A 57671-nucleotide genomic window follows, 5' to 3' on the forward strand; every position below is an offset into this window, starting at 1 on the left:
CTTACGTCGACGCCAACACATCCTGTGTAAGTCCCGGAGGCGTGCCCTTTGCCGAGGAGCTCCCGGACTGCCCGCGGAAAGCGAGCGCCTGGAGCGGAAATCAACGGATAATCAAAAACTTAAACCACTTCTTTTGGTGAAGAACCTTTTTGTATATACATAGGAAAAGCTTGGGAGTAAGATAATCATTAATTTCATATTTCTAAATCATTGACACCTAATGGTGCGGGGGAACCGTTTATCCGTCCAGGGGGTGAATCGTTACAAGGTAGGGCTACTCAAAAGTCCGAATCCGACAGCTAACCTCATAAGCGTTTGTGAGAAGAAAGGTGGAGTTGTGCGACATATACATGAATGTTTGTAGGTCTATTAAGGTATGACTTGTAGCCATTTTTATTAACCAATTTTTTTATTTCCTAATAGGGGCATTATATTCTTATTAATATCTGGTGATGGAAATCATGATTTCTTCTATAAAGAGGTTTTTGGCGAAGGGAGTCAAACTACCAAGTGACAGTAGTTATAGCGCAATTTATCCCAAAGAAGGGCTGGCACAATATTTTTCATAACCAATCAAGCTTATTAATACGGGCCTACTTGCTTTATAGAAGAAATATCATTATCACCACTGTACCCTATCATTTGAAAAAATAAAGATGTAAAAAGAAGGTGGTGACTTAACGCAAAGCCACCACCTTCTTTTTGTTAACAATAAATGACTAACAAACGGTATATTGTTCGTAATGCGGGTTTTAATGCTTTTTATTAACGAATCTTTTATACAGAAAATACGCCGCGACAATTAAGACGATTAACAAAATAAATTTCATACGATTACTCCTTTAATGATCAATTATATTAATAGGTCTTTTCCCTAACTTTTCGGTAAAGAAACATTCATTATGTTATATCAGATGACTTGATTCGGGATATGGGCTGCAATAAAGAAGAATCCAGTCATTTGGATCCTGTAATCAGGAAATCAATGCTAATATAACAATTCCAACATTTACGGAACATATTGCATGCATAAATAAATTGATAAAAATGATATCTCTTCCTTTAAAATCAAATATATTAATATCCTTGTATATTATCAGTGTATAGTCTGATAGTTTCTACCTGGCAGCCGTAAAAATGCTGGACTACAAGGAAGTATGCAATAATAGAGATTAAACTGCTAGGTAATGATTAAAAACCACACTTTTTTTTCTTATCTGTAGGTAAGTTGATTCGAGACTTACTGTGTTTCATGAGAAGCTCTTATTTTTTAATGCTTTCTGTCCTGTGGCTGAGAGTATGAAAAAATAAGGGCTTTTTTTTATATGGAGAAAATAAATGGGAATCATATTTCTGAGGAGATGAAATAATGTATTTCTTGTTAAATATACTAGGCGTATTAGTTGTCATAGGTGTCGTTTACCTTTGTTCACCTAATAAAAGAAGTGTTAAATGGAAATCAATCCTTACCTTGCTAATTGTTGAATTGGTGATAACCTGGTTCATGTTATCGACGCAAATAGGGACATGGGTGATTAATCAAATTGCTTCGTTCTTTACTTGGCTAATCTCATGTGCAAATGAAGGGATTTCTTTTGTCTTCCCGTCTATTATGGCGAATGAGCAGATAGATTTCTTTTTCAGTGCCTTAATGCCAATTATTTTCATTATCACGTTTTTTGATATTCTATCGTATTTCGGTATACTGACCTGGATCATCGATAAAGTAGGCTGGCTCATTTCAAAAGTCTCGGGTTTGCCAAAGCTTGAAAGTTTCTTTTCTATCCAGATGATGTTTCTAGGGAATACGGAAGCTCTAGCGGTTCTCCGCGATCAATTGAGTGTCTTGAGAAGTCAACGTTTGCTCACATTTGGAATCATGAGTATGAGCAGTATCAGCGGTTCGATCATTGGAGCTTACTTATCAATGGTTCCAGCAACCTATGTGTTTGTTGCAATTCCTTTAAACTGTTTGAATGCTTTATTGATTGCAAACATGCTAAACCCGGTCGATGTCAGCAAAGAGGAAGATATTGTTTATGTTCCGACTAAAGAGGAGCGTAAAGATTTCTTTTCCACGATCTCGAACAGTATGTTAGTGGGAATCAGGATGGTTATTGTCATCATGGCGATGGTCATTGGTTATGTAGCGTTAACAGCCTGCGTAAACGGCATATTAGGTTTCTTGGTGGATGGGTTGACGATTCAGAAGATCTTTTCTTTTATCTTTAGCCCGTTCGCTTTCTTACTTGGGTTATCAGGACATGATGCCATGTATGTCGCCCAATTAATGGGAATCAAGCTTGCCACCAATGAATTCGTCGCAATGCTTGATTTAAAGGATCAGATTAGCAGCCTGGCTCCGCATACAGTAGCGGTTGCGGTCACTTTCCTCACCTCTTTTGCCAACTTCAGTACAGTCGGCATGATTTATGGAACATTTAATTCCATCCTCGATGAAGAAAAATCGCACATCATCGGAAGAAATGTATGGAAGCTGTTGCTTAGCGGAATGGCAGTCTCCCTGTTAAGTGCCATGGTTGTCGGATTGTTCGTTTGGTAAGCGCTAAATAATATATGAGGAATGAAACACCGCCATATTCCACTAAAAGATGCGTTAGATAGCAAAAAGGAGCCGGCTTTCGGCTCCTTTGCTTTTCCCTCTTATGTAGCGATAATTACTTTTCATTTTCACTATTTTCCGGAACCTCAGTGGGTTCCGGAAAGGGCCAGCCATAAAGTTTGTTAATTTCATTTGCAACCTGATCTAAAAATTCATCCGATAATAAAGGTAAAGGTAAGGTCTCCTTGAACATGAAATGCTGATCCCTCCTTTTGAGAAATGACTGAAAATATTGTTCGCTAATTTTGTAATTTTAAACATTGTTATCAATCTATTGTTGAATTTAAAAATAAATATGTAAAAAAGGAGTACTAAGAGATATGTATGGAGAATTTTGTATTAAAAAAATTTGAAATATTACGATATATTTAATAAGTAGATGATTTACCTACCTTTATTTTGTAGTAAAGGTAGGTTTTTTATCCCATCACGAAATATTTTCGATTTATACTGTAACTTAGAGAACATCTTTCTCATGATAAATGTTTAAAGGTCAAAGCGTCAGGAACTTATAAAATCCTAAACTGGGCAGGGGATTACAAATGCTTGAAAACCAGACAAGATATTCCCGTTTAGCGAATATCACGAAGATTATCAACACAAAGCTCGAATTAAAGGAAGTTTTAGAACATGTGGTTTTAGCAATCTCTGAAGAAATCGTTCAATGTGACGCCGTGGGCATATACTTGCCCCAGGGAGATGGGACGTTTCGCGGGTATGTGGGGAAACCGCAGGTCATGAACGGTATGACCTTAGACATGCTCATTGTGGATCCCCAAAAAGATAACCTGGCTAAAGAAGCATTAGCTCTTAAAAAAGCCATCTATATTCCTAATACGTCAGAAGATACCCGGCCTGATCCAATGCCTATAAATGCTTTTAGCATTAAATCATTATTATGTGTACCTATTTTTTTTGATGATAATCTATATGGTATTGTCTATTTGTTCGATCGTGGGGCTCAAATGAATTTAACTGAATCTGAAATTCAGACGGCTGAAGCTTATGTAAACATGGCAGCCGTAGCTATACGAAATTCTAATAGCTTTATTCGGAAAGAACGTCTGCTTGCCGAAAAACAGTTATTGTTAGATATTAATCGGGAATTGTCATTATGTTCATCGATGCAAGAAGCACTGAATCTTTGTTTCGATTATGTTCGCAGTGTCTTGAAAAACAAAAATGTCGGCGCACACATATTGGATCCGATTGCTGAAAGGCAGATAAAACCGCAAAGCTTAAGCCTTGAAAGCGATTGGACGGAAGACGATTGGAAACAAACACATTTGGACAGAAATTTTGACCACAGCAAGGATGTTCTATACAGCGAAGTATTGAGTACGAAGCAGGCCATTTACATACCCAACGTCTATAACGATGATAGGCCTGACCATGAGCTTTGCCGGCAATTTGGCATCGTAGGGTTGTATATTATGCCGCTTGTTGCAATGGGAGAGGTGCTTGGTACGATTCCTGTTGCCGTACTTGACGAATCGGCGGAAACATATAAGGACTCGGACCTTCAGCTTGCCCAATCCGTTGTGGATGCAACCGCGCTCGCTCTCTCTAATCTTCTCATCGTTGAAAAACAGGAATTGATTATCCAGGACCGGACCTCGGAACTTATGCAAAAAAACGCTGAATTAGAAACCGCGGTTCAAAAATTCTGGCGGTTGAGCCGGGAAAACGCACTGATACTCAATTCAGCAGGTGACGGTATTTTCGGTGTAGACCTTACCGGTAATTTCACTTTTTGCAATCCTGCAGCCGTAAATATGCTTGGCTATAAGGATAAAGAGGAGTTAATTGGAGAGCCATTCAGCAGAATTTATCAGCGTACGCGCGGCCGTGATGAAACTGAATTCGTCGCCTTATCTAATTCATACACGACGGATGAACATTTTTTCAAAAAAGATGGTAGCCAATTTGCCGTTGAATTTGCTTCTTCGTCGATACTCGAAGGGGACAAAATAGTGGGGTATGTCGTTACGTTCAAAGATATTACACATAGAAAGCAAATGGAAGATAAAATAAAATACCATGCGTATTATGATAGTTTAACAAATCTTCCTAATAGAGTGCTTTTTATGGATCGATTGAATCAAGGCTTAGCGTATGCCGAGAGTCACCAAGAGAAGCTGGCGGTCATGTTTCTCGATCTAGATCGTTTCAAAAAGATTAACGATACCTTTGGCCATAGCTATGGGGATATGCTGCTTAAGAAAGTGGCGGACCGACTTATCAATCTTCTTCCCAAAGAGTATACGGTTTCCCGGCAAGGCGGCGATGAATTTACAATGATTCTGCCAGGCGTTAAAAGCGAAGAAGAGGTAAGAGGATTATCTGACATGATCCTAAAATCTTTCTCTGATCCTATCAGTTTGGATGGAAATGATGTATTTGTAAATGCCAGCATGGGTATTAGTCTTTATCCTTGTCACGGAGGAAGCTCCGAGGATTTAATTAAGTACGCTGATACGGCGATGTATAAAGCAAAAGAGCTATCAGGCCCCAATTATCAATTTTATAAAGAAAGCATGAGCATTCGAAGTCTTGAAAGTGTGAAATTAGAAAATGATTTGCATAAGGCCTTGGCGAACCAAGAGTTTGTTATCCACTATCAACCTCAGATTGACTATAAAAAGAATGAAATATTCGGTGTAGAGGCTTTGATCCGCTGGAATCACCCGACCTTAGGAATGATCCCCCCTGCTGAGTTCATCCCGATCGCAGAAGAGATCGGACTAATCGTGCCAATTGGGGAGTGGGTCCTTAGAACAGCTTGTGAACAAACGAAGAAATGGCATAGCTTAGGATATCCTTTTGTCAGGGTTTCTGTTAATCTAGCAGCCCAGCAATTTATAAAAGCGGAATTGACAATGGTTATCAAAAATATATTGGCTGAGACGAAGTTGCCTGCTGACTATTTAGAGCTTGAGTTAACCGAAAATGCGATCATCCAAAATACCGATGCCACCTTAAGCATCATGCGGGAAATAAAGAACCTTGGGGTAAAGATCGCGATTGACGACTTTGGAACAGGTTATTCATCATTAGGTTATCTAAAGAATTTCCCGATAGATACACTAAAAATAGACCAGACTTTCGTAAAGGAAATCATTCAAGATACTCATAATGCAGCGATTACGAACACGATTATAACGCTGGCACATAATTTGCAGCTGGATGTCATCGCTGAAGGGGTAGAGACGAAGGAACAAATTGATTTTCTCATCGGAAAAAACTGCCATTTTATGCAGGGGTATTACTTTAGTAGGCCTGTAGAGGCAGCTGAACTGGCAAATAAGTTCTTTGTGAACAAAGGTATGTAGTATATTTCCAATTTTAATAGAAAGAGAGTGTCAACTTGGACACTCTCTATTTACTTTTCAATAAAAACAGAACATTAATTCTACTTACATCTATGTCTGTATGCTTGGCAGATTGATGCTAAATGTCGTTGCAGTCTCATTCGAATCACATTGTATAGAGCCGGCGTTTTTTTCAATGATTTTCTTACAAACAAACAGTCCGATTCCTGTGCCGAGTTCTTTTGTGGTAAAAAAGGGTTCGAATATCGATTTTATATGCTCAGGTGCAATCATTGGACCATTATTGGAAATTCGAACGATTAAGTGTCCTGCCTCAACATTGCAAGCAACTTTCAAATACCTAGGTTTTGCAGAATCTTTTAACGCATCAATGGAATTAACGAATAGATTGAGGAGCACTTGTTTGATCTCATCTTTATTGGCTGTGACGATTAAACCAGGCTGAATGTCCGTCACAACCTGTACATCGTTATCAACGAGGCTGGGATAGGTTAATTGCTGTATGTCATTAAATAGCTGAATGATCGAAATCTCCTCGATATTTATATTTAGATCGTTAAACTCTGCTTTAGAGGTATGCAAAAATTGCGTGATTCTAAAGTTAAGCTGCTGTAGTTCATTTTCTATAATAGCCAAGTATTTCACATCGGGATGTTCTTTTCTGAGCAATTTATTAAATCCTATGACAGAAGTGAGCGGGTTTCTAAATTCATGAACAAAACTGGATGACATTTGTCCAAGTATGGCTAACTTATCCTTGTGGTTTTCACTGATATATAAAGTTTTCTCCTTTAATTCCTGATCTTTTAAATTCGTATATTTGGTAACGGTGTCAAAACAGAATTGATCAAAGTACTTATTGATGTTGTTAATGAATGTATATAAATACTTCAGGGGTATTTCCGATTGCATCGCATATTTTATGATAATACTTCGTCCTAAATTAATATTGTACACAAAATTGCCAATATTGATTTTTGCCTCTAACCGTTCAGCGGCCACTTTATGGGCCAATTGGGTAAGGTTGGACTGGGATTCAAGCCCGATAATGGCAGTCCTAAGGACAGAAAACATCAGAAAGCCATTTTCTTTCATCTGCTCGTTGCTGAATTCCATATCACCGGTTAGGAAGGAATCGTGCCATTCTTGAAAAATCTCCGGTCTATGATCGTCCAGGAATTGGACTAGCCTAATATTATATGGTTCTTCTGTAATTGATGTGCCTATGTTTACAATTCCCCTTAAACAATAGTTATTTACTTATTCGATAAATCATTCCAATTTCCTCCAACATTCAGTCCATCCATAGAATAAAAATAAACCTTTTTCTACAATTTTCTATAATCTTTTGTACCAAAAAAAGGAATTGAAAGAAAATTGTCCAATCAATAATCATATATATAAAAAAGGGGGCTTTACAATGAAAAGAGTTGTAGTGACAGGCATGGGGACTATCTCCCCAGTCGGCAATACAGTGGAAGAAATGTGGGATTCCGTTATAAAAGGGAAATCTGGAATTGGTTTATTAACAAGATTCGACAGTGCTAATTTTTCTGCCAAAACGGCTGCGGAAGTGAAAGATTTTCATCTATCTGACTATATGGCAGTGAACGAGAGGCATCGAATGGATCGGTTTACACAATATGCGGTCGCTTCATCGCTAATGGCGGCTCGTGATGCAGGGATGCTGATTGGAGAGAATATTGCGGCAGAAAGGATTGGGGTATCGTTTGGTACTGCAATCGGAGGAATTGAAAGTTTCGAAGAGAGCTATAGGAGCCTCCAGGAAGGAGGTTACCAAAATTTATATCCATTTGCTACAACCACGGTGATATCGAATATGGCGGCGAGCCAGGTGTCGATTGCTTTGGGGGCGAAAGGCGTAAATATGTGCACCGTTTTATCCTGTGCATCTGGATCGAATGCGATTGGGGATGCCTTCCGAGTGATCCAGAGGGGTGAGGCAGATGCCATGGTAGCTGGAGGATCAGAAGCTTCTCTTACTCCGCTTGGAATTGGAGCATTTTGTGCGATGGGCGCCATTTCGCAAAATGCCGATCCTGAATCAGCCTGCAGACCATTTAACAAGAATAGGGATGGGCTTGTGATGGGTGAAGGAGCGGGTGCCATATTGTTGGAATCATTAGATTCGGCTATCGAAAGAAATGCCCCTATTTACGGAGAAATTGTTGGATATGCAACCGTTGCGGATGCGTATCATATCACGAGCCCTGCTCCCGGAGGGGAAGGGGCTGCCAGAGCAATGGAACTGGCCCTTGCTGACTCAGGACTGGGTAAAAAGGATATCCATTACATAAACGCCCATGGTACAAGCACTATGTACAATGATAAATCGGAAACCCAGGCAATCAAAACATTTCTACAAGAGGATGCCTATAACACCCCGATCAGTTCCACAAAATCGATGACCGGACATATGATGGGAGCAGCGGGTGCTGTGGAAGCCATTCTTACATTGATGGCAATCAAAACAGGTGTGGTTCCTCCAACCATCAATTTAGACACTCCGGACTCTGAATGTGATCTGGATTATGTACCGAATGTAGCAAGACAAGTGAAAATAAAGGCCGCGCTTAGTAATGCTATGGGTTTTGGCGGGCATAATACCGCTCTTATCTTTAAGGCTATATAGTTTTCTTGAAAAGTATCAGAGTGAGCTTAGAAAGGCTCCTGTGTTATGGATACACAAGAGCCTGATTGCCATCCCCCAGCTAGACCTTCAATCACTGATTCATTCATTTCGGTGACTTGATTTTGTGCCAGTATCAATCACAAAAGTGTTTCCTTGTGAGTTTTCAATGGTTTGAATGAGCCTGAGCCTTGCTAATTCGGGATTATTTTCTATTAATTTTGCCGCGTTTGCAAGGCTTCTTAAAGTCGCTGTTTCGCCTCTTGCTTTTTCCAGTGAGGCAAGAGCTTCTTTTTTTGCTTTGATCACTTCTGCAAAGGCCTTCTTTAAGTCGGCCGATAACATCATGTCTTTTAAATCAACAGAGCGAATCGAAAGTCCGGACAAAGATGTATCATTGATCAATAATTCTTTAACCTTATCGTTAATACTCTGGCGCTTGTTTAAGATTTCATCCATTTCCAAGGAGGAAATGGCTTCTCTAAGCTTAAACTGGATGGTCGTATATAAATATTCATCGTAATCTTTGTATTCAGAAAGCAGGGTCTGTGGGTCCGTAACCTTATAGGTAACCGCTAAACTGATTTTCACTCCCACATGGTCTGCACTTAACAATTCCTGTCCGTTTATTTGTAAAACGGTAGGCCGCATATCAAAAACTTCCAAACGAGTTCTGCTAGTGAAATAGGTGTACCTTCCCGGTCCGACAACATCCTTGAATGTTCCATTGTGAAACCTGACACCTTTTTCAAATGCAAAGATTGTAACCGACCTGAATAATTTCGTAACAATCGACCAAATTCCCGCTATTGATAGTAGCACAATGACAATCCAAAAAATCACTTCAAACATCTTCTCACCTCTTATATAAACATGATTGGATCCACCCACAGCATGAAATGGACAATGGAGGTCTTACCCTGCAGAATTGTCCAACACATATTGCTGCTGTGAGCGGACCCAAATTGGGAGTTGAACCCGCAGATTCTGGCACCCCGAAGGAAATACCAGTCGCCAAAGAGAAACGACGATTGGCTACATCGTTTAAAGATTTTAAACAACGGCTTGACGAATCTCTAAACACCATTGTATCAAGCAGGAAATGGAAAGTATATAATATTTCACACTGTCCGTACATAAAAAAAACGCTTGGAAATCCAAGCGTTTTCGCATCTTTATTTATTACCCCTTCGAACCTGAAGAAAGATTCGCTCCTTCCATAAAGTAGCGCTGGAAGATAAAGAATAGAATCAGAGTCGGAAGCATGACGGTAAAGGACATCGCCATCAGGTAATGCCATTGGACCTGTACGTTTCCTTTGAATGTCTGCAATCCGAGCTGCAACGTATATAAACTCTCATCATTCAAGTATAGCAGCGGTCCTAATAAATCATTCCAGGCTGCGTTGAAGGCAAACAGCGCCACGATAATAAGCGCCGGTTTCGTGAGCGGAAGCATGATGTGCCACCAAATTTTGAAGTGGCTCGCTCCGTCCATAATCGCAGCTTCACTGAATTCATCGGGGATCGTCAGCATGAACTGGCGCAGCAGGAAGATGTAGAAGGCACTGCCAAGGAACGCCGGTGCGATTAGCGGCAGGTAGGTGTTCACCCATCCAAGCTTTGAAAAGATAATATACTGCGGCACCAATGTAACGAAAGCGGGAATCAGCATCGTTGCTAGTAAGATGACAAACAATGTATTTCTGCCACGAAACTTGATCTTGGCAAATCCGTAAGCCACAAACGAATTAACAAATACATGGCCGATGGTGGAAATCACGGAGATCAATAGCGTATTGAGCCCCCAGCGGGAAAACGCGCCGGTCTTCCAAGCTTCGATATAGTTTGATAACCGGAATGACTCAGGGATTAGGGAAGGCGGATGCTGTGCGATCTCGGCAGGTGTTTTTAAGGAAGTCGAAATCATCCACCAGAGCGGTATCAGCAGCACGATGCTCCCAAGGATTAGGATCGCAAGCACCAATGCATTTTTCGTTTGTCTTTTAAATTTCATCGTTTGATAGAATTTCACTTCCTGGTTCACTTCTTGTCACCCCCGTCGTAATGCACCCATTTGTTGCTGAATTTTAAATGGAAGACGGTCAGGACCATAATGATAATGAACAGGAACCAGGCCATCGCTGAAGCATACCCCATATTGAAAATCTTGAACGCGTTGTTCCACATATGCAGGTTATAGAATAACAAGGAGTTGGCCGGTCCGCCTTCTAATCCGCCAGACGAACTTAGGTCGCCGCCCTGAATCATGACATAAGCTTCCTGGAAAATTTGAAAAGAAAAAATCGTACTCGTAATAATGTCAAAGAAGATAATCGGTGTCAGCATCGGCAGGGTAATATGGAAGAACTTCTGAAAAGCGTTCGCTCCGTCGAGGTCTGCAGCCTCATATAAAGCCGGTGACACTCCTTGAAGCCTTGCGAGGTACAAGAGCATTCCGCCGCCAACGCTCCATAGCTTCATCAAGATAAGGGAAGGCTTCGTCCATTCCGGGTCAAACAGCCACGCAGGACCGTTGATCCCAAACCAATCAAGAATGGTATTGACGAGCCCGGTCGATGGACTTAACAGATGCATCCAAAGAAAATACACGGCTACCCCCGAAAGCACGGCAGGAAGATAGTAAATCGTCCGGAAAATTTTCATGCCGGGGATTTTTTGATTCAACAGAAGGGCGACAAATACAGCACCCGCCGTCGTTAAAGGAACGGAAAATATCACAAAATAAAGAGTATTCCATAACGATGTCCAAAATAAATTGTCTTCCGTGAACATCCGCTTATAATTATCGAACCCGACGAAATTCATTTGCGAAGTAATATTATAATCGGTAAAACTGACATATAAGGAAAAAAGCAGCGGTCCGGCTAGTAAAAATAGCAAACCGATGATCCACGGGGAAATGAACAGATAGCCGATCAGGTTCTCTGTTTTGCCGCCTTGTTTTCTTTTTCGTTTTGAAGCCATGGCCGCTTTAGGGAGAGCGCTAGAGGCAACATCAAGCTCGGTTGTTTTCTCGGGAGAATATCGTTTTTGTTTTTCGTTTAGTACCGTACTCATCGTTAAGCTCCTTTCGCTACAGAAAGAAGAGAAGTCCGCTGACTTCCCTTTTTTCTAATGATTTGTATATTCTCCTGTTGCAGAGTTGTTATTTTTCGGTTTTCTTTACGTCCTGTTCCGCTTTCTTCAAAGCCTGTTCCGCTGAAATTTTTCCTTGGACGGCATTGTCGATGATCGGATCGACGATGCTTTTATAATCCGGATATTTCACCGGTACAGAATGGAATGGCGTGTCCTTCAAATTGTTTATCGCACTTTCATAGACCAGCTTGCCATCGCCCTCAAGTCCGTCGACTACACTTTCTGCAGCCTTTTGGTTGGCAACGATATCAAAGTTCTTTTCAGCCCAGTACTTTTGGACATCTTCACTTGCGAGATACTCGATGAATTTGGCTGCTTCCTTCGGATGTTCCGCTCCTTTAGGAACTTCCATCACAAAGCCGCCGCCTTCATTCCAATTACGTTCGCCTTCCTTGAAAGCAGGAATCGGAGCAACACCGAAGTTTATATCAGACTTCGAATCGCGAATCTGAGTGTAGAAGTTAGCTGTATCCGTCCAGATGGCAACTTTTCCAGAAATGAATGGATTGGTTTGTCCGCTGCCGAATTCAGCTTCAAACGCCTGGATATTTTTCTTGCCATAGCGCTTTTGCCAATCAGCTACCCACTGCAGGGCTTCGATTTTATTTGGCGTGGCAAAATGCATCTCGTCTCCTTCGATAAATCCTTTGCCATCATCCGCATTCGACATCCAACTGGCGGCACCAAAGCTGCCCCATAATGGATAGTAGCCGATTCGCTCATAGCTGCTGCCTTGTTTCACATCCAGCTTTGCGGCATGCTCTTCAAGCTCTGCCCAAGTGGCTGGCGGTTTTTCAGGATCCAGTCCAGCTTCTTTGTAAGCGTCCTTGTTGTAGAACATCAGGCGGTTATCGGTCGCAAACGGAACCCCATGAACCTTGTCCTCGTATAAAGCTGAATCCCACTGGTTCGGATAAAGCTCGTTTTTAAGGTCTTCACCCAAATGCGGGGTCAAATCTTCCGTTTGTCCATTTTTCGCGCGGTGCGCCACATTATGAATGTCATTGACGATCACATCAGCAGGATTTCCGGCTGCCACAGCTGCGGTATTCTTCGTCCAGATATCTCCCCACGGAACGAAGGTATGCTTTACTTCAATTTCATCCTGCGATTTATTAAAGTCAGAGACAATTTTATCAATGACTGGCTTTCTTGTTTCAGACCCCCAGAAGGTCTGGAAATCTATGACGACTTTGCCGTCCGCATTTTTTCCGTCTGCATCTGTATTGCTGGAACAGGCAGATAAAATAAGACTGAACAGTAAAATAAGAATAAATCCGAAATGCACCCTTTTTTTCATTCGTTTCTTTCCCCTTTTTGGATAATAGTCATTTGCATCCACATTGTTATACCACTTCTCAACAGGTTAAAACCTGCTAAATTTTTCCGAAATAGGACGAATTGAGAAATATAATGGAGATTAGGGTGGAAGTAAATGGAGAAACAATGGAAATCTTTGCGTAAGAAGGTACAATTAATTCATAGATCAATATAGGGAATGGAGATTTATATGGATTCATTAGGCTTTTTTAAAAGAAAAGTAATCACTACCTATATGGCTGCAACTATCACCGCGATTGTCATGGCTTTGCTTTATCTCAGTGAGAGCAGTGATGATCGATATGACCTCGGGAACGAATTTTTGTCATGGTCTTCCATTTTTCTCATGTATGTGGGATTGATTATCTTAGTTTATGGAAATGTAGTATCCCTGGGTATCGAATATATACAAGGTAGATGGTTCAAACAAAATACCTGGCTATTTATTGTGCTGCATGGGGTATTTGGGTTGGCGAATGGTTTGTTTTTTCAGGAATGGGGCTTAGCCCTGTATGGAATGATGGCGGCTTTGTTTTATGCTTGTATCGACAGATGGTTATTTGAAAGAGGTACTGAAAGAAAAGGAGTGAAGATCCTGCTCCTGACACCTATCCTCTTAACTGGTTTGCTTTGGGGCTTTATCCAATTCATTTCACCCTCAGTGCCGCCTTTTACAAAGGAGGATGCCGTAGATTTTGCAACAGACGGAGAGGGAACCGCTGAGGAGCTTTTCCCTAAAAAGATTGGCAAATGGAAAGGGACGATTCACGGTTACCAGGTAGAAAGAGAAACAAGTGCAAAAAAGGCAGGTAAAGAAACGTATATCGTTACCTTCACGGAAACATGGAAGAAAGGCGGAGAAAGTGGCTCTTATTTCTATTCTTATAAAGTGGATCGTGGAGGCTTATCCGCCTATAAGAACGGGGGAGAAGAACCACCATACTTTACACATGGTTTATGAAGCAGAGCAGTAGGAAACGAAATAGTAAGCAGGAACTTGGGAAAGTATTAATTGATTTGATTATTTGTCCGTTGTAGAGGTAAGATGGAAGGGTGGTTATACTTCCTTTTATAACAATAAAGGAAATACATATAATGAGAAATGAATCTTAAAAATGATTTTTATTTTTAAACAATAGGATGATGGAAAATGAAAAGAGCAAGATTGATTTACAATCCGACTTCCGGGCGGGAAGCGATCAAGAAACATCTGCCGGAAGTGCTGGCAAAGCTTGAACAAGCTGGCTATGAGGCATCATGCCACGCGACGACCGGGGAAGGCGACGCTACGAATGCGGCGCGAATCGCGATTGAACGCGGCTACGATGTCGTCATCGCAGCGGGCGGGGACGGAACCATTTATGAGGTCGTCAATGGACTGGCCGATGCGAAGGTTCGTCCGAAGCTGGGCATCATTCCGGTAGGGACGACCAATGACTTTGCGCGCGCGATCCATATGCCAAGGTCCGTCGAAGCGGCCGTCGATATTATTGCGGCAGGACATACGATGCCGATCGATATCGGGAAAATGAATGAACGTTACTTTGTCAACATTGCGGGCGGGGGACGCCTCACTGAATTAACCTATGAAGTGCCAAGTAAGCTGAAGACCATGCTTGGGCAGCTGGCGTACTATTTAAAAGGGATTGAAATGCTGCCGTCCATTCGGGCGACCGAAGTGACGATCGAGTATGACGGCAAATTATTCGAAGGCGAAATCATGCTGTTCCTCGTCGGAAATACCAACTCTGTCGGCGGCTTTGAAAAATTGGCGCCTGATGCTTCTTTGAACGACGGCATGTTTACCCTGCTTATTTTAAAGAAGACAAACCTGGCCGACTTTATCCGAATCGCCACTCTCGCTATCCGCGGAGACCACGTGAATGACCGCGACGTTCTTTATGTTAAGGCGAACCGGATCAAAGTAACGGCAAAAGATAAAATGCAGCTTAATTTGGACGGAGAATTTGGCGGCTTGGCCCCGGCTGAATTCGTCAATCAATATCGCCATTTCGATGTATTTGTCCCGGCAGGCGAACTGCCTGATGACCCGGCCAATCAATAATGCGAAGACCACCTTTGCGTGGTCTTTTTAAATTCAATACGAAATCTGCTTATGTCACCTCTAATTCAATAAGATTCAGCGTATAATAAACTATTTTTAGTGAGGGATGAACCCCCTTCAATCATTTGGAGGAGGTTTTTATGTTTTATAAAGTTTGATTAAATCCGATTAAGCAATCAATAAATCCAATTTCACTTTTGGACAAAACGAGAATATGTTATGCATATTCGCTACTTTCCGGATACAAAAAGATGAGTTTTTTAACTCTCCTGGATTTGGGTAAATACTAGATATGAAACATAGAGGAGGAAAAAAGGGTGCTTGAAGGTTGGGTGCATAATGGAGATGTCAAAATTCATTATCTAGATAATACAGGATCTTCCGACGACAACACGCCGCTTGTCATTATTCCCGGAATGGCGGAAATCGACGAGGACTATGAAGACATCCTGCAGGCCTTGCTGCCGCGAAGGGGTCTAGTGATTACGATGCGAGGAAGAGGGAAAAGCGACACCCCTGCAAAAGGCTACACGCTCGAGGATCACGTGTCCGATATTGAAAGTGTGATCAACCATATCGAAATCGATGACTTTGTCCTATTCGGCTATGCCCGCGGCGTATCCTACGCACTCGGCTATGCCGTCAGCCATCCTGACCGGATGAAAGGACTAATCATTGGAGATTACCCGCCAATCCAAGCCAACCTGGAAGAAGGCTGGGCGGAATTCTTCGCAGCAATCCCATACAGAAAAAGGCCGGTCCTGGACAGGATCAGCATGGCTACATTAAAGCAAATTGAAAAGGACTCCAGAGACGTCAATTTCACCGAAGCATTACAAAGTCTAAACTGCCCAATTCTCGTGCTTCGCGGAACGCAGCAAGGAGCCGGTCTGACCGAAGACGGAGTCAAGGAATATCTGCTGGCGGTGCCGGATGCGAATATACGAGAGTTCAATGAAGAAGGCGAGGATCTCTTTCATCCGAGCACGGGAGAATTCGTGCAGAGGATTGAGGAGTTTTTTGAGGAAATCGATGAATGAAAAAAAGCAGAGGGACATTTATCTATCAATGTCCCTCTCATGGTCTCAGCTAGTAAGCCGTCCGATAAAATCATGTAATTTATCCAATTCGGTTAGATTATGATTACAGGTTAGACTATCCCGGCAAATATAGTTGCCTCTTTTAATAAAGTTGTCTTGTCCTGATCCTTTTGTTTCAGACATAAACAGGCCAAGTTCCTCGTAGCCATTGCAAAGCGCGCATATCCCTTTTTTGTTGGAAGGTGTAAAGGTACCCTGCAAACCTTTCAGCCTATTATCTAATGGTGCGATGATAAACTTCTTGTTGGAGCCTTTATCATTCCAGCCCAGATAGGATAGCTCTCTCAGATCGATTTCCTCCAATAAGGGGAGCTTTAATTTCTTTGCTTTAGGGAATAGCTTTTTGAGCGTCTGCTCGGTTATTAGTTTAAATGGAATGACATACGCCTTTAATTCAGCCAAATAGGCTTCAGCACTCGTTTTATCTTTGACAGTAAGGATAGGGTTGATTAGCTGCCTTTGGCCATCAGTAAGCTCGACGAACAATTTTTGTACTTTTTCTTGTGCGAGATTTTTCAGCGTATGAATCACATGGATATCATTAGCGGCCGCATGCCCATTAATAAGAATCTGGGTTTGGGCTCTAATAAAATTATACTGGTCACTTCTTATAAAAGGTTCCATTTCAATCACTCCTGTTAGATTGCTCCTTCTATTTTAATAAATCAGCTGATCTTTTGAAATGGAAAAGATGAATCAGAAGGAAACCAGCATAGAAAAGCACTGATAATCCACGTTTGTGATCATCAGTGCTTGTGTCATGTCATATTGGTGTATTATTTTCCGCCCAGTCGGTAAAAGAACCAGAGCCGCTACAGCCATTGCATTCGTACACATTCGCATAGTAAAACTCATTCGGAGCGTACGCATTAAACCCCTTGCCGCGGCAGTCCGGGCACAGCCCCTTTTCTCCCATATTCGAAACATGCTTATCATATCTGGCAGCGTTCCAGGCAGTTATCGCACTAAATAGTCCCATTCTACTCACCTCACCTATTTTTCCTTATTTTGCTTAGAAATAGGATTTATATACCAAGAAAACTCGAGTTTTAGGGAAAAAAATATTCGTTACTATTTAATATGAAAAACGAACTCATTTTGTGACTAAGCCCGGCATGGAATTTTGCCAATTTTGTCCCAACGATCGTATATATGTTAAAATACTGACAGTCTCTAAAGGGATTCTAATAGAAAAGGAAGTAGACCATGAAAAAAACAGCACCCATTGCAAAAAATGATTATATAGATGTACTATTCGAGGATTTGACGCACGACGGGGCAGGCGTGGCGAAGGTAGACGGATACCCGATCTTCGTACCAAACGGCCTCCCTGGTGAAAAGGCAAAAATTAAAGTGATCAAAACAAATAAAGGCTATGGCTTTGGCCGCCTGATTGAGCTTTATGAAAGAAGCAAACACAGAATTGATGTACCGGCCTCTGAAGTGCATAAATACGGCGGAACCCAGCTGCAGCATCTAAGCTATGAAGGGCAGCTGCAGTTTAAAGAGAAGCAGGTGCGGGAAGTGCTGGCGCGGATCGGTAAGCTGGAAGACGTTAAGGTACATCCGATTCTGGGCATGGAAGAGCCATGGCATTACCGAAATAAGGCACAGGTGCCTGTCGGGGAGAAGGATGGCAAGCTGATTGCTGGGTTCTTTAAACCGCGCAGCCATGAAATTGTTGATACGAATGAAAGCTTAATCCAACACCCGGCTGTGAATGAAGCGATTCAGGCTGTGAAGGAGATTTGCAGCGAGCTGGGGATTCAGGCGTATGACGAGGATAACCATAAAGGCGTTCTTCGGCATATCATGGCCCGGTACGGGAAGACGACCGGGGAGCTGATGGTTGTGATTGTCACGCGGACTTCGGATCTCCCGCAGAAAAATAAAATCGTCGAGGCAATCGTCGCCCGGCTGCCGCATGTGAAATCGATTGTCCATAATGTGAACTCGAAGCGGACGAATGTGATTCTTGGTGAGAAGACGAAGGTGCTATGGGGGAATGAAGTGATTTATGACTATATCGGGGATGTGAAGTTTGCAATCTCGGCGTTGTCGTTTTACCAGGTGAACCCTGACCAGACGAAGGTGCTTTATGATAAGGCCTTGGAGTATGCAGGATTGACAGGGGAAGAGTCGGTGGTTGATGCTTATTGCGGGATTGGGACGATTTCGTTGTTTCTAGCGCAGAAGGCGAAGAAGGTGTTTGGGGTAGAAATCGTGCCGGAAGCGATTGAGGATGCGAGAAGGAATGCGGAATTGAACGGGATAGGGAATGCGGAGTTTGCGGTTGGGGCAGCGGAGGATGTTATTGCGGAATGGTATAAGCAAGGAAACAAAGCTGATGTATTGGTTGTGGATCCTCCGCGCAAGGGTTGTGATGAGGCGTTACTGAACACCATAATTGAGATGAAGCCGGGAAAAGTTGTGTATGTGTCTTGTAATCCGGCTACGCTGGCGCGGGATTTGCGGATATTGGAAGACGGTGGATTTAAGACTTTGGAAGTGCAACCGGTTGATATGTTTCCGCAGACTACGCACTGTGAGGCGATTGCTAAAATAGTTTATAATGGAGATACAGGGACCAGATAAAGTTCCTGCTTTTTATGGAGAATTTAACAATCGGGCCAGATTGTTGAATAAATATTATAGGGTTAGAATTAACGCAGGAGAACCGTATCATATGTAAATGAGGTTTCTTGTTTTTTTAAATGAACAACTTAGAATATTATATTTAGCTTTTATTACAAGAGAAATGGTTATATAGATTGAACTTAAGTTTTTCTTTATAATTCGGAAGGATTTTTGTACATCACTCGACGAATAAAGCTTTATCCTGAATAGGCGGTGAGATGTCATGAAATCCAATGTTGACGAATTACAAGAGGTTGAAAATAGACTTAAAACTGAAAAAAGTCGTCGCATGTATGAACGTTATCAGACAATCCGGCTACATCTGATGGGGAAATCTGTCCAGGAAATCGCCGCCATTCACAAGCGAACCAGTAAAACCATCGGAAACTATATCCGTTCCTACCAAGAACATGGATTGGACGGCTTAACCATGAAGTTCTCAACCGGAAAGACACCAAGATTGACGACGGAACAGCAGGCGCAGGTAAAGCAGACCATTATTGATTTCCAGCCCCATGAGTGCGGGTTCCCGGCCAAGTTCAATTGGACGCTGGAACTCATTAGTTTGTACATTCTGCGAGAGTTTGGAACGTCCTATTCCATTCGTGGCGTGTCGAAAATGATGGAACGGCTTGACCTAAGTTACACGAAACCAACCTATACCCTGGCCGCAGCCGGTGAAGAAAAGCAAAAAGAATTTGTCGAAACGACTTTCCCAGAGGTAAAAAAATACTACAAGGGTGAAATTGATCACATTTTGTTTGAAGATGAAAGCATGATCCGTGATTACCAGGCCCTGCAGTATACCTGGTTTGCCAAAGGAAAACAAAGAATCATTAAGACGACCGGAAAACATCGTAGCGTCAAACTGTTAGCTGTGTTAGATTACGTCACTGGAGAAATCGTATGGCAGGAAGAAGAGCACTATACAGCGCTTGAGTTCCTATCTTTCCTTAAAAAAGTGACAGCAGCCTACCCGACTGGAAACATTGTCATGATTCTGGACAACGCACGAATTCACCATGCAAAAATGCTTGAACCTTTCCACAAAGAATTGAGAGGCAGATTGAATTTGATCTTCCTGCCTCCTTACAGCCCTGAACTCAATGTGGTCGAGGGGCTTTGGAAATGGTTGAAATCCGACATCATCCATAACGTTTTCTACCATACCACAGCTGAAATTCGCAGAACGTCCAGGCTTTTATGAAGCATATAAATCCTATGACAGTCATTGACCGACTGTGTATAAGGATGGAATCAAGTGCAATTCAGGAAAATCTTTAGTTCAACTTATATAGCACATATCATAGACATATATTGGGGATTATGGAGTTTATTTTTTATCCTTATTTGACTCGGCCCATAATTGAGCAAGAAATCCATGATGGACGAAAAAGAATAGATATAAGTTTTGATAATTCTGCTGAAAAAGGCTTTTTTCATCAACTGTATATTGCTAAAGATATACCAAGTCAATATATATTCGTAGAATGTAAAAATTATGGTTCAGAAGTTGCCAACCCAGAATTAGATCAACTCTCAGGAAGGTTTTCACCAAATCGTGGAAAGTTTGGTTTAATGGTTTGTAGGACTATTGTAGATATGGAAAAGTTCATTGCAAGATGTGCAGATACATATCATAATTCAAGAGGAATGATTATTCCTTTAGTGGATGAGGATTTTATTTACTTGCTAAATGAAATAAAAAAAGGAAATAGTAAAAGATGAGTTATTAGCGGAAAGATTAAGAAAAATAATTTTAAGATAGTATATTATAATCTATTAACCATGAAATTTAATTTAAAATCATGTATATAGTTAGTTCACCATCGTTTCGGTATTAAATGCAATTTAAGTTCCTTTAATGAGGAGGTCTTAAAAAGTTGATGATACACGACCTTTTGAGACCCCCTACTCAATTTTATCAACCAAAATTTCAAAATGAATTCAAAATCACTAGCAAACTATGTCGATATATTTTTATTGACCGATATGGTCAGACATACCCGATGAATGGAGATTAAAAATGCATTCTGATTTTTAAAACCTGAGTCCCACCAAAGAAGAGTTTGGACAAAGGTGAATGGTAATTTAATTATAGCTTTCTCTATCCTCAGCAATCCTATCTAATTGAACTTCGCTATTAAAATCAATTCGACTCTTAAAAAATCGTTCCGTATCCTTGTCCATAAAATGAACATAGCAGCCTTTCATTCCGCGGGTCATGAGAACACGGTAAGTATTTTTAACAAGGTCGATAAATTGCTCTTTAGATCTTTTGACGACTGTATCGTAGGAATGTTCTTTATTTCCTTCCCATCGTTGTTCATCAAGGTTATAAACCAGGTCAGGGCCAATGATTACTCCTACATAATCAAATTCAAATCCTTGTGCTGTGTATATGCAGCCTACTTGATTAATGCCGTTAGGGTCATATGCCCAAAGGTGTGCTTTGGGAATGCCGGGAGCAAGTCTTGGTGCATCATGTCTAGCATTCCATGGCCTTTTAAAGTCTCCAATTATAACATCTTCTTCTAATGTTCCATCCCATTTTGGCTGTTTGGACCATGGCCAGCAAAAGCCAGCTGTTACTCTTGCATCGAAACCGTTATCTGCTTTGTGTTTAATTGCATCTTCTAAACCCTGTGGGGAGTTAAAGATTTTGAATTCAAAATCGTCTTTTGAATCCCAAATTACATTGGCAGTCCTTTTGATACCTAATGTATTGTTGATCCAGTTAATGAAACCATCGGAGCCGTTACAGCGGAATTGGGCGTCTAATTCTTCAATATACACCTCGCATCCATAATCTAATGCAAATTTATTAATATATCCAACTGTTCCTATTTCATCTGGCCTAACGGCCTGATTATCATCGATAAAAAACACAGATACTTTAGATGTTTTGATAATTTCTTCTATTTGGGGGGTGTTGGAGCGTTCTTCTTTTTTCATATACATATTATTGCTTGTTTTTCTGATTCTGTGGGCTTCGTCACATATTAAAATATCAATTTCATTTTTCTCAGTTTTTGTATAACTATTAAAATATTTAAATTGGACTGAACCTCTTTTTCCAATTATTTTTCTAAGTGTTTCAGTAAACGCTTTAGAACCAGTAGCATAATGGGAGTTGTATCCTTCCAATGATAAATCAGCCAATAAATTTAGTGCGATTACTGATTTTCCAGTTCCTGGCCCGCCTTTTATAATAACCACTCTTTTTCGTTTATCATGAAAACCATCCCGGGCAAAAGCAAAAACTTTATCATAGATAACTTTTTGATTATCAAGAAGAATATATTCATCCAATCCTTTTATAGTATTACCAACATGCTTCATTAGTTTTTTGCTAGGGCGATATTGACTTTCCTCTACTTTTTTTAAGATAGGAAGTCCGTCGCCTTTTGCCAATTTGGTCTGAAGAAAACTCTTTAATTTAGGAACATCATCAGCAGTGAAAACAGGGAATTGATTTAACAAAGCTGTGAATTTTGAATCAAATAAAACATCTTCAGCATCGTAAGAATAATTATGTAGATAGGAACAAGATGTTAATCTGATAGGTTTTTCTCCATCATAAAAAGCTGTATGGGTATCCTGCAAATAAAGCTGATACTGTCCAACTTGAGCTGATGGATGAAGGACATCTCTTAGTGCACCCCCAACCCATGTGACAACCTCATTTTCACCGTTAGAATGATCGCATTTATCCCATTGCTTTAATTCTATAATGACTGCCTCATTCTCGCCGCTTTCGTTTTTTCCAGTAATCATGCAGTCTAATCGTTTTGAGGTCACCGGCAATTGGTATTCAAGTAAGATTCCGTGATCTGTCATACCGCTATATTGAAATACTTGAGACAGTGCTCGCAAGGAATTTCTCCAAGATGCCATTTCAGAATCTGATGGATAGTATCGGTAGTAGTCAAAAAAACTTTCTCTTAACTTAGAAGCAATTTGATTTTGGATTGAGTCTTCAATAAACTGCTCGGATGTCCCTGAATAAAGTCTCATTTAAAATCCCTCTTTTTATAATTCTGTATATTTCTTTTTACTGCCATACGCTTTTTCAACCGGATACTTTCTTGCATTCTTCTGCACTTTATCTAAAATAATTTCTTTTAGGTCTAATCCTAATTTATCTGACATCAATATGGCATAAATCACAACATCAGCTAATTCGTCTTTAATATTTTCCAAGTTGTCTTTTACAGCTTCTTCGTTATTCTTCCATTGGAAATTCTCTAACAGTTCGGATGCTTCTAAAGATAGAGATATAGCCAAATCTTTAGGGGTATGAAATTGTCCCCAATTTCTTTCATCCCGGAAATGAATAATTTCTTTTAATAATTCATTCATAAAAACCCTCTTTTACTAGCAACTTAGATTTATAAATCAATTATACTATTAATTTAAATTAAATAACTAACATACAGGTACAGAAAAATTGTAGCGAGAGAGGTGAAAAGCTCAATTTACTTTTATACCTTTATATTTTCAAAGTAGATAAAAAGATATTAGGGTTTACTCATTTACTAGTAATCTTAACTTTCAAAAGCAGTAATAGTAAAAACAAAGAACTGTTAAATAAAACATAGTTATTCTAAAACTAGTCGCTGTAAACCCATCATGAGTGGATGAGGTTGGGAGAGGTATCTAGTAAGAGAAGTTTTTGAGGTAAAATGCTTCTTGCAGCGATTGCTTTATTGATTTGACAAAGTTTACTCATATTTATTTGCCTCAAACTGAATCAAGCCTTGGCTGGAGATTGAATTATCTGTTATCACAAAATTCCTCTTACATAAAAACCCAATTTACGATACTATAGATGTAAATGCTAGGGAGGGAGTTTTCAAATATGGGAGGAAGCGGTTATTCAGGAGCAAATAATGGTGGGTCTGGTGGAGGATTAGTAAATAATTGCGGGGATACATTAATACTCCAGCTTATTGTAAATCAGAATCAGAGTAGTATATGGTTAAATACTTCCCTCCACGATGCTGTTTATATAAATCTTAATAAAAATTCTGTTTTACCTATTATTGAGGTTTTAAAGCAAGTAGACAATACGCTTGTTGGGGTTGCCCCACCAAGCTACGGTTGGGTCATCGATTGCATTGAGAACGGCTGGCAGTACCAAGGAATAATTATTAAAAAAGAAGGAAGTCAGTATAATCCACGAATAACAGTAAAATTAGAAGGTTTAAAATGATATGGGTGATATTAAAGCGAATATTATTTTAAAGGAATTATGGGATATATATGGTGATTCAATAGATCAAGAATATAATTTATTTCAAAAATCAAAAGAACAAGTACTTGATGAGTTCTTCTTTGTATTATTAGGTGGTTTCGGAATCAGTTTCGAATTAAATTTATCAGGTCTTCAAATTCTAAAGAATCAAAGTTTATTTAGAAGAGAGTATTATAAAAGTCCAGATAACCTAGTGGCAATTGAAGAGAAGATTAGAGAACAGTTTTTCAAGAAACAGTTTACTCCTGCTACGTCTAATGGACAGTTGAGAAAATATAGATATATCGAAACAAAGCCTAAAATAATTTCAGAAGCTGGTTATTGGCTCTGGAAGAGCTGTGAATGGGAATTATTTGAGGAACTACATAAGTTTAATGCATTTGAGGCAAGGCTATGGTTATGTACTTGCCCTGGAATTGGGATGAAATCTGCAAGTTGGTTTTTGAGAAACACAGGTTTTAATGACGATTGTGCTGTATTTGATGTTCACATATTAAGATTTTTAGATTATCTAGGTTTTCATGTTCCAAAGCAATTAACAGAAAGAATGTACCTTAAATTAGAAGATGCATTACGAAACGTTTGTGACAGTGTTGGTGTGACCTTAGGTAAGATGGATTATTTGTTATGGTTGTTGTCCAGAAATGGGTTTCTTAATCACGTTGAACGGGGTGAGGACATTTGAGCCTTTCGATATATGGAGAGATTGGAATAGACATCTTACTAGACAATGATTCTAGTATTTTTTATAGAACTGGTGGAGCGGGTTTATACGCAGCAATTGCAGCCGCAAAACAAGAAATGAAAGTAAACTTCTTAACTGTTTACGGTCCTGAAATAGACAAATATAGCATGAGATTTTGGGAGACGATGGGTGTTTCAACACAACAGTCTTTATACTTAGAGAACTATAATGTTCCTCGTTATTTAGTAACAGGCTACAAAGCATTTGAAAATAAGTATAGTACACCGATGACCGATGTAAAAATCGGAGTTGATTATAATCCTAGCATAGAAAAAGATTGTGAAGGTTTATTACTTTTTCCAATTGATCACACATTACCTGAATCTTTGTGTAAGCAAGCATTAGAAAGAAATATTCCAATATTTTTAGATCCTAAACCAAATAATAAGTCAATTCAACAAGCCAAGACTATCTTAGAATATGTAACAGTACTCTTAGTTAATGAGGAAGAAGCTTTACTTTTATCTGAATCAACGGATATCGATGAAGCTATTAATAAATTAAACGTAATGGGACCTAAGTATATAATTTTAAAAAGAGGACACAAGGGCTGTACTTTGATTTACGATGAAAAAAGAATAGATTTTCCTGCTTTCAAGAGTAATGTTGTTTGTACTCTTGGATCGGGTGATGTCTTTGGAGGAGCGTTTGCAGTAACGTTTTTGAGAACTAGAGATATAGAATATAGTGTACAAATTGGGAATTGCGCTGCAGCTAATTTTATCGAAAGTGTATCTATTGAAACTGTAATTGATAAAGCAGGGGTGGAAAAAGATCTTTTCCTTCGTGAGAAGCTTATTACAGATGAAAAACTTCTTAAAAAAATTTATTTAGCTGGTCCCTTCTTCAGTAAACAAGAAATAAACTGGGTTAAACAGATTACTGATAGACTAGAAAGTGCTCGATTTAGAGTTTTGTCTCCATCACGAGAGAATGGAATCATTAATAAAGATATGTCGTTAGAACAGCGAAGAAAGGTTTTTCAATCTGACATTGATCTTTTAAACGATGCTGATGTCGTGGTAGCTTTACTAGATCATGATGATCCCGGCACATGTTTTGAAATCGGGTATGCTTATGAAAAAGGAATTCCTGTATACGGTCTTAAAACTTCTCAAAATGATTTGAATAATATGGTTCGGTTTGGTTGCAAGGAATTATTAGACAATATTGAAGATCTTATAGGGATATTATATGGCTGAGAATAAAGTTGTCTTACTTTTTTCAGGTGGGATTGATTCAACTGTTTTGTATTATTGGCTTGTGGATGCAGATTATGATGTATTCCCTATTCATATAAATTATGGTCAAACAACTTATCCAGGTGAAGTAAAAGCTATAAAAGAAATAACTCATGGAAAATTCCCAAGAAAAACTTTTTTTGTTGAGGTGCCTAATCTAAGAAATATAGGTACAGGATCACTAGTTGGTGACTTACCACAATCTGATTACTCCCAAGATAACTGGATGAAAAGCGAATTCTTTCCAAATAGGAATATGATTCTAATATCTATCGCAGCTTCATACGCCTATAAAATGGACATAAATAAATTGGCTATTGGAGTAGTAGGAGAGAACTCTTATAGTGATACAGGGGCTGCCTTTATCACTAGTATTGCCGCAACATTGTCTGAGTCTTTAAATTCATTTGAATTAATTACACCTTTCGTAGGTAAAAATCGCAACTTTGTGGTTGATGAATGCCGACGATTGAATGTCCCTCTAGAGAAAACATTTTCATGTAATTGTCTGAGGAATCGACATTGTTTATTGTGTAGCAGTTGCCTGGACAGACAACACTTATTGGAGAGATTGGGAAAGCAAAATGCGTTTTGAACTTACTTGAGATAATTATTTCAATTAAGTTTGGATAAACTAAGTGGTTTCTTAATCAAAAAGGAAAATTTTGTTGAGTTAGATGGAGAGGGGTCAGATGATGAAGACTTCTTTTCTTTATTTAGTTTTGGAAATCTACTAATCAAGCGGAGCATGTTTTTAAGGGTCATCTTTTTCTTTTGGACTTCTTACAAGGGAAGAAGTAGAAATGAAGCAAGCATAGTTATGAAACTGAGAAAAATAGTACGTAAGATTTAGAGTTTGGAAGGTTCTTGAAGACGATTAGTAGAAGTTGCGTTTTAAATATAATATCAGTAAGCACCTCACTGAAATCCGTAATAGGGAACCGTATAATTAATGATATGTTTGTTATTTATTCTAATTCTATATTGAGACCATTAGGCTATAATAGAATCAACTCATATGCAACATGGATTGTCAACACTAAACTAGACAACTTTTTTAAGGTGTTCAAGTTTATACTCAATCGGGCTTAAATAACCCAGTGTCCCATGAATACGAATGTGATTAAACCAATGAACATAGTCGTGCAATTCTCTTGTTAGATCTTCCAATGTATCGAAATTCCGGCCCTTCACAAACTCTGTTTTGAGGATTTTGAATGTTGCTTCAGCTACGGCATTGTCGTTTGGTGGCTCTCATGAAATATTTCGATGATGTCGGAAGTGATGTCATCTTCGGATTTTCTTTCTTTCGCTTCATAATAATAAGTGCTTCTAGGCAATTGAAGGACGTCGTACATTTCTGATATCGAGTATTTGTGCTGGTTGTTCCGCATCACATTTACTTTCGTCCTAGTATCAGCGCAGCTTGCTTTAAAATATCATTCTCCATTTGTAACTGTTTGAGTTCCTTACGGAGCTTTACCAATTCTGTTTCTTCCGGTGTTCGGTTATCGGCTTCTTTGAATGAACCGGAGGCATTATGTTGAGAGATCCACTTATCCAGAGAAGATGTGTTAGATCGTACTCACGAATAATATCCTTTCTTGGCTTCCCATTCTGATACAGCTGCACCATTTGATTTTTAAATTCTTCTGAAAACGTTCTTCGTTCTCTTTTAGTCATCGTAGATTCTCCTCAACTATTGTATTAGTAGTCTACTTGACCTTAAATTTTCTGTCTAGATAAGTGTAGCCGTTCCAGCATGTAGTCTTCAATGTCCCTGGTCGACATGCCTTTTGCATAAAGGCCTATAATTAGGTCTTCCAATCCATTCGATGTAGTTTCAATACTTCGTGATAATCTGTGGTTCAAATTTGCCTTTTCTGTCTCTCGGCAATTTTAACTCTGTATTTCCAAACTTGGTTTTAACTCTTTTTTGGCTATATCCATTTCGGTTGTTTCCGGAATGGTCACCTTCGTTATCATGCTTCTTGTAACCCAGGTGATCGTCAATTTCAGCTTCCAATACATGTTGAATGGTATTTTTGAATAGATCCTTCAACTTTTCCTGAATGTCTTTCACTGTCCGACAATCTTTCGCTAATTCTTTCGCCAACCAGTTTGTTTCGTTTTGCATAAATGATCATCTCCTTGATGGTAAATTTAACCATTCGCAAAACTTCTTACATCCTCCTGAAAGTATTAATATCTTTTTTATCAATGCTTTATAACCCAATAAAATCTTCAGAATATTTCCAAATTATCTGCTCGAAAACTCCTCGATCATGAACGTCTTCTTCTCTAAAGTAAATGCAATCCTATTGCATTACACCCTTGAAAATTGTATCCATTATCACTCGGTCTTCCAATTCCTCCCATACTTGGCAATGCGGTAGTATTTTTAATTTATCTTCCATAGTATTTGACGCTCCTTTCTTCTTAATCTTCCAAGGAATTAAAGATGGTTCCTGCTAGTACACAAGATAAAATGAATTATTAGAGATTTTAATCCAATAAGAAATCGAATAAGCAGCAATCAACTTCGTCTCCAGATCGTTTTTTTTCGAAATGAAATAATCATTGTTTTCACTATATAAATATATTTTCTACATAGATTTAATTTGTGATAGGATATATTAGAATGCTTTAAATAAGGTGGAGGTTTTTATGCAAAAAAAAGTATTGGTTGTGACTTCATGTACGGGCGAAAAAGTCCATCAACCAACTAATGAGCTCCAATTAAATGATTTTAAAGACGTTAGTATGTTAAAAAAGCGCGAAGAAGAACTCGCTTCATATAAAACTACTGCTGGAGAAATGTACACCGGAAAGCAACACGTTGCTTTAATGGAGGGTGTGAAGAAATATCGAGATCATGGTGGCGATATTGATGTAGCCATTTTATCAGCTGGTTACGGCATGTTGAGAGAAAACGATGTAATTGTTCCTTACGAAGTAACTTTTAATTCAATGAGTGGTGTTGAAATAAAATCGTGGTCTAAATATATATCTATATCCCAAAAGTTGGAGAAATGGATAAAAGATTATGATTTGATTTTTTTCCTCCTAGGTGATAAGTACTTACAAGCTATTGAATGGCCTTTGAAAACAACAGAGGGTCAAAAGTTATTTTTCTTTGCAGGTGATGCAAGTAAGCATAAAGTTCTAATAGCTCCAAATCATTATGTTATTGCTGCCCGTGAATTGGAAGCAAAAATATTTAGATCAGGCCTTATTGAATTAAAAGGATTTCTATTCAACAAGCTTCTTAGTTATGGAATTGAAAATAATAATATGTGGGAATCTATAGCAGAGTATCCTGAACGAATTAGAGAATATTTATTAAGTTTCTATAAGTTAGGCCAACAAATATCCATGTTTGAAGATGAAGAATTGGAGTCTAAATTATTGTCTTTTTATACAATTGCTGTCCCGTATGAAAAATTGGCAAGAAACTATGGTTCTGAATTCATGTTTTATATTCCTGAAAATGATGATCGTGTGGATCCTCGATATGATTTTATTGAAGACTATTCAGATCCACAAAGGGATAGGTTGGTAGACGATGTATATGCACATGAGTTACACCATCAACCTCAATATGATGGAATTCTAATTTCGAAGGTAAATGTAGATAAGGCGACGAAAAAGAAAACCAGTATGATTCATGAAATGGGTATACGTGAATTCTTAAGGCTTCCTGATAACTATTCAATAATGGGAGATTGTGGAGCATTTAGCTATATTGGCAAGGAGTTACCTCCATATAAAACTGAAGAAGTTCTTAATTATTATAGGGATTTGGAATTTAATTATGGAGTATCAGTAGATCATTTAATTGTTGGATCATTTGCCAAAGATGAAGCAGAAAGAATTCGCAGATATGAAATAACCTTAAACAATGCAGAAGATTTTATAACAAAATATAAACAGAATAAAGGTGAATTTCGTAGGAAGTTTACTCCAATTGGAGTAGCGCAAGGTTGGGATCCAATTTCATTCCGAAATGCAGTATCTGACTTGGTTAAAATGGGATATGAATACGTTGCGCTAGGTGGACTTGCTAGAGAAAAATCCTATACGATAGTTGAAATTTTAAAGGCAATTGCTCCTGTGATTCCAAATAATAATTTTAGAATGCACTTATTTGGTGTGGTACGTGACAACATGGAAGTAATGAAAACATTTCATAAACTAGGTGCTACTTCTTTTGACTCTGCATCTCCATTAAGGAGAGCGTGGTTGGGCTCGGAACATAATTATTATGGTAAGAATCAGCATTTTTCTGCAATTAGAATTCCTGAGGCAAAAGAAAATACTGGTCGAGTTAAAAAATTGATATCAGAGCAAGGTGGAGCATTCTCTGAATATAAAGCACTCGAAATGAAAGCATTAGATTCTTTAAGAGCTTTTGACCGGGGAGATATGGATCTAGACACAACCTTGGAAGCAATTTTAGCATATGATGAAAGACTTGGAGAAAAACGTGAAAGGCACGCTGATTTTTATCGCGAAGTATTAAAAGAAAAGCCATGGAAGCAATGTGGTTGTAACATATGTACTGAAATTGGAATTGATGTGATGATTTTTAGAGGTAATAATCGTAATCGAAGAAGAGGTTTTCATAATACCCATGTTTTTTATGAGCAAGTTACCAACTTGAAAAAAGAAATAAAATCAGAACTTCTTGTGCCAAATTCTTACTAGAAAAATAATAAAGTTCCTTGTTTATATTGTGTATCTAGAAAAATTAGACTGGTGTAAGGAAAGAGGTAACTCTCTTTCTTTTTTTTTTTAGGAATGATTTAATGTTTTTAAAGGTTTATAAATATACTTCAATTCGAGGTTAAGAGATGGGTAATTTAAAAATCAATAACGTCAAGAAATTAAATCGCAGAGATAAAAATCATCTCTATCTCTATATTGCTTCCTCAAATGAAATAAAAGAATGGAAATTAAAAAATGGAGACCCTTTTTTAGGGGGAGTCGATGGAGTTCTTTATTTAACCTGTCTTGATATAATGGAGTGTTTTTGCGTTAATTCAAACCAATTATCTATAGAAATTACAGCTCCCTTATTAAGATCTGATATTGGTATAAATATTAATAATGACTTTTTAGTGGTTATTCAAAAGCAAAATCTTCAAGACACGGTTAAAAGTATGTTTCAAAATGATTCATTACTCAATACATGGATTGAAATAAAGGGTTCCCGAGTTAGTAAAAATTCCCTAAAAGTTATTACAATAAACTCATTAAAAAACATTATGAGTACACTTTTTAGTAATAATAGTATCTCTGAAACAGAGGAATTTACGACTTTTCTGCGGATTTATCTACAAGAATTTATCAAGGAGAACTCTATTTATTTTCCGTATAGTGTAAAACAAATGGTAGAAATTAAAGAAAGCACTGTCGTCCATAGTGTGAATACTTGGTATATTTTGATTAAGTATTTTAAAGAGCAATGGGAAAACTCATATGAACAGGGTATAAAGGCTCCAATATTTTTAAAAGAAATTACATATAAAAATTGGCAAGGTAATTTCTTCGATAGATCAAGTCCCTTCTGGCTAGAGTTCAACAAAGATTCTAAACGTCCTTTTTATCCTAGTAAAAGTAATCAAGAAATAATTTATAAAGCTTGGAAAGATCTAACCGAACCTTCTTAAAATAGAAGGTTTTTTCTTTTATTTTTAGAAAAAAGTATATATAATTAATCTATCACGTATCTTCACGTATCTAAAATATCAAAAAGGCGGTGTGTATTAATTTGGATTTTTATATCAGTTGGTCACACAGTGATGCAGTTTTTAGTGATTATTTTGATAGTTGTCCTATGCTTATTTCTGCTATTCCTGATAATAAATATGCATTGAAGAAATTTAATAGAAGTCCGCAGAAAATTATAATAGATTCTGGTGCGTTTTATTATTCTAGGCAGAATGTAGCAAGAAAATTGAAAGACATTATGGATATTCAATGCTATATGATAGATGGGGCACCTAATGATGTACCAATTAAAATCGTGCATTTAGATGAACCTTTAACAGAAAAGAAAGCGCTTACAGAAAAATATAATTCAATTGAAAAAACGCTATTGAATGCATACGAGCATTTTAATTTATTTCAAATGGAAGGATTTCCTCAAAATATTAGCATGATGGGTGTTATACAAGGGTTTGACTTTGCAAGTATTCAATTTTCTATACATGAACTAAAAAAGATGGGTTACACCTCATTCGGTATAGGATCCTTATTAAAAAAATCAGCAAAGGATCAGATATCCATTATTAATTTTATTTCTGAAATTGTCGGATCTGAAAATCTTCATGTTTTTGGGGTTACTGGTATCCCCCAAATTAAAGAAATGGCAAAACTAAAAATCTCTTCATTTGATTCAAGTAGACCGACAATGGTAGCAGCTTATCATCAAATAATCTATAGCAATCCTTTTAGAATTTTTTTAATTTCCGAATCCAATGTAACAAAAACGCAAAAAAGAATATCTAAACCCTTAAATTGCAACTGTCCTGTTTGTAATAATAAGCCTGAAGATATAATGAAAATTGATCATCGGAATTATACAAAACTTAGATCTATACATAATTATTATCATTTGATTGAAACAATTAAAGATATTAAAAGAGAGGTATTATAATGTCATTATTTCAAATTTGTTATGGACCAGAAATCCAATCGATTTTTGAAGTAATCAATAAACAGCCCGGAATTAAATTTCAGGAGTTGGTAAAGAAATTTCAGTATGAAGAGAACGGTGATATAACTTCCTTAGTCGAAGCAGTAGGGAAATTTCTTGTAAATTTAGGATTCATTGAAATTGATGAAAATAAAAGAATTTTCCCCTTAATAAAAAAATTTAGCAAACTTGAAACTTTAAAACGGTTGACAGAAATATCGAACAGTATAAAGGATCCTTCCGATCAAAATTATGTGTTTTCGTCGTTATACTATGAATTGTTTATACGTCATAATGAATTATATATAAAGAATTTGCATTACGAAACAAATTTACATTATGAGAAGTGCGTCGTTAGTCATGAGAAAATCAATGCTTGGAAGAGAATAATGCAATACTTGGGTCTAGGATATAGAGTTTATGGGGGCTTTTATGCATTGCCGCATTTGGATTTAATAGTGGACATAATTCAGCTTCATCAAAATTGGGAAGGGCCATTTCAGGAATTCATTGAAAAAAATGTAGACCCAATTATACCGTGTGTTTTTAATGGGAACGCATACAATGGTGTTGTGTATGGATTAATAAATTTAAGTAGTACTGATTTAATAGAACTATCTAAAAAACAGGACCTACCATTCCATTCATATGGAGAAAGAAAAGAGTGGAACTGGATTAAAGTGGGGGGAGACGCTGATGATTCCGTGCATAACTAAAAGATCAATTAAACATCTCTATAATACTGCAGACGAACGTTATAATTTTTCGCATGAATTCTTTAGAAAGACTCATTTTCCTCAGTTATTAAATAGGTACTATAAAGATTCATTAATTGAAAAAGTTACTGAGGAGTCGTTATTAAATGAATTGGAAGACGATCATCCCTTCGGTAATAGAGTTTATATTATTTATGGTTCAACGGGTTCAGGGAAATCTGAATTGCTATGTTGGTTAAAAGACCAGTGGATTGTTAAAGGGAATAAGAGACCTATAATAAGGATATCTAGAAGTGAATTAAATCCCCAATTATTAATAAAAAAGTGTTATCAATCTTTAGAATTTGATCTACAAGACTTAATTATTGATGAAAACAAATGGCACCTTTTATTAAACAAACCGATAGCTATAATTACCCAATTAGTTTGGTCTGCCTTAGATGAAATTTTCGATAGAGATGAAGACATTGTTCCGACCGCTATGTTATTAAGACCTGTTATAGAAAAGAATGTTTTAGATTTTACAAACCAGGTAAAGTCAGGGATTGTGAACTCACCTTTAGAGATCATTACAATAAAAGAATTTGAACAATTAATTGAAAATACAACTGTCCCTATTACAGTAGATTATTGGAAGTTTAGACATTCTTTATCTAAAAAGTTGGATGATTATTTATTTCAAGGAGTTGATATTCAAACAATCTTTAAAAATTTAACAGAACAAATAAGTATTAGAGGAATAAGACCTGTTATTCTAATTGATGACCTGGTTCAATCAATGAATTTGTATGCGAGTGATATTTTAGACTTCTTTATAACATTAGAAGAAGGGAGATGGGATGTGGTAATAGGTTTAACCCCAGGGGTTTTGGATGGGAATGAGTCTGATATAGAGTTAAAAAATAGAATCAATAACCTCGATACAATAGATGATCGAGTTAAAAAACTATGGCTTTCAGATGAATCAGGCAACTACTTTTATAGTTTAGATAAAGATAATGCAAAAGATTATTTATTAAATTATATAAAAGCCTTAAAAGAGGCAAATGGATTTAAATGTTCACAGTCTTGTCAGCATGCTCAAAATTGCTCTAGTCTCTTAGGAAGTAAAACAAATTCTTTATTACCACTAAATGAACCGTTGATAAATCGAATTTTTGATGGTTTACCAGCGGGAAAAGGTGTTTTACGTTATATGATAATGCACACTAGAGAAATATTATCTTTTCTTTTGGAAGGAAATAATAAAAATCCAACTAAAATTAAGAAGTACTTTTCCAGGGATGTGTATTCCGACCATGATGATGTAATTATTAAGCTTTTAGCTGAAATGTATGCAGATAGCTCACTAAGTGAATTTAAATTTTCCCTAGAGCTATTAAGGCATTTTAATAGGGAGAATGCTACTTCTTTAGTTAAAATAAAAAAATTAACTTATGATGTTCAGGATGAAAAACAAAATCAAATAAAATATAAAAAAGACAATGAGATTTTAGGACATATAAGAGATTGGGTAGAAGGTAAAAAAGTTAATAAACAATTATTAGAGCCGATCAGATTTGGTGTCGGTACTATATTAAATGAGATAACAAAAGGAACTTCGATCATGAAGGCAGATACGTCGAGAGTTATAAAATCAACATCCACTATACAAAAAACAGAAGTAATAAATAGATTAAGGTATCCAATTTCATTTGAAAAAAAGGATAACCAAATAACAATAGAAAAGAAAATTAATTTGTTGAACATAGCTGATTTCCAAAAACTAAAAATGCAAGATCGTCCTGATGCATTCGCAAAAGTTGCTAATGATTTAAATGTTTCTAAATGGACATTTGAAACAGAAAACCTTAAAAAAATTTGGATCAAAGAATTAGAAGAGAACTTAGGATATAATATGGAAAGTTTTGTTTTTTATTTTAAGAATTTTATAAACAAAGTTAACGTAATTGCGGACTATAACTGGTCAGAAGATATAAAAAATCCTATTAAGACTGAATGGTTAGAAATAGCTGACTCTCTGTTTTTGGATTGGTTTTCCTTAAGAGATAACATAATTGATTATAATAAATTGAGGTGGGAAATGGTAGAAGACGAATCATTTGAACGCCATTTTCTTAATTTTAATCCTTCTAGATCGTTAAATAAATTTCATATAAAAAATTATCAAATGCAATCTTTTATTATTAAATTACAATTTGAAATTAAAAAATTTTTGAGTATACTGGCACCCATTATCAAAGAAAAGATAAACGAAATTAATAAAGCTTTCACTTATTTAGCAAAAATTCCTGGCGATTTATTGGGAATCGTTCAAAAAATTAACTTATTAAAGGAGAGTGAAATACTTTCCTTAGATACTATTCAAAAAATTGGAGAAGTTGTTAATTGGATTGAAAAAGAAGAAAATAAAGGTTATATAGTTTTTATCCAAAGTCAGCAGAAACATTCCAAAAATATCAGTAAAGTTTTATCATTAATTGAAGAAAATGATAATGAAATAGGGGAAATAAATAGTCTGCCTTTAATAAATGATTATTTAAAAGATAAGTTAAAACTTAGAAGGCAAGTTAGAAAACATCTTTTGAATTTAATTGAAAATGGAGAAACACAACTTCCAAAACAACAGTGGAAAGGAATTATAAGAGATATTGAAGTTTTGAATCCCGAACTATTTAATCATTTAAATTTGAATCTTAAATTAAAGTAAAATAGGATCACCATCTATTTTAAAAAAAGTTTCACTAATTCTGTTATCTTTTTCCATCTAAATATGTTAGCCCAATAAAAGATCGCTATTCACTTGGTAAGTGTTACCGGGTAGTATTCGGTCTTTTTCTTGTCCTTTCTGTGTCTCTAAAGCATTCCCTACAGCACTTAATAAGGTGAAAATGCGAGGGATTCCGATGTTCTATGTCTGGATAAAGGGCGTCTCTTAGAGAAAACAAGTTAGAAACATATATATTCAGTGCCAAAACAAAAAATATAGAGTCATATGATGGCAGAAGCGTCCGAGTTGCAACAAAATATTTCTTATATATGATATATCTAAAAACTATTATATAATAGAAATATGTAATTATTTGTAACAAGGTGATGATCATAATTATGAGTAAAATAAAAACCGGAATGTATGTAAGGTGTAATATAGATATTGAACATCCTGAAACACCCAGAAGGTTTGCACTCGGACAAGTGAAGAGTGTTTATAACAATGAAGAAGTCTTAGTAGACTTTTATAGTTTAGAAAGACAATTTGATTATTTTTCTGTTTATCATGTTCCGAAACAACAAAGGTATCATCAAACTCAGATTGAACATGTTCATATTTTACCTAACACAATCGTGGAATGGAATAATGATAAACAAAGCGGGAAAATTATTGAGTTTTCCCATAAAGATAAAGAAGGGTTCAATTGGTACTACACCGAAGTTATAGTGGCTAAAATGAAGAAAATTAACATTTTTTGTGAGACACAACTAAAGGTGCCTTTTAACCGAGCTGATGCCGACCCAGTAAAGCAACTAATAAATTATGAACTAAATCATCCCAGATGGTATTTAAAACGTGATATTGTAACTAATTCACTTCACACATTAAAAAATGCCACCTTTGGGTTTGATACATTAGTAGGCTCACGTGTCTACTTACTAAAGCACCAAGTTGATACAATAGTTCGGGCAATATCGGAAAGGCCATGCCGTTTTATGTTAGCTGATGAAGTAGGACTCGGAAAAACGATTGAGGCCATTGTTATAATGAAGGGCTTGCAAAAACGTATCGGCGATATGAGAATCTTAATAATTACCCCAGAATCATTATTGTACCAATGGAAAAATGAATTATCCTTTAAATTCTGGAGTAATTTTCAAGTGCATGGGGAAGAATCCTCCCGCAAAAAGCATCCATTTGTGTTATTTCCATTAGAAAAAGTCAATACTCCTATATGGGATGATTTATTGGCAGACAATTGGGATTTAGTAATTATAGATGAGACTCATCGTTTACTTTATCTCGATTATGAATATAAAAAATTACTTCAATTAAGCCAGAAAGTCGAAAATCTTCTGTTACTAAGTGCGACTCCAATACAGTCTCGTCATAATGAATTTTTAAAATTAGTTCGTTTACTAGAACCGCATAAATATTTAAAAATATCAGAGCAACATTTTGACGCATTGCTGGAAAAACAGAATTATATTCGGAGACGCGTTTATCAAATGATGCAAGAACTTCCGGATTATATAGAAGATGAACTGGTAGAAGATTTCATTGATAGCTTTGAAAAAGTATCAAAGAGACTTGAAGATAAAATTTTTGATAGATTAATTGACAATATTGATCCGGAATCAGATGACCAAGGTTTGGATCAAGTTAAATTAGCCTTGGCGTATTTAGCTGAAAATTATCAAATTGAAAGAAAAATTATTCGCCACCGGCGTAAAGAATTGGAACAACAACTACCTAAACGTCAAAAAGAAGTAATTTCTTATGAAATGCAAGGTTCAGATTTGCTTTATTATGAGTTAGATACAAATGAATCGCTGTTATCTTATTTAGATCTTATTAACCAAAAAGGTTATTTGCCAGACCAAGCAGGATCCTTCCACCGTGTCTTTTTATCCAGTATGTTTAGTTCCCCATGGGCACTTGAATCGGTGGTTTCAAAAAGACTGGAAATTCTGAAGGAAAACGAGGTATACATTGATCGTGAAATCTTTAAACCGTTAAACATTCTTCCTGTTTCAAAAGATGAGGAAATGTACTTGAATGATTTATTGGGAATAATAGAAAGATGGAAAAAGGCTGCGGAAAAAGAATTTTTCCATATTCAGGATCTTTACGATGATCCTGACCTCATTAAAGGAAGATTAATGTATATTTTAGACTATTTGACCGAAAATACGGAAAACGAAAAGGTTGTTATTTTTTCTCAGTGGAAAGAAACAATTATCCAATTTGAACGACTCCTTACTGCTAGATTTGGTAAAGATAGTGTTAGAAGTTTTTATCAAGGAAAAAACGAGGAAGAACTTCAGACAGCGGTAGACGATTTTCAGAGAAATATTGACTGCAGATTTATGGTTTGTGACCCACTGGGAGGGGAAGGCCGAAACTTTCAGATGGCCGATTTTTTGGTTCATATTGATTTACCCTGGACTCCGACAGACTTGGAACAGCGTATAGGAAGGCTTGACCGCATTAATCGAGAAAAAGATGTTCTTTCTGTTATATTCATTTCAGAAGAAACAATAGAGGAAGAACTATTTAGATTATGGAATGAAGGACTACAAGTTTTTGATGAGTCTTTAAGTGGAATTGAAATTGCTTTGTTTGAAATCCAAAATGCTATAACAGAAGCAATTACAAAGAATTTGGAAAACGGGCTTAGCAATATATTAAATGAAATAAACTTGAGTCTTCAAAAAATGAGAGAAAAGGTAGAGGAAGAACGATTCTTCGATATTGCTAGACAATTAGATCAATCAGTAGAGAAGCAATTACTACATTTAATTCATCAATTTGATGCAAATGATGGTGGTATTTTGGCTTCAACGATGATGTCTTGGTCTTCCTTCTGTGGATTGCATGGAACAGATGTGGAAAAAGGGACAGCAATTATGTATTCCCCTAAGTCTTTTAATTTTAAATCAATGAATAATTCACAATATTTTGTTCCTGATTTAGAAGAAGCCCGAAAGAGGTCTTTACGTTCTAAGGAATTGAGAGGGACTTTTATACGAAAGAAAGCGATTGAACGAGAAGACTTGATGTTCTTTGCTCCCGGAGACTTATTATTCGATTCAATCGTAAATAATGCTTATGCTCTTTCATCTGGAAGATCTACAGCAATAGAATTTAGAACCAATGAGGTGCACTGGGAAGGTATTGTATTCACATGGTCAATGTCATTAAATCCAAAACCATTGATTGATATAGGGGAATCATTAGATCATCTTTATCATGCTCAAGGTTATCTCCCATTGGAGCATTTTAAAACTGTTGAGCACGTCGGAGGAGATGAAATTGATGAAAGGACAATCGTTTCTTTACTTTCAAATGATATTCCAGATAGGGTAATAAGGCACTTAGGAAAAAGACAAGGTGGTGTTTTAAAAAAGTTTCTTGACGACTACCCCAAAGATATTTGGCAGAATATGATTGAATCTAGTTTTGAGAACAGTCAGTTGAAAGTCCAGGAATTTTTTAAATCTGAGGTGCAAGTCCATAAAGCACGTGAGGATTTCCAGAATAAGATAAATTCATTGAAAGCTTCAAATCTATATTATGGATATGAAGACGATGCTAATGTAAGGTATTTATCATCAATTTTTGATGCTGTACAAAAAGGAATTGAAAACCCGGTCTTTCGATTAGAATCAGTAGCATTTATCAGGTTGGTGAATACGAGTGGATAAAATATTTGATCTAACTCAGAAAGTCCTGTTGGAAGAAATCGAAGTAATCGAAGGAATTAATACTCTTGACGAAATTCTGACCGGTTCAGATATTAAAGCTCTATCCAAGACCAGTTGTGTAAAGCGTATCTTTAAATGTCTCAATGAAATAAATTCTAATTCCAACCGTGCATCCATTTTTGATTTAGCAGGTCATTTGCGCCAGTTTATTCTTATGTTTCAATCAAGGGTGAAGGTATCTTCAAAATGGCAGGAAATATTAAAAGACCTTTCAGAAACTGTTGGGCTTTACGTAGGATTAGATGGTGAGGTAGATACTGTAAATGAATTCCCTGTATCTATCCCACACATCGAAAGAGTCCAGGAAATTTATTCTCTGCCTGAAAGAAGAATTAGCAATGCGCCAATTGGGGATGGAATCTTGAATCACATGACAGGATTTACGCGCTATCGATCTGAAGCACAAAAAGTGATGGTTAAATCTTGCATGAATATGGAAGAAGGGGAAACTTTCCTGGCTGCTTTGCCAACAGGTGGTGGAAAAAGTTTAGTCTTTCTTTTGCCGTCCTTTTACGAAACCGAGGGAGGTACTCTTTTAGGTTCCTTAAGGAAAACCGTCGGTACGACCATCGTAGTTGTTCCGACAGTCTCATTGGCGATGGATCAAAAGATGGCAGCAGCTAAGCTTTTCTCTGCCGCCATTAATGAAAAATATAAACCGCAAGCGTATTATGGAGATCTGTCAGCAGAGGGAAAGAACGTGATTTTTGATGGATTAAAAGAAGGTTCCCTCCCAATTCTGTTTACTTCACCGGAATCCATAGTGAATGGTTCTTTATCTAATGAAATCTTAAATGCTGCGTATAAGGGTAATATTACAAGATTTGTAATTGATGAAGCGCATATCGTCATGGATTGGGGCAGCAATTTTAGGACCGATTTTCAATTGCTGACCGTTTTTCAAAAGAGATTGTTAAAAGCGACAAAAGGGAAATTGAAAACTATACTTTTGTCGGCGACATTAACAGACGCTGCTACCAATTTGTTAAAGAATTTATTTTGCCAAAATGACAAATATACGGAAATACGCGGAGATGAACTCCGATTGGAACCAACATTTTTATTAGATGAAAACAGATCAATAAAAGAGCGTGATGGTAAAATTTCAAAGTTGATTCCATATTTGCCAAGACCTATTATTCTATACGTTTCCAAAAAAGAAGACGCTGTATATTGGAAAGGAAAAATGAGTGAACTTGGCTATAGACGGATTAATACATTTACTGGTGATACCAAAGACTTAGATCGGGAAAGGATTATCCGACAGTGGAATAACGATGAAATAGATATTATTGTAGCAACGTCTGCCTTTGGGATGGGTGTAGATAAACGTGATATCCGTACAGTCATCCATTGCTGTCTGCCTGAAAGCGTCAACCGTTTTTATCAGGAAGTAGGACGGGGTGGACGCGACGGCTTTGCTTCAATTAGCCTATTGAGCTACCAATATGAAGAAGATGTCAAAATACAGGATGGTTTAACCTCAAAAGCGGTGTTAACTACCGAAATGGCTTGGAAACGTTGGATTGCCATGTATGAGAAGAGAGAGGCAACAGATGTAGCCGATGAATTCTGGTTTTCTATGAACGCACAACATGTTGGACTTGAAGGGCCATCCGGCAAAAGTAATGCTTCCTGGAATGAGTCTGTTTGCCTTATGCTGGCAAGGCATGGTTTCATTGAAATTGTGGATACCTTGCTTGAAAAGGGTGAGTTTACAAGGAAGTTACGTTTAAAAATAATTAACTTCTCGGTTATAAATAATGAGACAAACTTTAAAGCAAGCCTGGAACCGGATCGTGCAAAGGAAAGGGAGCGGGTAAACAAAGACCTCCGGCAAATGAGGAAACTAATTCGAAAAAGCGAACAGCACTGCATATCAGAATCCTTTATTGAAATCTATCCTAACGCTGTTGAGGCTTGCGGCGGATGTCCATCATGCCATTCAGACAGGAATGACCTAACCTATTACAGGCCGGAATTAAGAATACCTTTTAATAATCAGGAAATCGAGACGGAGGCCATTCTATCAGGAAGTTTGGTAGAACTTGCGGGTGGTTTCCAGGAGGTTATTTTAAAACCTTTAAAAGATGATTGGAGCCGTGAATCACTGTTGCATATTATCACAGAATTAACGGCCTGCAACATATTGACTCTCGTTTTACCAGAAGGAAATAATATAAATTATACTGAACTATTAAAGGCATCACCTACTGAAATAGATTGGGTTAATTATACATTCCTAACAAGAGATGAATTAAAAAATTACCCTTTGGACTTGCTAAAAGGATCGGTTGCCATTTTTTATCAGCATGACGATTTTCTAAATGACCAATTATTCCAATGGTCCAGAAGGTTTCTGGACGCCCATCCTTCAGGAATAATTGTCCATGTATCTACACCGAATATTTTTATCCCTTCAGAAGGAAAATCACTGGATAACTTAGTAGATTATATAGGCATTAACAAGGACGATTTCTTTGAAAGGCAAGACCAAATGTTCTCGCTTGAAATGTTTTAAAAAGGTGTCCTTAGAGTTCTCTCATAAAAGGTTAGATCTAAGGATATTCCTAAGATGTTTATAAAGAGAGAGGATGGTGGAAGATGCCATTTGATAACAATTTGAAAAATATGCAAACCCCTGGTCGTGTCCATGCTTTGTGCAAACTATTGGCTCATGGTTCCCAAACCCAAGACAGATTGATGGAACTACTGCAACCTAATTCTGATAGAGCACAGGTAAAAGAGGTTTATAGACTTGCACTAAACGGAGGTTTGGTCAAGTTGGGAGAAGATAAGAAGGTCCATTTGCAAGTACCTGAACAAATTGTGTTCGATCGGAAAGAATTCCAAAACTATGTTTCACAGCTCGCATTTAATAATAACGATTTTGTATTTGGCAAGTTTACAGCATGGGTCATGACAAGAGGAGAGAAGGTATTAAACGAAACAAAAGATCAGCTTTCTGATAGTTTCTTTAATGATGTAACAAGACAGTACACTAAAAATCGCGAATTTAATGACACTAATATAAATGGATGGGTGACTTGGGCAAATTACTTTGGATTAGGCCATACAATGAACGGCAAATTTATCGTAAACCCTGCAAATCGAATCCAAACCGAGCTCGAGAACGACAAACAAGCCTTGCCCAGTGGAGAAATGATACCTTTTAGAACCTTCATGAAATGGCTTGGAGAAAAATGTCCCGAATTGGATGGCGGCAATTTGAATAGGCCATTTAACACTCAGTATAGCAGCCAACAACTTTCCTTTGCACTGTCTCTAGCACTCAGTACGTTACATGACATGAAAATTATTTCGTTACAAAATACAAGAGACATTGAAGATATTTGGTATCTCTCTGATATGTCGACGCATCACATACCAAATCAAGTAACTGAAATAATGGTACTGAAAGGTTGATTATTATGGATATACAAAGATATAAAAGTAAACTTTCCGATGTATTTCAAATAAATGCGATAACTGTTGATAAAGATTATTTCATGTTAACGCATAAACCATTTAAAAGAATAAAAATGGTGAGCAAAGGATTATTTTTAAATGGGGAAAAATTTTTCCATGAAAATGAACTCTATAACACAATCATGGACAATCGCGATAAACATCAATTTCATGTTGTCAAAGGGGACAATGGTTCGGGAAAATCCCATTTAATTCGTTGGATAAAAGAGCATTACGAAACCGATGCAAAAAATGAAGCTGTCATTTTTATATCCCGGATGCAAAGTACCTTGAAAGGCGCATTGCAGCAAATTATTAATGCAGAAGTTATCCAAAATCATGAAACCTCGCATAAACTGAAAAATTTGATTGAAGCGAACAATCATTTAGATAAAGCCCACTTAAAAAATATCATTCTGGCACATTTAAACGTTGCGGTACAAGAGGACGACGATACAAGAGATATCAAACTACGCAGAAGTAAGCGATTAAACCTATATGATTTTCTTTCCAGCCATGATACTCGTGATTTTATGCTACGTGATAATGGCCCTCTTGACAGGATACAGAAAAAGCTTGCACCAAGTGTTAATAATGAAATTATGGATGAAGTAAACCCGCACTTCCTTCCTGAAGATTTCAAAATTACCTCAGCAGAATCGCAAGAATTCAAGAGGATGAAAGATATTAGTCCAAGGGCACTGCGTTTCATTGGCAGCATACAAGAAGCTTTCAATGTAGATGATCAGGAAGAGGTTGAGGAGTTTCGAGCGGAGCTTGCTAGGTATTTGAACCAGTTCCTTGACAAGGTAGTACAAGAATGCCTTAGCCTTCGCGGCACTGATTTAAAGGAAATTTTCGTCCTTTTGCGCCAGGAGTTGAAAAAGGAAGGTAAGAATTTAACGCTATTTATCGAAGATATAACCTCCTTTACAGGAGTAGATAAGGATCTTGTAGATGTTTTAATTGCCGATCACGAAGAAGAAAAATCGCTAGCGCTATGCCGTTTAGTTTCGCTTGTAGGTATTACCAATGGTTACTATAATACTTCTTTACCTGGCAATATTATAGACCGGATTACCAGCCATATCGAAATCGATAATGTGGTCATGGAAAACAAGGATGAAAGCGCTGAACTGGCAGCAAGGTATATTAATGCGGTTTATCTTGAAGACGACCAAATTCTTGAATGGAAAAATACCGGGTACCGCCTCGAAGAATTTCCTGTAGCAACAGCATTTAGGCAACATTCATGGGCAAATGTTACAGTTGATAATGATTTGGAGTTATCCATTTTCCCATTCACAAAAGCCGCTCTGTGGAACTTTTATGTTCATTTGGAGACAAAAACTCCACGGAGCTTCTTGCAGACTGTATTATTGCAGTACATTCAAAAATATGCTCTTTACGGGCCAAGAGGTCAATTTCCACCGAACATTGGCAAGGTACTATTAGATTTCAAACGTTTGCCAAATTGGAAGGATACCAGTTTAAATCGGGTTTTAAGCAGTAAAGTCAGTGCTGATGAAAAAGGCCGTTATGAAACTTTATTCCGTATCTGGGGAAATGGCACATTGGATGAACAAATGGTAGACGGCAGGAAAACTGTCGGCGGGTTAGAGGATGATGTATTTGAATCCTTTAAGTTAAAGCCGATTTCTGGGATCCAGGGCAGAACCGCGCCAAAACCGGACCCCGCTGGAGCCCGTGGAGGAGACGGAATTCCTGTTTCTCCAAAACCTAATCCAGGTGGAGGAAAAAGACCAATAATAAAACCGGTACTAGACCCTCCAACAGTTGATCCGCCGGTAGTAGACCCGCTCGCAATAGATCCACCAGTTGTTGTTCCTCCATCTACTGAACCATCTAACCCGGATTTGGAAAATGCGATAAGCGAAATTGAAAGATGGTCAAAAGGTGAACCGCTTGATAACAACTGGATGATTGGCGATATTTTAGATATTATCCGTGAATATATCCATTGGGATTTAGAGGGTATTTCTACATTGATTGTTAAAGACTTCTTAACTAATAATTATGTATTAATAGAAGGCCAATCTAAGGCAGTAAAAGTAAAGGAAGAGAATGCTCTTATTTTTAGGCGTAATGATACGCTTCGCTATACTCTAGAAGGGCTTGCTTCCTACCGTTATGAGGGCAATAAAACTTGGGATTTCCCAAATTCCTCTATGGCACTCCTTTCCTTGCATACTTGGCTTGAAATAGTGAAGGATGATATCGTTTCATTTTTACAGAAGCCATTTGATTATAAGGGTAATGATTGGGCTATGGAAGAATACCTAGTGTCAGCTGAATTTTATTCTACTGCCTTACTTAGCGGTTTCAAGGGTACCGAAAGATCCCCTGAAGAAATATACTTGCAATTATTGAAAGACAAGAATAAAAATAATATAAAAAACCACAACAAAACATGGGAAGCATCAACAAATTACTTGAACCTTGAACATACAGACCTCTTTAGACGTTATTTTAATTTGCTTCAAGGTGAAACTAAAAGGGCGGGTTATTCATCCCTGACTTTCTTCTATGATGCATTTGAAATCATTGGCACAATCAAAAAAATCACAAGCAAGGATTTTGCACTGGTGTTGGATGGCATACCAAAAGGGAAATCAAATAGCTGGTATACATCTGTTAATATATTGCCTGATATTAATCAACGGATACAATCAGCCGCTAAAGAAGAAATTAGCCAGTCAACCAACTTTGTCAATAATATTCAAATGTTAATAGGTGATGAACCTTCAAAAGATGTTATTGAAAAAATAATAAAGTCGATGGCTGGTTTCCTTGATTATTTAAAACAAATCAAAGAGCCATTTCAACATTCACAGTTCGAAGTACTTTACAATAATGTATTAAATTACCCTGAAGTAGCGGCGAAAATCCATGTTTTAAAAACGCTTGAAGATACAAGTGTTTTTGCTGAACAATTGGTCGCATTGTCAAACAGCCCTGCTCTTCAAGTCCAGCCATTTTATCTGTTGCTTGATAATTTTAATAAATTGGTTGAACAGAAGAACAATGACATTGCACCAAAAATTTCATCACTAAAGACCGAGTTACAATCTTATTCAGGTGATCCGATTACAGCCCTAAAGCAAGATTTATTGGCAATAAAAGAGGTAATCAGTGAATTGGATGAAAGGAGTATCAGCCATGTTGTTAAATAAAATAGCTGAAACTCGTAAAACGTTTGAAGAGTATAATAAAGTTTATACTGATCTTCAAAATGTTAAAAAAATAAACTCCTTCAGCCAATATGCTAAACAAGAATTGAAAAAGTGCAAAGATATCCTTGAAAGTTACCGGGCCCTCAATCAAATGGACGATGATATTTTTCCAAAACGAAGCATGGGTTACGAACTCAAACAACTTGAAGGATTATTTAATTACGACTTGGCTAAATTGAATAGAGATGAAGTATCCTCCTTTCAACGAACTTTAAAGAAATTAGATGATCACTGGAAAATGCGGTGGACAGTATATGTCCAAAATAAAAACCAGGACCTTATTGGTTTATTAGAAAGACTAAAGAACATTGTCAGCAATCCGCAAGAAATAGAGCAATTAATTATGTACTTAAAACAATTTGAAACTGTATGGCCGGTGTCATCAGCCAAATTGTCCAGGTATCATGAATATCTTGCACAAGCAAATAAAGTGGTTTCCGACATGAACGCAAGTCAGGGTGTGCAGGAGTTTATTGGAAAAGTGGCAGCCAATAATGCCACCATTGAAGATTTGAATGACGAAGTGATCAGTTGGTTGCGCGAACAGCAGTTAACGAACAAGTTATTTATTAAATTCAAGTAGTAAGGAGAATTCCCATCATGAAACGGACTGATTTTGACATTCTTGCTGAAGAAATATTAACGCAAATAGAAATGAAGGAAAACCAGTTACTCGAATGGGGATTTATTGGAGGTGGGATTGATGCAGAAGAGGAAATAAGGACTCTTCTGCTCAACCCTCCTACTTCTTTATTGGAAGAGTTGATTGGCGGATTAGGCATTACTGAAGGGGACACTTTTCGAATTTTGAATAATTTAGTGGATAGGAAACTATTATTCCAACTAAATCCGAAGCATTTATATCGCTCACGTTTTGCTGAGACGATTCGGTTGCTCTATTTATTAAAGCAGCGCTTTACCCATGAAGATTGGCACACGGGGAAAAACCTTGTGAGCAACATCAAGCCTATGCTTTCTTACAGAAAATATCCTCGCCGAAATATCACCTTGACTTCCATTAATGAAGAATTAAATTCGGTGATTGGAATTTCCAATATCCATAGAAAAGTTGTTTCAACATTACTTAAAGGTGGAGAATTGTTTCTCTCACAATTCCAAATGGATTCAATGGTACGGATTTTGAATCAATCCCGAAGTAAATTTGATTCAGGCACTGTTATTGGAGCCGGAACGGGTTCCGGAAAAACGAAATCTTTTTACATACCAGCTTTTGCATCTCTTATTGAGGCAGTTACAAAGGATCAAACCAATTGGACAAAAATCATTGGTCTTTATCCTCGTGTTGAGCTATTAAAGGACCAATACCGTGAAGCGTTATCAGAAATTCTGGCATTAAATTCACTTTGCAGGGAATTTGGAATTCGTCCCCTGACCATAGGTGGTTTATTTGGTGATACACCAAAAGTTGCAAAGGATGTACAAAGCCATAAAGATCGCAAATGGGATAAAACACTAAAAGGGTATGAATCACCGTTTTTTATATGTCCAGAATGTTCCCACCCGATGGTTTGGCGGGAAGAAGATGTTGAAGAACAAGTTGAAAGGTTGCATTGTTCCGAGTGTAAAATGGTAATAGGGGAGGAGAATATCGTCCTGACAAGGGACAGAATGAACCGGACTGCACCTGACATCCTCTTTACTACAACTGAGATGATAAACAAAAAGACACCCAACTCATTTGAAAATCAATTATTCGGTGTCTATGCACAAAAGCCGCCAATGTTGGTCCTGCTTGATGAAGTTCATATATACGAAGGCATTACTGGAGCACATGTGGCATATTTGCTTAGACGCTTGAAACACTTGATAAAACAGTGGCACCCAAACCGTGGAATCCAGTTTGTAGGTCTATCAGCTACATTGTCAAACCCAAGCTCCTTCTTTTCTCAATTAGTTGGTTTAGAAGAAAAATACATTGAATACATAACACCGCAGGAGAAAGATTTAATGTCTGAAGGGATTGAATACAATATGGTAGTCCGCGGGGACCCGTTTTCAGCTGCTTCTCTTTTGTCGACATCTGTCCAGACTGCCATGTTATTAGGCCGGATGCTGGATCCGATTAACACGAATGTTTCAAAAGGCGCCTACGGTTCGAAGTTATTTGGTTTTACCGACAAATTGGATGTTATTAACAGGTGGTTCCATATCGAATTGGATGCTGAACGGGAAAAAAATTTGAGCAAGCTTCGTGATCAGGGAGAAATCAGGAGAGAAATCAAAGGCAATCCTAATTTGACCGAGCGATATAAGGCAGGACAATTATGGCTTGCTCCAAATCAAATTGATGAACGGGCTTTAAAAACCCCATTGGACGTTGACATTACATCGTCCCAATATAAAGGAGTAAGTGAAAAAGCAAAACTTGTCATTGCAACTAGTACATTGGAAGTCGGCTATAACGATCCAAAGGTAGGCGGAGTAATCCAGCATAAAGCTCCAAGAAATTTGGCTTCTTTCATGCAAAGGAAAGGCCGGGCAGGCCGTGTCAGGGGGATGAGGCCTTGGATGGTCGTTATTTCATCTGCCTACGGCCGTGACCGTTTCATTTATGATTACCCTGAGTTATATTTCCAGCCTAATTTAAATGAAATGTATTTGCCAATCCAAAATTCAAATGTAATCAAGATACAAATGTTGTTTGCGTTTATGGAATGGTTAATGGACCGTTTTTATAAGCAGTCAAAACTGCTTGATGTCAGGGACAAGTTAAGTGCAAAAGGATATGTCCGAAACCCGAATTATTCCGAACTCATTTTATCGATTGTGAGACAAGTGCTTGAAGGAAACGATCAGGATTTGGTGGAATATTGGCAGAAATCACTCCAACTTGACGCAAAAACTCTTACAAGGATAGCCTGGAGCGAACCGAGGTCGTTCTTTTTTGATGTTTTACCTACTTTGTATACGCAGCTGAAAGAGCATTTTTCATTCATTGATGAAGAAGAACGTTCGAACGATCCGTTTGTCGGTTATATCCCAAGGACATTGTTCTCGTCATTGGACATTTCCGAACTGGCCCTTCACATTCCCAACTCGAACAAGGTAAATCATCAACCTCTGGTTCAAGGGATTATGGAGTTTGCACCTGGCAACGTTTCGAAAAGGTATGTTAATGTGTACAAAATGAAAGAGGCTCATTGGCTTCCAGTTGGAACGGATGGAATTGTAGATGTAAAATCTGGCGTAATGAATTCCCGATTGATTGAAACTCTTCAGGTAGAAGGACAGAGCATTCCGGTTTTCGAACCAGTTTCTATTAACCTGGAAAGCATCCCGTTTTCTGTTTCTGACAGATCATCTGGAAAATATAATTGGAAACTGGATATTAAGCCAATAAAAAATACGTTCCAGAACAAAATAGAATTTCCAATCCAAAGTTCTCTAAGGTCTGTATTCGATAAGGTCGAGTACTTCACAAGTGATGAGCACAATTACACAAAACTCACGAGATTTGCAATCAATGGTGAAGGAGTTCAAAAATCCAGTAAAGGGGAAGAGACACCTTTTGTATCCAGATTCGAATACCAAGGCAAGGACTGCGCACTCGGATTCCAACGCTATGTTGACTCAATTATGTTCGATTTACAAACAGTGGATACAAATAGATTATTGGATGCGCCGCTTGCTCAACAAATCATCTCGGTCTCAAAACCTGCTTTTTTTGATTATTTATTAATGACTGACCCGGAAGTTTCCCAAAGGCTAAATGTTTTTCAACGCGGTTGGCTGGCCCAAATTGCCCTATCTTCCGTCATGGCAATTTGCATTAGCAAAAAAGTTACGATGAAGAATGCAATAGAAATTTACAAAAAAGACCTTGCCGGCATTTCAAAAAGAACGCTCGAAGCAATCTTCCTTTCCACGATTGCCAAAGATGAGGATGATCAGGCTACAACTTCAAACGATCCAAAAGTAAAAAAGAACCTTCAGTCCTTCATTGAAGATTCTTCGTTAATGGATTGTATCCTTAAGCATATCGAATCACTTGAAGGTGACCTGAAAGACAACAGACAATTCCACCACTGGATGCAATTAACCATCATTGATTCAATGGCAGCGGCACTTAAAGCAGCCCTTGAGGAAATGCTTCCTGACGTTAATACCGAAGATACCAATATCGACGTCATCGGGAACCGTATATTGATATCTGAAACAGAATCAGGCGGATTAGGGATCATCACAAAAATTGTTTCATCGCTAAAAAACAATCCCGCTGTATTCGAAGAATTAATTTTAAGCAATATTAATAATTGCCAAAGACATATGATTGCTTCTTCTATAAAATCCGTTTTAAACCATATTGAGGATAACAACCTTTCAGACTTAATAGAAAAAATACGCGAGGAACAACGTGTTGAATTCCAGCAGGAATATCTGGGGAAATTGCAGTCCCTTCTTGACCAACTTGGCATACCTCCGAAAAGGGATCTTATTATGGCTATGTCGAGCAAGTTTTTCCGCAGCAACCGCTCTGCAAAGACCGATTTGTTTATGAAGGAAATACATGAAGACTGGGAAAATGAAGAAGATAGATTGAAATTTCATATTCAACCAAATGTCTTTTCTGTAGCAAGTTTGAAACGGGAAGAAATGGACACAAGGTTAAGGGGCCTTATGGAAGATGCAAATCTTCAGTTAACAACTGAAAGGCAAACTTTTTTATTCCTAGAATCCTTTTTAGTACATGATTGCCACGATTCCTGCCCGGAATGTTTGAATATATATAGTTCCTTCCAGTCATTCCTTAAACCATCAAGGTTATTGTTAAAAGCATTGGTGAAACCAACACATGAGATACTGCATTATCCAAGCCCTGACTTTTTTGAAGAAGCAACAAAGACTCTTGAGTTAGAAAAACGATTGCGGATTGTTCTATCGACTATGGAAAAGAAGGCATTCCAGACTGAATTATTCCGTTTATTCCATACTCCAATAGAATTTAAATTCCAATTGTATTATCCATTTTTAGAAAGAGTGACGAATAATGGGGATAATTGGTTTTATGACGTGAGTGTTAGGGAGGTGTCATATGTCTAATCGGATTATTCGTTCATTTGGGGGAAGCACTGTCCTTAGGGATTATTTAGTCTCATTGTTTGTAGCAGAAGCAATGAATCCAAGCCCGGAATTGTATTTGATTTCACCATTCTTAAGCAATTCGCCTTTGATTGAGAACAGGAATAATCAGTATACAGATGTATTTCCTTTGATTAAGTCCAAAACAATTTACCTTTCAGATATCCTTTCCACTTTAGCGTGGAAAGGAGTTTCAGTCAGAGTCATTTGTGACAATGATCGTGACGAAACGAAGCCGTTAATAGATGCACTTTATCATCAGGTAAAGTTCAGAAAGTTGGAACAAAACCATGATAAAGGGTTAGTATCCAACAATGTCTTTGTCCATGGTTCAATGAACTTTACGTACAGCGGTATCTATTTGAACAAGGAAAGTTTAAGGACAACAACTGAATTATCAGAAATAAATGAAGCTCTTATTTCATTTAGGCAGCGTTGGGAGGAGTCGAAAATTATATGAATACCTCAAGAATAGAATTCCTGCGCTTTTTACTAAAAATGAGTGAAGCCGACTATAAATCCAAAGAAATAAATGGACAATTTTTTGTGGACCAGTCTATTTTTCAAGAAATGGTCAATCGCTTAACAGAAGGACTAACAGCTATTTTGCCTTTTCAAAACAAGGGTGAGACAGTATGGCTTTGCTTACAAAGTGATGAGCAAACTTTAACATTTGATTATTCATCGTTAAAAAAGTTCATTTCCCCATACAACATAGATGACGTTGTCCTAAAGCGCATGTTTGTAAGAGACACTTCAGAGCTTGGTCGTCTGGGCAGCGACTTGTTTCCGAACGGGTATTATATGTTCAAAACAAGCAATGCTGATGTAAATAAAATTTGGGAATTACTTAAACTTTGGTTGATAGTGTTAAACAGAAAACCTACAATTAAATGGCAGGAATCGGTCATAAATGCTTATACATTAAGAAATAAATTTAGAAATCATCTTGGGATGATGGAATGGGCGGAAGCGGAGCAAACATTAAATGTAATCCGTGACGGCCACTATGTTTCGGATGAAAATTTCTTATTTCTGTATGTAGAATTGTTATCGGCCCAGAGCAAATGGAAAGATATCTGGTATTGGAAAGAATTCGAAACCTTATCCGGTCTGCAGAGACTTCCCAAAGAAGTTAAAGAAGCAATGTTATCTGCATTTTATTTTGTCAATTTGGCAGATGATGAAGTGAACAATGATTTTGAAAAGAGTTTTCAAAAGTTTACTGCTAATCGTTTTCGACTGAGTACTTTATTGCATAGTCATCTCGGAATAATGGGCGACCATATTTACCGGATTTTTGCTTATCAATCTACATTTGAGCAAAACCTTGAAAAACTTTATTTCATAAAAGATCAGGTTAGAGACGATGAGACTTTAAATTTAATCTGTTATTTAGAAACAAAGTTTTCTGAAAATCCTGTTCGTGTTTTACCTCCAAGTGTATCGTCTGAGGAAAGAGCAAAACAATTTCTGATAAATCGTCAATACGATGATGCATATTTAGCCTTAAAAGATTGCGATAATTCAAAAGAAAAAGTGGGTATGTTATCTGTTCTAGGTTTCGAGACCGGATCAAGTGAGATCCAGAATGAAACCTATCAACTGTTTTTAGAACTTCCTAAAGCAGCGCAAGATAGTTTATCAAAAGATAATAAAACAAAGAATTACATTCTCTTTATTAAAATGACGAATGAGGGAATACAAAAAAAGGCTCGTCAAGAAGACATAAAATATACTTGGAACCATTGGTTTCTAAAAGTTTTAGAAACAGATACCGAATCATTTGATCCGTTGTTTGAAGTTTTATATGACCAGGAGAAACTTCCCTTGTTTATTTGGTCGCCTTCAATGGTAGTGGAATTAAGTAATATTGTTTTGGAAGTAGCATTGTCAACTTTAGATTCAAAAAAAACTGTAGTACTTAATGAAGGAATTATAATCTTTATTTCTGAATTAATCCGTGATAAAGAATTTCCGCGGACAATTGCAGCAGATTTATACGCTGATTCAGTTGAACTTCTTTTGCTTCATTGTAATAAGAATAAAATTAATACGAATCATTTAAACCGTCTTTTCGAGGGCTTGCTTCAGATCAATGTGGTTGAAATTGATAAGTATTGGCACTGGGCAAGCCAATGGTATTCCATTACTCCAATGAATATTATGATTCCCAACCTTTTATTTACGCTTGAGCTGTTTTGTGATTATGGTCAGAAGTTGGAGGATTTAAGCAACGTTTGGAACCAATGGACTTCCACACTGTTAAATGGAATATCAACGTTATCAGACATAGAAATTATTGATTGGGTAAAGATTGGCCAAATTATCGGTGGGGAAAAGTTTTTAATTAATAAAGTGCAAGATTTAGTTGAAAATGAAATAACTGAAATAGAAGAACTGGAATTAGCGCCAGTAACCTCCATAGTGATTTTTACATTAAGAGAAAATGCGGCCAGACGTGCAGCTGAACAACTTGTGATGAGAAATCCTAATTTAAAGATCCGCATAAATATGGATACTCATCTAACAACACAGGCAAAAAGCCTTGCAAGTTCCTCGGATGTTGTTGTTCTTGTTACTACAGCAATGAAACATGCTTTGTACTACGGAATTACTCCATATATAAAAAACGAGCCGGTTTATCCTAGTTCATCGGGCACATCAAGTATTGTTGTCGAGATAGAAAAATACTTTAAAAGCTTAGTAACAATTTAAATTCCATTTTATCTCTAAAAATCGATAATAATACTGCTCTCTATTGCTTGAAAGAGGGCAATTTTTTACTTATACAAGTTCTGGACATGAAAACCTGTGCCTGAACAATAAAATTAAAATTTGCACATCGATAGTCAAGGTATCTCCCGGTATGTTACGACCATACTTATGAAGTACCATATAGGGATAGGGTAAGGAGGTATCGAAAAATGTCGAGAGAAAGGTGCAAAAATTATTAAATTAGTTTATAATAAATTATATAAAAAGTCCGCTATCAGGCGGTAGAGGTTCTAGCTACCCTCTCAAAAAAACTAAAGAAAACGGTACTGCTTTCTTAGTAGTGCTGTTTTTTTGTCGAAGGGAGTAATAGTATGTTAAAGGACGAAAAAGCTATAGTGGTTTTCAGCGGAGGACAGGACAGCACAACTTGCCTGTTTTGGGCAATGCAGCAATTTGGACATGTTACAGCGGTAACATTTAATTATAACCAACGGCATATTACTGAAATTGAATGTGCGAAAAACATTACAAAAGAGTTGGGCATCAAACATCATATCCTCGATATGAGCCTACTGAATCAGTTGGCCCCGAACGCTTTAACGCGAGAGGATATCGAAGTGAAGGATGCGGAGGACGGAGGGCTTCCTTCCACTTTTGTACCTGGGAGAAACCTATTATTCATGTCTTTTGCAGGAGTCCTTGCCAGTCAGATTGGAGCAAAGCATATTGTCACTGGAGTTTGTGAAACAGACTTCAGCGGCTATCCTGACTGCCGAGACATATTTATAAAGTCATTGAATGTTACCTTGAACCTCTCTATGGATAACCAGTTTGTTATCCACACTCCATTAATGTGGTTGAATAAAGCCCAGACATGGGAGCAGGCTGATCAACTAGGGGCATTTGATTTTGTTCGTGAAAAAACATTGACATGTTATAACGGCATTGTGGCAGATGGATGTGGAGATTGCCCAGCGTGCAAACTGCGAAAAAAAGGTCTTGATGCCTACATCTCAGAAGGAAAGGGGCTGTAAATCATGTACGGATTTCGAATCGTCGATAAAATTCAAAAATTAGGAGAGGATATCAAGGACGACCAATTAAAATACCACTCAAAGCGGGTCCTTGTCAGTAAGGAATTTACATTTGACGCAGCACACCATCTGCATAACTACGAAGGCAAATGCAAAAACCTGCACGGGCACACGTATCGTGTTATTTTTGGGATCAGTGGTTTTATTGATGACCGTGGATTAATGATTGATTTTGGTGACATTAAGGAAATCTGGAAAAATGAAATTGAAGTTTTCCTTGATCACAGATATCTGAATGAAACTCTACCGCCAATGAACACAACGGCTGAAAATATGGTTGTATGGATTTATGAAAAAATGGCAGAAGCACTGAAACAAGAAGATAGGGTAACCCAATATAACAGTGCCCGCATTGAATTTGTTAGATTGTTTGAAACTCCTACCAGTTACGCAGAAGCCAGAAGGGAGTGGATGGAGATTGAGTAAAATTCCTGTCATGGAGATTTTCGGTCCTACTATCCAAGGCGAAGGTATGGTGATCGGTCAAAAGACGATGTTTGTACGTACTGCTGGTTGTGACTATTCCTGTGCTTGGTGTGATTCTTCTTTTACATGGGATGGTACAGGAAAGGAATTAATCCGTCAGATGGAAGCAGAGGAAATTTGGAGAGAGCTAAAAGCAACTGGCGGAGACAGCTTTTCTTTTGTTACGATTTCCGGTGGCAATCCTGCTTTAATAAAAAATCTAACTGAACTAATTGCTATATTAAAAGAAAATAATATTAAAATCTGCTTGGAAACACAGGGTAGCCGGTGGCAGGAATGGTTTTATGAAATCGATGAATTAACCATTTCACCAAAACCTCCAAGTTCTAAAATGGACACCAATTTCGATTTACTTGATACTATTGTAGGCAACTTACAATCTGAAAAACAAAACTTTAGCCTTAAGGTAGTTATCTTTGACGAGCTAGATTATCAGTATGCTCGGAATGTCCATAAAAGGTATCCAAGTATTCCATTCTATCTTCAGGTTGGGAATGATAACATCACTACCAATGATAATACTAATCTGGTGGCCCACCTGATCAAAAAATATGAAGATCTGATAAACAAAGTGATAATGGACACTGAATTAAATGACGTACGAGTTCTTCCACAACTTCATACCTTTGTTTGGGGAAATAAGAGGGGAGTTTAAATCTCCTCTTTTTAAATTGAAAATTTTAAATTAAGATATCCATTTTGTTTTACAAGTCGAGAATTTAAAGTTAAATTAAAATAGAACTAATGTTCTTTTGGAAAATTCAAAGAAGGTGGGGAAAATATGAGGGTGTTATTGTATTTAGTTATAATAGTTACAGCTAATGTGGTGACGGCTGCATTTGCTCCTTTGCATCTTGGTATGTTTATTATACCAATGGGAACATTTTTTATTGGTGCAACTTTTATTTTAAGAGATCTTGTTCAAAATAAATATGGCCGTCTTAAGACTTACTTGTTTATCGCAATTGCTCTTGTTTTATCAGCAAGTCTATCATTTATGTATGGTGACACACTTCTTATCGTATTTGCGTCTGCTATTTCCTTTGCTGTGTCGGAAACTACAGATACTGAAATTTATACTAGGTTAAAATTACCAATGAGTTTGAGAGTTTTTTATAGTGGACTAGTTGGAGGATTCTTAGATTCGGTTATCTTTGTTGTAATAGGGTTAAGTCCATTGGGCGCTAATTTCTTACCTTGGGAAACTGTTCCAATGGCTATTTTAGGTCAAGTAATTGTAAAGACAATTATTCAAGGTTTAGCAGCCCTGATTATTAATCAAACGAATAATAGAAAATTGATGTCGAATTAAAATTTTAGCACTTACCAGTCAGTAAGTGCTTTTTTAGTGCACCTGGATGGGTAAAATACGTGTGAGGTACTAACGACTTTCTATATAACAATAAAATCGGAAAATAATCTGAAAAATACCTGAGAAAGCCTAATGAAAAGAGCTGATTATGTGGTCTTTATATTGCTGACGAACAATCTCAATAAAAACCTCTAAATAAGAAGGGATAGGCG

General features: G+C 37.4%; 39 protein-coding genes, 2 pseudogenes and 3 riboswitches. Of the genes and pseudogenes, 30 read left to right on the forward strand and 11 right to left on the reverse strand.

Going from position 1 to position 57671, the window contains the following annotated elements; translation table 11 throughout:
- The first annotated feature begins 198 nt into the window (after nt 1-198).
- Nucleotides 199-329: riboswitch (cyclic di-AMP (ydaO/yuaA leader) on the forward strand.
- Nucleotides 330-1066: 737 nt separating this feature from the next.
- Nucleotides 1067-1168: riboswitch (purine riboswitch) on the forward strand.
- A gap of 201 nt (nt 1169-1369) precedes the next feature.
- Both D0463_RS00450 and D0463_RS00460 read left to right on the forward strand, forming a co-directional pair.
- Nucleotides 1370-2563, forward strand: coding sequence for a nucleoside transporter C-terminal domain-containing protein (locus tag D0463_RS00450; RefSeq protein WP_117303918.1), 1194 nt, complete (start codon nt 1370-1372; stop codon nt 2561-2563).
- A gap of 602 nt (nt 2564-3165) precedes the next feature.
- On the forward strand, nt 3166-5955 hold the full coding sequence (locus D0463_RS00460) for a sensor domain-containing phosphodiesterase (RefSeq protein ID WP_117303920.1): 2790 nt from the start codon (nt 3166-3168) through the stop codon (nt 5953-5955).
- 90 nt (nt 5956-6045) lie between these two features.
- Here the strand turns inward: D0463_RS00460 and D0463_RS00465 are convergent, their stop codons facing one another.
- Entirely contained in the window at nt 6046-7191 is a 1146-nt protein-coding gene (locus D0463_RS00465; RefSeq protein WP_367946555.1) for a histidine kinase N-terminal domain-containing protein, read from the reverse strand.
- Nucleotides 7192-7375: 184 nt separating this feature from the next.
- On the opposite strand from D0463_RS00465, the gene fabF reads away from it, so the two are divergent.
- Nucleotides 7376-8608: a beta-ketoacyl-ACP synthase II gene (gene fabF, locus D0463_RS00470; RefSeq protein ID WP_117303922.1), complete on the forward strand. Its 1233-nt coding sequence runs from the start codon at nt 7376-7378 to the stop codon at nt 8606-8608.
- 99 nt (nt 8609-8707) lie between these two features.
- Here fabF and D0463_RS00475 read toward each other — a convergent pair whose 3' ends face one another.
- The 4 genes from D0463_RS00475 to D0463_RS00490 all read right to left on the reverse strand — a co-directional run bounded on the left by D0463_RS00475 (nt 8708) and on the right by D0463_RS00490 (nt 13066).
- Nucleotides 8708-9457, reverse strand: coding sequence for a slipin family protein (locus tag D0463_RS00475; protein WP_117303923.1), 750 nt, complete (start codon nt 9455-9457; stop codon nt 8708-8710).
- Between the two features lie 330 nt (nt 9458-9787).
- The gene (locus tag D0463_RS00480; protein ID WP_367946554.1) at nt 9788-10651 is read right to left on the reverse strand and encodes a carbohydrate ABC transporter permease; all 864 of its coding nucleotides are present in this window, start codon (nt 10649-10651) and stop codon (nt 9788-9790) included.
- Nucleotides 10648-11592: a carbohydrate ABC transporter permease gene (locus D0463_RS00485; protein WP_117304019.1), complete on the reverse strand. Its 945-nt coding sequence runs from the start codon at nt 11590-11592 to the stop codon at nt 10648-10650. The genes D0463_RS00480 and D0463_RS00485 overlap by 4 nt, the downstream gene beginning before the upstream one ends.
- Before the next feature lie 181 nt (nt 11593-11773).
- Nucleotides 11774-13066, reverse strand: coding sequence for an ABC transporter substrate-binding protein (locus tag D0463_RS00490; RefSeq protein WP_117303924.1), 1293 nt, complete (start codon nt 13064-13066; stop codon nt 11774-11776).
- A gap of 210 nt (nt 13067-13276) precedes the next feature.
- Between D0463_RS00490 and D0463_RS00495 the strand changes: the two genes are divergently transcribed.
- From D0463_RS00495 to D0463_RS00505, 3 genes are all read left to right on the forward strand, one after another.
- Nucleotides 13277-14047, forward strand: a complete 771-nt coding sequence (locus tag D0463_RS00495) for a hypothetical protein (protein ID WP_117303925.1) — start codon at nt 13277-13279, stop codon at nt 14045-14047.
- Between the two features lie 189 nt (nt 14048-14236).
- Nucleotides 14237-15151: a diacylglycerol kinase gene (locus tag D0463_RS00500; RefSeq protein WP_117303926.1), complete on the forward strand. Its 915-nt coding sequence runs from the start codon at nt 14237-14239 to the stop codon at nt 15149-15151.
- 317 nt (nt 15152-15468) lie between these two features.
- Nucleotides 15469-16191 (forward strand): alpha/beta fold hydrolase, encoded by a 723-nt coding sequence (locus tag D0463_RS00505; protein ID WP_117303927.1) that lies wholly within the window; start codon nt 15469-15471, stop codon nt 16189-16191.
- A 45-nt stretch (nt 16192-16236) separates the two neighbouring features.
- Here D0463_RS00505 and D0463_RS00510 read toward each other — a convergent pair whose 3' ends face one another.
- Both D0463_RS00510 and D0463_RS00515 read right to left on the reverse strand, forming a co-directional pair.
- Nucleotides 16237-16875 carry a FusB/FusC family EF-G-binding protein gene (locus D0463_RS00510; RefSeq protein WP_117303928.1) on the reverse strand — a complete coding sequence of 213 codons (639 nt, stop codon included), beginning with the start codon at nt 16873-16875 and terminating at the stop codon, nt 16237-16239.
- A gap of 139 nt (nt 16876-17014) precedes the next feature.
- Nucleotides 17015-17230, reverse strand: coding sequence for a methionine aminopeptidase (locus D0463_RS00515; protein ID WP_117303929.1), 216 nt, complete (start codon nt 17228-17230; stop codon nt 17015-17017).
- Between the two features lie 227 nt (nt 17231-17457).
- Between D0463_RS00515 and rlmD the strand changes: the two genes are divergently transcribed.
- The 3 genes from rlmD to D0463_RS00530 all read left to right on the forward strand — a co-directional run bounded on the left by rlmD (nt 17458) and on the right by D0463_RS00530 (nt 20616).
- Nucleotides 17458-18846, forward strand: a complete 1389-nt coding sequence (rlmD, locus tag D0463_RS00520; RefSeq protein WP_117303930.1) for a 23S rRNA (uracil(1939)-C(5))-methyltransferase RlmD — start codon at nt 17458-17460, stop codon at nt 18844-18846.
- Between the two features lie 265 nt (nt 18847-19111).
- Nucleotides 19112-20172 (forward strand): IS630 family transposase gene (locus tag D0463_RS00525; protein ID WP_254052672.1). Its coding sequence is split into 2 segments (ribosomal slippage): nt 19112-20075 and nt 20075-20172, totalling 1062 coding nucleotides; the frame shifts between segments, so codons are not numbered across the junction.
- 42 nt (nt 20173-20214) lie between these two features.
- Nucleotides 20215-20616, forward strand: a complete 402-nt coding sequence (locus D0463_RS00530) for a hypothetical protein (protein WP_254052673.1) — start codon at nt 20215-20217, stop codon at nt 20614-20616.
- Between the two features lie 363 nt (nt 20617-20979).
- Here the strand turns inward: D0463_RS00530 and D0463_RS00535 are convergent, their stop codons facing one another.
- Together D0463_RS00535 and D0463_RS00540 are read right to left on the reverse strand one after the other, a co-directional pair.
- Nucleotides 20980-22905: a DUF2075 domain-containing protein gene (locus tag D0463_RS00535; protein ID WP_117303931.1), complete on the reverse strand. Its 1926-nt coding sequence runs from the start codon at nt 22903-22905 to the stop codon at nt 20980-20982.
- Between the two features lie 15 nt (nt 22906-22920).
- Nucleotides 22921-23250, reverse strand: coding sequence for a nucleotide pyrophosphohydrolase (locus D0463_RS00540; protein ID WP_117303932.1), 330 nt, complete (start codon nt 23248-23250; stop codon nt 22921-22923).
- A gap of 499 nt (nt 23251-23749) precedes the next feature.
- On the opposite strand from D0463_RS00540, the gene D0463_RS00545 reads away from it, so the two are divergent.
- Genes D0463_RS00545 through D0463_RS00560 form a run of 4 tightly spaced genes read left to right on the forward strand, consistent with a single transcriptional unit; the run spans nt 23750 to nt 26726 of the window.
- Nucleotides 23750-24103, forward strand: a complete 354-nt coding sequence (locus D0463_RS00545; protein ID WP_117303933.1) for a hypothetical protein — start codon at nt 23750-23752, stop codon at nt 24101-24103.
- Between the two features lies 1 nt (nt 24104).
- Nucleotides 24105-24830 carry an 8-oxoguanine DNA glycosylase gene (locus tag D0463_RS00550; protein WP_117303934.1) on the forward strand — a complete coding sequence of 242 codons (726 nt, stop codon included), beginning with the start codon at nt 24105-24107 and terminating at the stop codon, nt 24828-24830.
- On the forward strand, nt 24827-26092 hold the full coding sequence (locus tag D0463_RS00555) for a PfkB family carbohydrate kinase (protein ID WP_117303935.1): 1266 nt from the start codon (nt 24827-24829) through the stop codon (nt 26090-26092). The genes D0463_RS00550 and D0463_RS00555 overlap by 4 nt, the downstream gene beginning before the upstream one ends.
- Nucleotides 26085-26726, forward strand: a complete 642-nt coding sequence (locus D0463_RS00560) for a 7-cyano-7-deazaguanine synthase (protein ID WP_117303936.1) — start codon at nt 26085-26087, stop codon at nt 26724-26726. Before D0463_RS00555 ends, D0463_RS00560 begins: the two co-directional genes overlap by 8 nt.
- 449 nt (nt 26727-27175) lie before the next feature.
- On the opposite strand, the pseudogene D0463_RS00565 reads toward D0463_RS00560, so the two are convergent.
- Together D0463_RS00565 and D0463_RS00570 are read right to left on the reverse strand one after the other, a co-directional pair.
- A pseudogene (locus D0463_RS00565) lies at nt 27176-27814 on the reverse strand (IS3 family transposase).
- A gap of 78 nt (nt 27815-27892) precedes the next feature.
- Nucleotides 27893-28268, reverse strand: a pseudogene (locus D0463_RS00570) (transposase); the annotation flags it as partial.
- A 530-nt stretch (nt 28269-28798) separates the two neighbouring features.
- Here D0463_RS00570 and dpdA point away from each other — a divergent pair.
- From dpdA to D0463_RS00655, 17 genes are all read left to right on the forward strand, one after another.
- Nucleotides 28799-30838 carry a tRNA-guanine transglycosylase DpdA gene (gene dpdA / locus D0463_RS00575; protein WP_117303938.1) on the forward strand — a complete coding sequence of 680 codons (2040 nt, stop codon included), beginning with the start codon at nt 28799-28801 and terminating at the stop codon, nt 30836-30838.
- Between the two features lie 146 nt (nt 30839-30984).
- Nucleotides 30985-31803 carry a hypothetical protein gene (locus D0463_RS00580; protein ID WP_117303939.1) on the forward strand — a complete coding sequence of 273 codons (819 nt, stop codon included), beginning with the start codon at nt 30985-30987 and terminating at the stop codon, nt 31801-31803.
- A 101-nt stretch (nt 31804-31904) separates the two neighbouring features.
- A complete protein-coding gene (locus D0463_RS00585; RefSeq protein ID WP_117303940.1) occupies nt 31905-32792 on the forward strand; it encodes a tRNA-guanine transglycosylase in 888 nt (295 codons plus the stop codon).
- Nucleotides 32792-33547: a hypothetical protein gene (locus tag D0463_RS00590; protein ID WP_117303941.1), complete on the forward strand. Its 756-nt coding sequence runs from the start codon at nt 32792-32794 to the stop codon at nt 33545-33547. Before D0463_RS00585 ends, D0463_RS00590 begins: the two co-directional genes overlap by 1 nt.
- Complete coding sequence (locus D0463_RS00595; RefSeq protein WP_117303942.1) at nt 33528-36257, forward strand: hypothetical protein; 2730 nt, start codon at nt 33528-33530, stop codon at nt 36255-36257. The genes D0463_RS00590 and D0463_RS00595 overlap by 20 nt, the downstream gene beginning before the upstream one ends.
- 398 nt (nt 36258-36655) lie before the next feature.
- A complete protein-coding gene (locus tag D0463_RS00600) occupies nt 36656-39967 on the forward strand; it encodes an SNF2-related protein (RefSeq protein ID WP_160118330.1) in 3312 nt (1103 codons plus the stop codon).
- Nucleotides 39960-42548: a protein DpdF gene (gene dpdF / locus D0463_RS00605; protein ID WP_117303945.1), complete on the forward strand. Its 2589-nt coding sequence runs from the start codon at nt 39960-39962 to the stop codon at nt 42546-42548. The genes D0463_RS00600 and dpdF overlap by 8 nt, the downstream gene beginning before the upstream one ends.
- Before the next feature lie 83 nt (nt 42549-42631).
- Nucleotides 42632-43453, forward strand: a complete 822-nt coding sequence (locus tag D0463_RS00610) for a hypothetical protein (protein ID WP_117303947.1) — start codon at nt 42632-42634, stop codon at nt 43451-43453.
- A complete protein-coding gene (locus tag D0463_RS00615) occupies nt 43450-46689 on the forward strand; it encodes a P-loop domain-containing protein (RefSeq protein WP_133299551.1) in 3240 nt (1079 codons plus the stop codon). The genes D0463_RS00610 and D0463_RS00615 overlap by 4 nt, the downstream gene beginning before the upstream one ends.
- A complete protein-coding gene (locus D0463_RS00620; protein WP_117303952.1) occupies nt 46676-47332 on the forward strand; it encodes a hypothetical protein in 657 nt (218 codons plus the stop codon). Before D0463_RS00615 ends, D0463_RS00620 begins: the two co-directional genes overlap by 14 nt.
- 17 nt (nt 47333-47349) lie before the next feature.
- Entirely contained in the window at nt 47350-51810 is a 4461-nt protein-coding gene (gene dpdJ, locus D0463_RS00625) for a protein DpdJ (protein WP_117303954.1), read from the forward strand.
- Nucleotides 51803-52309, forward strand: a complete 507-nt coding sequence (gene dpdK, locus D0463_RS00630) for a phospholipase D-like domain-containing protein DpdK (protein WP_117303956.1) — start codon at nt 51803-51805, stop codon at nt 52307-52309. Before dpdJ ends, dpdK begins: the two co-directional genes overlap by 8 nt.
- A complete protein-coding gene (gene dpdD / locus D0463_RS00635; protein WP_117303958.1) occupies nt 52306-54567 on the forward strand; it encodes a protein DpdD in 2262 nt (753 codons plus the stop codon). The genes dpdK and dpdD overlap by 4 nt, the downstream gene beginning before the upstream one ends.
- Nucleotides 54568-54845: 278 nt before the next feature.
- A riboswitch (PreQ1 riboswitch) is annotated at nt 54846-54888 on the forward strand.
- A gap of 50 nt (nt 54889-54938) precedes the next feature.
- Nucleotides 54939-55601, forward strand: a complete 663-nt coding sequence (queC, locus tag D0463_RS00640) for a 7-cyano-7-deazaguanine synthase QueC (protein ID WP_117303959.1) — start codon at nt 54939-54941, stop codon at nt 55599-55601.
- Between the two features lie 3 nt (nt 55602-55604).
- Nucleotides 55605-56087: a 6-carboxytetrahydropterin synthase QueD gene (gene queD, locus D0463_RS00645; RefSeq protein WP_117303962.1), complete on the forward strand. Its 483-nt coding sequence runs from the start codon at nt 55605-55607 to the stop codon at nt 56085-56087.
- Complete coding sequence (queE, locus tag D0463_RS00650) at nt 56080-56802, forward strand: 7-carboxy-7-deazaguanine synthase QueE (RefSeq protein ID WP_117303964.1); 723 nt, start codon at nt 56080-56082, stop codon at nt 56800-56802. The genes queD and queE overlap by 8 nt, the downstream gene beginning before the upstream one ends.
- A 126-nt stretch (nt 56803-56928) precedes the next feature.
- Entirely contained in the window at nt 56929-57459 is a 531-nt protein-coding gene (locus D0463_RS00655; RefSeq protein WP_117303966.1) for a VUT family protein, read from the forward strand.
- Nucleotides 57460-57671: the final 212 nt, after the last annotated feature.

Source organism: Bacillus sp. V59.32b, assembly GCF_003429085.1.
Taxonomy (GTDB): domain Bacteria; phylum Bacillota; class Bacilli; order Bacillales; family DSM-1321; genus Peribacillus.

Coding starts and splice junctions, on each gene's coding strand:
- rlmD (WP_117303930.1), top strand. CDS start 17,458: ATGAAAAAAACAGCACCCATTGCAAAAAATGATTATATAGATGTACTA.
- dpdA (WP_117303938.1), top strand. CDS start 28,799: ATGCAAAAAAAAGTATTGGTTGTGACTTCATGTACGGGCGAAAAAGTC.
- D0463_RS00490 (WP_117303924.1), bottom strand. CDS start 13,066: ATGAAAAAAAGGGTGCATTTCGGATTTATTCTTATTTTACTGTTCAGT.
- D0463_RS00495 (WP_117303925.1), top strand. CDS start 13,277: ATGGATTCATTAGGCTTTTTTAAAAGAAAAGTAATCACTACCTATATG.
- D0463_RS00550 (WP_117303934.1), top strand. CDS start 24,105: ATGGGTGATATTAAAGCGAATATTATTTTAAAGGAATTATGGGATATA.
- queD (WP_117303962.1), top strand. CDS start 55,605: ATGTACGGATTTCGAATCGTCGATAAAATTCAAAAATTAGGAGAGGAT.
- dpdJ (WP_117303954.1), top strand. CDS start 47,350: ATGAAACGGACTGATTTTGACATTCTTGCTGAAGAAATATTAACGCAA.
- D0463_RS00590 (WP_117303941.1), top strand. CDS start 32,792: ATGTCATTATTTCAAATTTGTTATGGACCAGAAATCCAATCGATTTTT.
- D0463_RS00595 (WP_117303942.1), top strand. CDS start 33,528: ATGATTCCGTGCATAACTAAAAGATCAATTAAACATCTCTATAATACT.
- queC (WP_117303959.1), top strand. CDS start 54,939: ATGTTAAAGGACGAAAAAGCTATAGTGGTTTTCAGCGGAGGACAGGAC.
- D0463_RS00515 (WP_117303929.1), bottom strand. CDS start 17,230: ATGGGACTATTTAGTGCGATAACTGCCTGGAACGCTGCCAGATATGAT.
- D0463_RS00535 (WP_117303931.1), bottom strand. CDS start 22,905: ATGAGACTTTATTCAGGGACATCCGAGCAGTTTATTGAAGACTCAATC.
- dpdK (WP_117303956.1), top strand. CDS start 51,803: ATGTCTAATCGGATTATTCGTTCATTTGGGGGAAGCACTGTCCTTAGG.
- D0463_RS00450 (WP_117303918.1), top strand. CDS start 1,370: ATGTATTTCTTGTTAAATATACTAGGCGTATTAGTTGTCATAGGTGTC.
- D0463_RS00510 (WP_117303928.1), bottom strand. CDS start 16,875: ATGGAACCTTTTATAAGAAGTGACCAGTATAATTTTATTAGAGCCCAA.
- D0463_RS00485 (WP_117304019.1), bottom strand. CDS start 11,592: ATGGCTTCAAAACGAAAAAGAAAACAAGGCGGCAAAACAGAGAACCTG.
- D0463_RS00610 (WP_117303947.1), top strand. CDS start 42,632: ATGCCATTTGATAACAATTTGAAAAATATGCAAACCCCTGGTCGTGTC.
- D0463_RS00500 (WP_117303926.1), top strand. CDS start 14,237: ATGAAAAGAGCAAGATTGATTTACAATCCGACTTCCGGGCGGGAAGCG.
- D0463_RS00620 (WP_117303952.1), top strand. CDS start 46,676: ATGTTGTTAAATAAAATAGCTGAAACTCGTAAAACGTTTGAAGAGTAT.
- D0463_RS00560 (WP_117303936.1), top strand. CDS start 26,085: ATGGCTGAGAATAAAGTTGTCTTACTTTTTTCAGGTGGGATTGATTCA.
- D0463_RS00530 (WP_254052673.1), top strand. CDS start 20,215: ATGGAGTTTATTTTTTATCCTTATTTGACTCGGCCCATAATTGAGCAA.
- D0463_RS00655 (WP_117303966.1), top strand. CDS start 56,929: ATGAGGGTGTTATTGTATTTAGTTATAATAGTTACAGCTAATGTGGTG.
- D0463_RS00540 (WP_117303932.1), bottom strand. CDS start 23,250: ATGAATGAATTATTAAAAGAAATTATTCATTTCCGGGATGAAAGAAAT.
- fabF (WP_117303922.1), top strand. CDS start 7,376: ATGAAAAGAGTTGTAGTGACAGGCATGGGGACTATCTCCCCAGTCGGC.
- D0463_RS00600 (WP_160118330.1), top strand. CDS start 36,656: ATGAGTAAAATAAAAACCGGAATGTATGTAAGGTGTAATATAGATATT.
- D0463_RS00460 (WP_117303920.1), top strand. CDS start 3,166: ATGCTTGAAAACCAGACAAGATATTCCCGTTTAGCGAATATCACGAAG.
- dpdD (WP_117303958.1), top strand. CDS start 52,306: ATGAATACCTCAAGAATAGAATTCCTGCGCTTTTTACTAAAAATGAGT.
- D0463_RS00545 (WP_117303933.1), top strand. CDS start 23,750: ATGGGAGGAAGCGGTTATTCAGGAGCAAATAATGGTGGGTCTGGTGGA.
- D0463_RS00580 (WP_117303939.1), top strand. CDS start 30,985: ATGGGTAATTTAAAAATCAATAACGTCAAGAAATTAAATCGCAGAGAT.
- D0463_RS00475 (WP_117303923.1), bottom strand. CDS start 9,457: ATGTTTGAAGTGATTTTTTGGATTGTCATTGTGCTACTATCAATAGCG.